Below are 57,671 nucleotides of genomic sequence, written 5' to 3'. Positions count from 1 at the left end.
TGTATTCGACCCGGAGCATCCCGCTGGTGACCAGCCGCGAACCGCTCTGGGACCAGCCGAACCTGGCCGGGGAGGTGAAGGAGGGCCGGCATTTCCTGCCCAACGCCCCGACCGGCGACCGCGAGACCATCGTCACCAGCGCGATCGAAGGCAGGCCGCAATACATCATCCGCATGCCCGGACCGGGCTTCGCGCATATGATTGCCGCGGTGTTCACGGCCGCATTCTTCCTGCTGCTGACGGTCAAGCTCGTCACCGTGGCGATCGTCTGCGCCGTCGTCGCCATCGGCGCCTGCCTCGTCTGGACCTGGGGGCTCGACAAGGGGCCCGGCCGAGGGCCGGTCGAGATCGGCGGCGGCATCCGCCTGCCGACCTACATGACCGGCCCGACGTCGCATTCCTGGTGGGCGACGACGGTGCTGATCCTCGTCGCCGGCTCGCTCTATCTCGCCTTCGTCTTCTCATATCTCTATCTCTGGATCGTCTCGCCCGAGGTCTGGGCGCCGCGCGGGTCGCCGGCGCTGCCGCATCCTGGCTGGCCCCTGGCCGCCGCCAGTCTCGCGCTGGCGGGCATGGCGGCGACCTTCGCCGCCGGCCGGCTGCTTCCGGCCCCTGGCCAGCGCGGCTTCCGCGCCCCCCTCCTGTTCGCCCTCGCCGCGGCCTGCCTCGCCGGCGCGGTCGCGCTCAGCATCTGGAGCCACTGGCAGACCGGACTGCGGCCGACCGACAACGCCTATGGCGCGATGGTCTACATGGCCGGCGTGCTCGACGCCCAGCCCGCCTTCGCCGTGGTCATGCTCTTCGCAGTCGCCATCGCCCGCCACGCGACCGGCCGTCTCGACCGCGAGCGGCGCGTCGGCTTCGAGGTGGCCGCGCTGCTCTGCACCTATGCCGTCGGGCAGATCCTGTTCGGCCTCCTGCTCGTGCACGGCTTTCCCAGGGTGGCGGGCTGATGGGGAGGCGCGAACCCTCGACCATCGGCACGCTGGTCTTCCTCATGTGGGGCCTGGTCGTCTGGGGCCTGCAGCTCACGGCGATCTATGTCGGCCATGCCTGGCTCTGCGCGCTCGGCGCGCCAGCGGACGCGACCGCCTTGCTCGCGGTGGTCCTCACGATCCTCGCCGTCGCCGCGATCCTGCCGGTGGCGTGGTCGCCGTCCCGGCCGGCCGCGCTGGCCGGGCTCAAGGAGCCGGCCGGCGATCTCCGGCATCTGATGGCGATCGCGCGCGTCGTCGCCCTGCTGTCGATCGTCGCCGCCATCTGGACCGGCGCCACTGCAATCTTCATCAAGGCCTGCGAGCTGGCCCGGTAATGTGCGGCTGGCCCTGTATCGGCAGATCCGATGCTCGCGTCCGCTCCGATGATGCCGGCTCCCACAGCTCTCAGAAGCTGCCCTCGACGTGGTTTGTGGGACAGGGGCCGGAACGCGTCTTGCCGCAGCGCATTCAGAAGCGGGCCGCGTTGTTGGCCTGGACTTCAATGGCGGGATGCTTGCGGCGGCTCGCACTCTGTCAAACAGCGGTGCACCGGTCGAGTGGGTCGAGGGCAGCGCTTCCGGTCTATGGCATCCTTCCTCACCAGAGCGATCAGGTTCGCTCGAGTGAGCCGCGCCAAGCATAGCCATCGAGAACGCCCCGAGAGCGAGATTTGCGCCGATCGGCTGGGTCGCGATCCGCAGTGATATCAAGCTATGCTACGGCCGGTCCTGAACCAGAACTCCCACTTTCCCCTGCCATCGCGGCGCTGGTCTGGCGGGTGTATGATATGCCGATGCTGCCGGAGGTACCGGGTCGGGGCGCAGTCGGCGCTACAAAGCGCGTTGGGAGCGGCATAGATACCGGGAGGCGTGGACGCTCTGGAGGACGTCGGCATGGCTATGCCTGTGGATCGACGGCTCGCCGCGCTCATGGCCATCGACATCGTCGGCTATTCCCGCCTGATGGAAGCCGACGAAGCGGCGACCCTCGCCGCGATCAAGGACCTGCGGCACGCGGGGATCGATCCGCTGGTGGCGCAGCACCACGGCCGCATCGTCAAGCTGATGGGCGACGGCGCGATCATCGAATTCGGTTCGGTCGTCGACGCAGTCGCTTGCGCAGTTGCCATACAGAAGGACTCTGCCGCCCGGCAGGCTGCCTGCCCGGCTGAGCGGCGCATCGTCTTTCGCATCGGAGTCAACCTCGGCGACGTGGTGGTGGAGGGCGACGACCTGCTGGGGGACGGCGTTAATGTGGCGGCCCGGCTGGAGCAGGTGTGCTCACCCGGCAGCGTACTGATTTCCGGGACAGTCTACGATCATCTCCAGGGCAAGCTGGACTGTCATTTCGAGTATGCCGGCGAGCAGCGCCTCAGGAACATCGCGCGCCCGATCCGGACGTATCGCTTGGCGCTCGCCGGCGCCTCGGCCGGCTCACTGACTGCCCCGGCACCGACCGAAAGACCTGCGGTCGCCGTTCTTCCGTTCGAGAACATGAGCGGCGATTCCGAGCAGGCCTACTTCAGCGACGGCATCACCGAGGACATCATCACCGAGCTTTCGCGCTTCCGCGAGCTTCTGGTGATCGCACGCAACTCCTCCTTCTCGTTCCGCGGGCGGAGCGTGGACGTGCGCGAGGTCGGCCGTGTACTGGGCGCCGGCTACGTGGTCGAGGGGAGCGTGCGGCGAGCCGGAAACCGCGTTCGCATCACGGCCCAGCTCGTGGACGCCGGTTCCGGTGCGCACCTCTGGGCGGAGAGGTATGACCGAGCGCTCGAAGACGTGTTTGCTATCCAGGACGAGATTGCCCGACAGATCGTCGCAAGGGTCGCCCAACGTGTCTACGAGGCAAGCGAGGCCGCCGCCCGGCGGCGTCCGCCGGAGGACATCCGCGCCTACGATCTCTTCCTTCAGGGCCTTCGTCTCTCCGATACCTTCACGCCGGAGGCCCAAGCGAAGGTGCAAGCGCTGTTCGAGCAGGCTCTTACGATCGATCCCACGTTTGCCCGCGCCTATACGGGTCTTGCCTTCGTCTACATCAACCGCGCGATCGACGGCGGGGTCGGGGTGCCCCGGGAGAAGGACGAGAACCGGGTCACGGCGCTGCGCCTGGCGGAACAGGCGCTCGCGCTCGATCCGAACGACCCGCGGGTCCACTCCACGCTCGGGTATATGTGCCTGACCTGGCGCCAGTTCGATCGTGCCGAACGTCACATGGATCTTGCGAGGACGATGAACCCGAACGACCCCATGATCCAGATCACCTGGGCGTGGGTTCAGGCTTGTCTGGGGAAGCCGGAGCGGGCCATGCCTGCGGCTGAGATCGCCTTCAGGCTCAATCCGTGCCACCCGAATTGGTACAATTACTATTTCTCACGCATCCTCTTCCTGCTCGGCCGCTACGGCGAAGTGGCGACCCTGTTGGAGCAGCGAACGATCGACGCACCCGCTCGTCACCCGAGGGACATGGCCTGGCGCGCGGCGGCGTACGGCCATCTGGGACGCATCGAGGAGGCACGGCGCTGCGCCGAGATGTTCGTCCACTCCGTCCAACGCTACTGGCGCGGCGACCCGGCCGCCGGTCCCGCCGAGTACGTCGACTGGCTCGTGGACATCTCCTACCTGCAACGGCCGGAGGACATGCAGCGCTTGCGCGAGGGCCTCCGACTTGCCGGATTGCCGGCTTGACGGGGTGCCAGCCTGACAGTCTGCGCTGGCGCATCTTGGCGGTTCGGTGGATCAAGCGAGCGAGCGCTTTCCATTCCGATCTGTCGGTGGACCTGGCCGAAGGGCGCCATATGCGGCGGTTTCCTCCTATTCCCCACCCGCCGGCAGCATCCGAGCTTCAGCTCCCGGTCGACATGTACTTCGATACTCCGATCCGCCAAGCCCGGAACGAGAGAGCCAGGAAGGCGAAGCCTGCCGCCGGTGTCATCGGCAGAAGCCAGTCGGGGGCCCCGAGCGGGTCGGATCGCCCGAGAATGGCGAGCACCGGATAGTACGCCACACAGGCGAGCGGCACGACGAAGGTCAGGAAGGTGCGAAACCAGCGAGCATAGATGCCGAGCGGAAACTGGCCCGCATAGACGCCGCCATAGGTGAGTGCGTTGACAGCCTCGAGGCTTTCGATGGTCCAGAAGGCCATCGCCGCCTGGAGAACGAAGAGGGCGACGAAGAAGGCGGTGCCGCCGGCGATCGTCCAGAGAGCCACGGCGACGGTTTCCGGGGTCCAGGTGTACTGCAGGGATTCGGTGGCCACCACCAGGATCGCGGCTGCCTGCAGGAACCGCCCGAACCGGCTGACGCGGAACTCGTAACCCACCAACTGCAGCGCCGTCGAGCGGGGCCTGAGTAGCAGGCGGTCGAAATCGCCCGTGCGCACGAAGTCGGTGCCGAAGACGTCGAAGCCGCGGGTCACGAAATCGGCGACGGAGAAGCTGATGTTGACCAGGCCATAGAAGAACATCACCTCCCCGAAGCTCCAGCCCTTCACGGCCCCGAACCGGTCGAACAAGGCCCAGATCGAGACGATCTCGATGGCCGTCGAGGCCAGTTGCCCGAAGGTCAGCATGATCGCCGAAGCCGGGTACTGCATCTGGCTGCGGATCGAGGCGGTGAAATACCGGCCGAGCAGCATGAGGCCGTTCATCGCCCTACCCTCCCTGGACCTCGAGGTGGCGCATCACACGGCCCAGCCACTGCCGGCCCGCGACCACGAGGGCGAACGTCCAGAATGCCTGCAAGCCGATTCCCGCCCACGCCGTGAGGCCGGCCAGCGCGCCGGAATAGATCCGGTTGGGAATGTCGAGGACGCCGGCGAGGGGCTGCACGAAGAGGACACCGCGGATCGTGTCGGGATAGAGCGGCAAGGGCAGCAGGGCGCCGCTGAACACGACGACCACCGGCACGGCCAGGGTGTTGACCCCTCGGGCATTGAGCGTCGCCACCACGACGATGTTGATCAGCATGACGACGGCACAGGACAGCGCCGCCGCCAAGGCCAACGAGAAGATGAAGAGCAAGGCGGCGGAGGCGCTCGACGGCGGCTTCCAGGCCCATTCGGCCTGGCCGATCAGAGGCAGGACGACCCCGGCGGCGAGAACCATCAGGGCCACCCTCGGAACGACGCGAGCCGTCATCCCGCCGGCCGTACGGGCGTACCACAAGGCGTAGGCGTCCACCGGCCGCAGCCGATCGTAGCTGATGGCGCCGGTGCGCACCGCCGCGGTGATATCGGGATCCGCGACCCAGGGCAGAAGGGCCAGCAGGCCTTGCGCCAGCCAAGTATAGGTCACCGCCTGGGAAAGGCTGAGGGAGGTCGGGGCGGCGGCCTCCGCGCTCAAATAGAAGGCGGCCAGCACCATGACGCGCACCGCGCCGAACCAGCACTGGGTGACGAAGCCGGCCAGGGCTGCCGCCCTGTACTGCATCATCAACAGGAACCGCGAGGAGAAGGCCGCGACGTAAGGGCGGAGCGCCTCCATGGCTCAGGCCTCGCCGGCGCCGTGCAGGTCGTAGAATCGGGCGATCACCTCCTCGATCGCAGGCTGCTCGACATGAATGTCCTCGACCGAATGCCCGGCCGTGATGGCCGCTATGAGCGCCGGGGCGCTGGTGATGCGGGGATCGAAGGCGAGCTCCACGGACCGGCCGTTGCGCCCCCGGATCTCGACGCCGGGCAAGGCCAGATCGGGGGCGTCCTGGGCGAAATCCACGAGCAGCCGGCGCTCGGCGAACACGTTGGCACGAAGGACCTCGAAGGGGCTATCGGCCAGAACACGGCCATGGCCGATGACGATGACCCGCTCCGCCAGGGCCTCGATGTCGTGCATGTCGTGGGTGGTGAGCAGGACGGTGACGCCGCGCTCGCGGTTCAGCGTCTTGACGAACTCTCGAACCGCCAGCTTCGAAGGCGCGTCGAGGCCGATGGTCGGTTCGTCGAGAAAGAGGATCGACGGCTCGTGCAGCAGGGCCGCGGCAAGCTCCGCCCGCATGCGCTGGCCGAGCGAGAGCTGCCGCACCGGCTGGTCGAGCAGGCGCTCGAGCCGCAGCATCGCGACCAGCTCGTCGCGGGCCGCCCGGTAGCGCCGCGGGTCCACCCGATAGATGTCGCGCAGCAGGTCGAAGCCGTCGACGACCGGCAGGTCCCACCAGAGCTGCGTCCTCTGGCCGAACACAACCCCGATACGGGCGACATGCCGGATGCGGTCGAGACAGGGGACCAGGCCGTCGATCTCGATCCGGCCGGAATCGGGCCGCAGAATCCCCGAGAGAATCTTGATGGTGGTCGACTTGCCCGCGCCGTTCGGACCGATGAAGCCCAGGAGTTCCCCCTTCTCCAGGGTGAAGCTGACGTCCTTCAGCGCCTCCACCTTGCGCCAGCGCCGGCGCACGAGCCCGCGCATTGCGCCCAGCACGCCAGGATCTCGCTCGGCCACGCGATAGGTCTTCGCCAGGCCCTGAACCAGGATCTGGGCCATGGCGGCCCCCGGAATGTCAAAGAAGAGGGCGACAGTATTGGGCCGCCTCGGCGAGGTCAATCACTGCTGATCGCAACCGGGGTGCCCTTGACCATGTCGGCCTTGTCGTAGTCGGGTCCGATCGATCGCTTTCCATCATCCGAGGCTGCTAATTGGATTTGGTCAGAGCGCGCCACAACCGGTCATAGAGGCAGTGCCTCCGAAGCGGACATCACGCAGAGCCTCAGCCGTCAACCATAGAGCTGGCCGATCATCATAGAAGAACGGTATCGAAACGAGAGTCAGGAAGTTCGATACCCGGAGCGGTAGGGCGTGTACTCTCAAATCACCGCGATGAACCGGCAATGAAATCAATTCAAGATGATGAAGACTGCGGCCAGTCGCGAGAATTCTGGAAATCACACCGATCTCTCAAAGTGGAGGAACACATGCTCATGCGTAACGTCGCTGTGACGATGTTCGGCCTTGTCCTGGCCGGCGCGGCCCTGCCGGCAGGCGCACAGGCACCGAGCCCCGGGAAAGGCGCAGCCTCATCCGAATGCAGCACCCAGCAGGGCTGCGCCTCCGTCCCGATCGTCCGGAAGAGCGGCGGAGCGAACGGCCTTGGTCTCCGCGGAAATGGCACGGGCGTGTCCGCATTGCAAAGCACCGGTAGGTCGGTATGGACCGGCGGCGGCGCGAATGGCTTCGGTCTCCGCGGAAATGGCACGGGCGTGTCCGCGTTGCAAAGCTCGGGTAAGCCGGTATGGACCGGCGGCGGCGCGAATGGCTTCGGTCTCCGCGGAAATGGCACGGGCCATACCGCAACTGACAGCGCCGAATGACACCCAGATCGGGCTCCGTGGCAGTCGTGGACCTCCTGAAAGTCCTGCAATGACGGCCGGCGGAGCCTGGGGCGGCGCGAACAGGAGGGCGACAATGGCCGTTTCGATCGGCTTCGATCCACATAGGTCGAAAGCGGACCACCGTAAATCGGGCCTCGCGTCCTTGCCTGGAGACGGTTCTGCCGGGGCGCCACGATCAACAGGCGCCCCGTCGATCCCGCGCCCGGACGCCTTCAAAGCGCCGGGAGACGATCGAGAGCTGGAGAAGGCGGTGTCTGCGCTGGAAGATCGAATTCGGACAACACGCGCCGTGCGACCGATCGATTTCCTGAGACTCGGTTTGAAGATCGTGGTGCATCGGGAGGACAGCTTCATTCTCTCGGGGCACGTCGAGAACCGCGTCGAGATCCGGGTTCAACCGGCGGCGTTCGATCCAAGCGACGCCAACGCCTCTCTGTGCTGGGACGTGCATGCCACCTGGCGAGCCGGACGGTCCCGAGCGCGGCACAGGGCAAGTATCGACGAGTGGCTGGGATTGCCCTTCATCGATGCCTTTGCCCTCCTGCGTGGGTTGATCAACGAAGCGGTGGCGGAGAGCCGCGGCGAGGGCGCGGTCACAGATGCCTTTCGACATCGCGGACGATTGGTCCTGAACCCTTTCCGAGATGCCTTCGGGAACGAGACGAGCCCGTCCAGCGAGTATGGCGACAGTTATCTCGTGTGGAGAAGTCGTTCGCCGTTTCCAGCCGACTGACCCACACGCTGATCGGCTTCGGAAAGCGCCAATCGCAGCTCTCCATCCGAGCCGGCAGATTACCTCACCGCCGGAAGCCGAGCCTCCGGCCGGCCGACCGCTGCCGCCGAATTCCCTGGCGCCACCCATGCCTTGGTTTGGGTGGCGATCGGGGGAAACACGGATCCGCTGCTGGCGGCCGACGGATCCGGCGGCCTGAGCGATCGCCGCGCCGCCCCTTGCGTCATAACGGAGACACATCGTGATGACTGTGATGATCGATCGATCTGCCCCGGTCGAAGGGACCGCCCTGCTCCGCCCGTTGGCCGGGCAGAAGGCGCTGGTGACCGGCGCCAACTCCGGCATCGGCAAGGCCGTGGCGCTCGCGCTCGGTGCGGCCGGCGCCGATGTGGTCGTCAACTATGTCGCCGGCGAGGCCGAGGCGGAGGAGGTGGCCCGGACGATCCGCGAGAGCGGCAGCCGCGCCGTCGCCCTGCGCGCCGATGTCTCGCAGGAGGACGATGTCCTGGAGATGTTCGATGCGATGGTCCGCGTCCTCGGCACCGTCGACATCCTGGTGAACAACGCCGGCCTGCAGCGCGACGCGGCGTTCGAGATGATGACGCTGGCGCAGTGGAACACGGTGATCGGCGTCAACCTGACCGGCCAGTTCCTCTGCGCCCGGGAAGCGGTCCGTGAGTTCAAGCGCCGCGGCGTGGTCGAGAGCGTCTCGCTCGCGGCTGGAAAGATCATCTGCATGAGCTCGGTGCACGAGATCATCCCATGGGCCGGGCACGTCAACTACGCGGCGTCGAAAGGCGGCGTCGCGATGCTGATGAAGAGCCTCGCCCAGGAGGTCGCACCGCACCGTATCCGCGTGAACAGCATCGCGCCCGGCGCGATCCGCACCCCGATCAACCGGCCGGCGTGGGAGACGCCGGAGACGTTGGCCTCCCTGCTCGAGCTGATCCCCTACAAGCGGATCGGCGAGCCGGAGGACATCGCCCGCGCCGCGGTCTGGCTGGCCTCCGACGCCTCGGACTATGTGAACGGCACCACCCTGTTCGTCGACGGCGGAATGACCCTCTATCCGGAATTCGCCTCGGGAGGATGAGATGGTCCCGGCAATCCGGATGCTGCGGGCGCATTGGCCGGAATATCTGATGGAGGCCGCCGGGCTCGGCACCTTCATGGTCTCGGCGGGCCTGGTCGCCACCCTGATCGAGCACCCGGCCTCGCCGATCCGCCAGACCTTGCCCGACCCGCTGGCGCGGCGCGCGCTGATGGGGATCGCCATGGGCCTGACCGCCATCGCCCTGGTCTATTCCCCCTGGGGCCGCCGCTCCGGCGCCCATCTGAACCCGGCGATGACGCTGACCTGGCTGCGCCTCGGCAAGGTGGCGCCCTGGGACGCCGCCTTCTACATCGCCGCCCAGTTCGTCGGTGGGGCGGCGGGAGCGTTCCTGGTTTCGGCCATGCTCGGCTCCGCCTTCACCGATCCGCCGATCTCGGCGATCGCGACCACGCCCGGCCCCGCCGGTCCGCTCGCGGCCTTCCTGGCCGAGGCGGCGATGGCCTTCGGCCTGATGTTCCTGGTGCTCACCGCGACCGGAACCCAGCGCGTGATGCGCCTGACCGGGCTGTTCGTCGGCGCCCTGATCGCCCTCTACATCACAGTCGAGGCCCCCCTGTCCGGGATGAGCCTCAACCCTGCGCGGACCACCTCCTCCGCTCTCGCCGGCGGCCTGTGGGCCCATCTCTGGATCTACTATCTGGCCCCGCCGCTCGGCATGCTGCTCGCGGTCGAGGTTTATCGCCCGCTGCGGCGCGATCGGCCGGTGGCCTGCGCCAAGCTCGACCATTCCCCCCATCACCGCTGCATCCATTGCGGCTACCAGCCGCCCGTTCGGGAGGTCGCCCATGCCTGAGCGTTACGATATCATCATCGCCGGCTCTGGCGCCGGCGGCTCCGCCGCGGCCTACAAGCTGGTCCTGGCCGGCAAGCGCGTCCTCCTCCTGGAGAAGGGCCATCGCCTGCCGCGCGATGGCAGCACGCTGGACGTCGCCCAGGTCTTCGCCCAGGGCCGGTTCAAGAACCGCGAGCCCTGGCGCGACGGGCGCGGCGGCACCTTCGTTCCCGGCGAGTACTACAATGTCGGCGGCAAGACGAAATGGTACGGCGCCGCCCTGCTGCGCTTCGACCGCCACGAATTCGAAGCTGACCACGACCATCAGTGCCTGTCCTGGCCGTTCGGCTACGAAGAGCTCGCCCCCTATTACGACCAGGCCGAGGCCCTGCTGCACGTCAACCGCTTCCCGAACGAGCCGGGCGTCCAGGCGCTGTTGGACAAGGTCGTGAACGGCGACATGCGGTGGCGGCCGGCGCCGCTGCCGCTGGGGCTCAAGCCCGAGATCCTGCGGGACGAGGCGGAAGCCAAGCATTTCGACGGCTTCGCCTCGGTCGCCGGCTACAAATCCGACGCCGAGATCAACCTGCTCGGCCGAATCGCCAACGCGCCGAACTTCACGCTTCTGACCAAGAAGAAGGCGGTCGGCCTCCTGCATTCCGACCCGCACCGGGTGGAGGGCGTGGTCTGCGCCGACGGCAGCAGCTATGCCGCCGACACCGTCGTCCTCGCCGCCGGGGCCCTGACCTCGCCGCGCATCCTGCAGGATCATATCGCCGCGACCGGCCTCAGCCACCTGCCCTCCGCTCCCCTGGTCGGCGCCAATATCAAGATCCACGTCAACACCGCGCTGCTCGCGGTGTCGCCCTTCGCCCATCGCGACGTGCTGCGCAAGACCGCGATCCTGTTCAATGACGACTTCCCGCACAGCACCGTCCAGTGCCTTGGCTGGATGGACGGCGAGATCCTGGCGACGCAGCTGCCCGGCGCGGTGCCGCAATTCGTCAACAATGCGATCGGCGCCCGCACCATCGGCTTCTTCGTCACCACCGAGGACGGGTCGAGCCCGGAGAACCGCGTGGTCTCGGGTGGTGGCGAGCAGATGCCGACGCTCGACTACGAGCTCCGGAGGCTGGCCCCGGCCCATGACGAGCACCATGCCGTGGTGCGCGCCTTCTCGCGCCGGCTGCATGCGGCGGGGATGGCGACCGCCGACCGCTATCTCGGCATCGCCGGCACGGCGCATGCCCTGGGCAGCATGGTCACGGGTGTCGACCCTCGCCGGAGTGTCGTCGACCCGCACGGCCGGGTGCACGGCATGACCGGGCTTTACGTCGCCGACGGCAGCGTCCTGCCGCGCTCCAGCAGGGTCAATCCGGCCCTCACCATCTATGCCTGGGGCCTGCGCCTCGGCGACCACCTCGCCGGCCAGACGGCCGGCGCGCCCGAGCCGACGCCATGATCCGCGCCCGCCGCCTTCTCGCTGCAGTCATTGTCGCAGGCTTCCTCGCCGTCGGCCCCGTGGCCCGGGCGCAGCTCGTCACCGCGGTGGATGCGGTCGGCATCACCGTCGGCGACATGGACCGCGCCCTCGCCTTCTACACCGGGGTCCTTTCCTTCTCGGTCGTCTCCGACCGGGAGGTCACGGGACCGGAATGGGAACGCCTGACCGGCGTGTTCGGCGCCCGGCTGCGCATCGCCCGGCTGGAACTCGGCGATGAGGCGGTGGAGCTGATCCAATATCTCACCCCTGCCGGTCGGCCGATTCCGGCCGATTCCCGCAGCAATGACCGCTGGTTCCAGCACATCGCGATCATCGTCTCGGACATGGACCGGGCCTACGCCCTGCTGCGCCAGAACAAGGTCCGATACGCCTCGACGGAACCCCAGACGCTGCCGTCCTGGAACCCGAAGGCGGCCGGCATCCGCGCCTTCTACTTCAAGGACCCCGACGGCAATCCGCTCGAGATCCTGCAGTTCCCGCCCGGCAAGGGGCAGCCGTGGTGGCAGGCGAAGGACCGACTTTTCCTCGGCATCGACCACACCGCGATCGTAGTCACCGACACCGCGGCCAGCCTGGCGCTGTACCGCGACCGGCTCGGGCTCGAGGTCGTCGGCGAGAGCGAGAATTACGGTCCCGAGCAGGAGCATCTCAACAACGTCTTCGGCGCCCGCCTTCGGATCACCACGCTGCGCGCCGCATCCGGGCCGGGCATCGAGTTCCTCGAATATCTCACGCCCACCGACGGGCGCCCGGCGCCGGCCGACACGCGCGCCAACGACCTCTGGCACGAGCAGGTTGAGCTGGTCACGGCCGACGTCGCCGCCGCCGCCGATACGCTGCGAGAGGCGCGAAGCCCCTTCGTGTCCTCGGGCATCGCCACCGTCGCGGACGAAGCGGCGGACGAGCGCCGGGAATTCATGATCCGCGATCCCGACGGCCACGCCCTGCTGCTGACGGGACAGGGAGGACTCCCATGACCACCATCTCGATCACGGCACCGCGGCGAAGCCGGACCGAAGCGCGCCTCATCCGTGCGCTCGCCCTGTGGCGCGACGCCATCCGCATCGGCGAGGCCGGGGCAGCCCCGGTGCTGGATCTGCTGATCCGGCTGTGGCTGGCCCAGAGCTTCTGGGTCTCCGGCATCGTCAAAGTGTCGGACTGGGACGCGGCCCTGTATCTCGCCGCCCAAGAATATCCGGTGTCCTGGATGGACCCGGTGCTGGCGGCATGGCTCGGCGTCACGATCGAGCTGGTTGGGCCGGTGCTGCTCGCGCTCGGCCTCGCCACGCGCTTCGCCGCCATCCCGATGCTGATCCTGGCGCTGGTGGTCCAGTATGCCTACCTCCCGCTGGAGTCGAATCTGCACCAGGCCGTGCTGTTCGGCTGGTACGCGGTGATGGGGGCGGGGCCGATCTCGCTCGACCGCCGCATCGCCCGCGGCATCGAGGACACGGCTGTTCCGTTGGCCCGGCCGGTCGCCCGCCTCTTCGCGGCGGTTACTCGCTTTGCCGGGCCGGCCTATCAGCTGTTCCTGCGCTATTGGATCGCCGCGGTCTTCTTCGCCTCCGGCCTGGTCAAGATCAGCGATTTCGACAGCACCGTCTTCCTGTTCCAGACGGAATATTCCGTTCCGATCCTGCCGCCAGTGCTCGCTGCCTATATGAGCACGGCGGCGGAGCTCGGCTGCTCCGCCCTCATCGTGCTCGGCCTGACTGCGCGGCCGGCGGCGCTGGCACTGATCGGCCTGACGCTGGTGATCGAGCTGACCTATCAGCACCATGTCGACCATCTCACCTGGATGGCGCTGCTCGGCCTGATCGTGCTGCGCGGCCCGGGCCTGCTGTCGCTCGATGCGCTGGCCCGGCACTGGCTGCAGCACCGTTTCCCGTCGCCCGCGGATCTTCCCTTCTCCGCCTTTGGCGACCTGCCGCATGTGGTGATCGTCGGCGCCGGCTTCGGCGGCGTGGCGGCGGCCCGGGCGCTGCGCCATGCGCCGTGCCGGGTCACGCTGATCGACCGGCACAACTACCATCTGTTCCAGCCGCTGCTGTACCAGGTGGCGACCGCGGGTCTCTCGCCGGCCGACATCGCCACGCCGATCCGCGGCATGTTCCGCGACCAGGCGAATGCCCGCATCCTGCTGGGCCGAGTCACCGGCGTGGACGCGGCGAAGCAGGCCGTGCTCGTCGGCGAGCAGGCGGTCCCCTATGACTATCTCGTCCTCGCCACCGGCGCCCGCCACGCCTATTTCGGCCATGACGAGTGGGAGCCGACCGCGCCCGGCCTGAAGAAGATCGAGGACGCGACCGACATCCGACGCCGCCTCCTCCTGGCCTTCGAGCGGGCCGAGGGCGCCGCCGACGCCACCGAGCGGCTGGAGCAGATGACCTTCGTCGTGGTCGGCGGCGGCCCGACCGGTGTCGAGCTGGCCGGCGCGATCGCGGAGCTGGCCCGTCACGGCATGAAGCGCGACTTCCGGACGATCGAGCCGGCCTTCGCCCGCGTGCTGCTGATCCAATCCGGCTCGCGCGTCCTGCCGACCTTCCCGGAGGCCTTGTCCGCGGCGGCCGCCCGGGCGCTCCAGGCGCTCGGCGTTGAGCTGCTGCTGGACAGCACTGTGGAGGCGATCGACGAGACGGGCGTTGTGGTCGGCGGGACGCGGATCGCCGCCCGCACCGTGTTCTGGGCCGCGGGCGTCATGGCCTCACCGGCCGCGAAATGGCTGCAGGCGGAATGCGACCGTGCCGGGCGGATCAAGGTGCGGCCGGACCTGTCCGTGCCCGGCCTGCCGAACGTCTTCGCGATCGGCGATACCGCTTGGTCGGAGGGTGGGGACGGCAAACCGGTCCCCGGCCTAGCCCCCGCGGCCAAGCAGGCCGGGGCCTATGTCGCGCGGCTGATCCGGTCGCGGCTGGAGGGACGGCCGGCGCCGGCTCCCTTCCGCTACCGCCATCTTGGCAGCCTCGCCACCATCGGCCGGCGGGCCGCCGTCGCGGATTTCGGCTGGCTGCGGCTGAGCGGGCCGATGGCTTGGTGGCTCTGGGGCGCGGTCCACATCGCCTTCCTGGCCGGGATGCGCAACCGCATCGCCGTCGCGCTCGACTGGTTCTGGGCCTATCTGACCTTCCGGCGCAGCACCCGCCTGATCACCGGCGACGAGCGGGGCTGACCCGCCGTCCCAATGCCTGCGGGACATCGGGCCGATAGATCATCGGCATTCGCATCGACCTCAGACTTCTAGGACACTGAACCACAATCAATCGACCCAGGGAGGATTGATCCATGGACATGGCGAAGCCCTCCGCCCCTCGATCCGATCGCCGCCCGCGCGAGGCGGGCTCTCCGCCGCTGCCGGGCTTCATCCGCTTCGGCCGGGACGTGTGCGGCGACCTGCGGGAGGCGGAGCGGCGGGAATGGTGGTTGAGCAACGGCCGCGGCGCCTATGCCGCAGGGACCGTCGCTGGCAGCCTGACCCGTCGCTATCACGGGCTGCTGATCGCGCCGGTGGACCCGCCGCTGGGTCGGGTCCTGGTCTTCGCGAGGGCGGACGCCACGCTGATCCAGGACGGCCGGGAGACGGCGCTGTTCACGAATCGCTGGGTCGGCGGCGCCGTCGTGCCGGGCGGCCATATCGAGATCGAATCCTTCCACCTCGACGGCACTGTCCCGACCTGGATCTACGCCGTCGGGCGCAGCCGGATCGAGCACCGCATCTGGATGGAGCACGGCGCCGACACGACCTACGCCGCCTGGCGCCTGCTGCCGGACCCGATCCCGGCCCCTGAGCTCCAGCTGCGGATCCGGCTGCTGGCCAATGGCCGCGACCATCACGGCCAGACCGCCGTCGGGGAGTTCGATCCACGGCTGGAAATGCGCGACGGCGCCCTCGTCGTCGATGCCGGCCGCTTTGCGCTGACCCTGGCTGCGTCGGGCGGCGAGATCGCCCTCGACCGCGCCTGGATCGAGAATTTCGACATGCCGGCGGAGCGCGAGCGCGGCCTGTTCGATCGCGACAACCATCTCACCGTCGGCATGGCCTCGCTGGCTCTCGTGCCGGACCGGTGGGTCGGCGTCGTCGGCAGCCTGCACCCGGACCCGCCGACCGATCTCGACGCCGCGCTGGAACGGCGCCGGCGGCACGACGGCGAGGTCCTGGCGGCGGCCGCCGGCCAGCTCGGTCCCGACGGACTGCCGGACTGGATCGCGCAGCTTACCCTCGCCGCCGACGGCTTCCTGTTTTCCCGGCCGCTGCCCGGGGTGCCGGACGGCGTATCGGTGATCGCCGGCTATCCCTGGTTCGGCGACTGGGGCCGCGACACGATGATCGCCTTGCCTGGGCTGACGCTGGCCACCGGCCGGCCGGAGCTGGCGCGGCGGATCCTTAATACTTTCGCCCGCTTCGTCGACCGGGGCATGCTGCCGAACGTCTTTCCAGGCGCCGGCCAGGTGCCGGACTACAACACCGCCGATGCCGCGCTGTGGTTCTTCGAGGCCTGGCGCGCCTATGTCGAGGCGACCGGCGACACGGCCGCGCTCAAGGCCGTCTTCCCGGTGCTGGCGGAGATGATCGAATGGCACCGCAGCGGCACCCGCTACGGCATCGGCGTCGACCCGGCGGACGGGCTGCTGCGCGCCGGCGAGCCCGGGGTGCAGCTGACCTGGATGGACTCCAAGGTCGGCGACTGGGTGGTCACGCCGCGCATCGGCAAGCCGGTGGAGATCAGTGCCCTCTGGTACAATGCGCTGCGCATCATGGCGGATTTCGCGGCCATGCTGGGACAGTCGCCCGACATCTATGCCGAACTTGCGGCCCAGGCCCGGCAGGGCTTCCAGCGCTTCGTCAACCCGGCGAATGGCGGCCTCTACGATGTGCTCGACGGTCCCGCGGGCGACGACGCCAGCATCCGGCCGAACCAGATCCTGGCCGTCAGCCTGCCGCACAGCGCGCTCGATCCGGACCGGCAGGCCGCCATCGTGGCGCTGTGCGGCGAGAGCCTTCTGACCTCCTACGGGCTGCGGTCGCTGTCGCCCGAGGATCCGGCCTTCCATCCGACCTATGGCGGCGACGTCCGGGCGCGCGACGGCGGCTATCACCAGGGGCCGGTCTGGGCCTGGCTGCTGGGCCACTACGCCCTCGCCGAACACCGGGTGCATGGCGACGCCGCCGCGGCGCTCGCCCGCCTGGCGCCGATCCGCGACCATCTCGCCGACGCCGCCCTCGGCCATGTCAGCGAGATCTTCGACGCCGCCGCGCCGCATCGGCCCGCCGGGTGCCCGGCCCAGGCCTGGTCGGCCGCCTGCATCCTCGAAGCCTGGTGGCGCCTGCGCCGGATGGCGGCCGCGCCCGGCCGGCCTTGATCCCTTCCGTCAGAGGAGAATGCCGTCATGCCCACCTTGAACGCCGAGCAGAAGAGGCTGGAAGCACAGCGCAGCGGCGCCGAGGACTGGCGCCGCTGGGGTCCCTATCTGTCGGAACGCGCCTGGGGCACGGTGCGCGAGGACTACAGCCCCTATGGCGAGGCCTGGGAGCATTTCGACCACGACCAGGCGCGGTCCCGGGCCTATCGCTGGAGCGAGGACGGCCTGGCCGGGCTGAGCGACGACCGGCAGCTCCTGTGCTTCGGGCTCGCCCTGTGGAACGGGCGTGACCCGATCCTGAAGGAACGCGCCTTCGGCCTGACCGGCAATCAGGGCAATCACGGCGAGGATGTGAAGGAGTATTACTTCTATCTTGACGCAACACCCTCCCACAGCTGGCTGCGTTATCTCTACAAATATCCCCAGGCCGAGTACTCCTATGCCCGGCTGGTCGAGGAGAACCGCCGTCGCGGCCGGCACGAGCCGCCGTTTGGACTTATGGACACTGGCGTCTTCTCCGACGGGCGTTACTGGGATGTGGAGGTGGTCTACGCCAAGGCCGGGCCGGACGAGGTCCATATCCGGATCACGGCGCACAATCGCGGGCCCCAGGCGGCGGTGCTGCATCTGCTGCCGACCCTCTGGTTCCGCAACACCTGGTCCTGGGACGAGGACGGCGACCGGCCGATCCTTCGTTTCGATCCGCCGCCGGAAGGGGCCGCCTGGGCCGTCAAAGCCGACCACCCGGCCCTCGGTCGGCGTTATCTCTATGGCCGCCATCCGGCAGAGCCGCTGTTCACCGGGAACGACACCAACCTGGAGCGGCTGTGGGGCCAGCCGAACCCCTCGCCCTATGTGAAGGACGCCTTCCATCGCCGGGTCATCCGGGGCGAGGAGGCGGCGGTCAATCCCGACCGGCAGGGCACTAAATTCGCGGCATGGTCGAGGCTGGAGGTGCCGGCGCGGGACAGCGTCACGATCGAGCTGGTGCTCTCAGGCGCGGCGCTGGATGCGCCCTTCGCCCGCAGCGAGCCCGTCTTCGCCGAACGCCGCGCCGAAGCGGATGCGTTCTTCGCCGACCTCCTCCCCGATGCCGGCGGCGAGGAGCATCGGATCCTGCGCCAGACCCTCGCCGGCATGATCTGGTCCAAGCAGTTCTTCCATTTCGATGTCGAGCGCTGGCTGAAGGGGGACCGGCTGACCCCGCCGTCCAGCCGGCTCGGCGGCCGGAACAGCAAGTGGAAGCACTTCAAGGCCGGCGATGTGATCTCTATGCCGGACAAGTGGGAGTATCCCTGGTTCGCGGCCTGGGACCTGGCCTATCACTGCGGCGCGCTGGCCCTGGTGGATGTCGACTTCGCCAAGGATCAGGTCGAGATCCTGCTGAAGGAAAACTACCTCCATCCCAACGGCCAGATTCCGGCCTATGAATGGGCGTTCGAGGACGTCAACCCGCCGCTCCACGCCGCCGCGGCACTGAAGGTGTTCCGGGCGGAGCGGGTGCAGCGCGGCGCCGGCGACCTGCATTTCCTGCACCGCGTCTTCCACAAGCTGCTGCTCTATTACGCGTGGTGGATCAACCGGAAGGACGGCGACGGCCACAACGTGTTCGAGGGCGGCTTCCTTGGGCTCGACAACATCTCGGTGTTCGACCGCTCCCGTCCGCTGCCGCAGGGTTTCCGGCTGAAGCAGGCGGATGCGACCGGCTGGATGGCGATGTTCGCCCTGAACATGACTGTCATGGCGCTGGAGCTGGCCACGGAGGACCCGGATTACGAGAACATCGCGATCCAGACCTATCAGCAGTTCCTCGCCATCGCCAACGCGATCGGCGGCCAAGCCGGCACGGGCGTGCCGCTGTGGGACGAGGAGGCGGGGTTCTTCAAGGACCTGATCATCGATCCGGACGGTCGCGCGCACCGCATCGATGTCTATTCGATGGTCGGCCTGATCCCGCTCTTCGCCACTGAGGTCGTCGACCGGCGGCTGCTCACCAAGGTCCCGCGCTTCCGCGCGATGCTGCATCACCACAAGGGCGGCGTCTTCCGCGGTCATTCCATCTGCGCCTGCCCGGATTGGGAGAACGAGCGGGGCGAGCACCTGCTCGCCATCGTCGACCATGCGATGCTGCCGCGGATCCTCGAGCATCTGCTGAAGGAGGACGAGTTCCTGTCGCCCTACGGCGTCCGCAGCGTCAGCCGCATCCATGCGGAACGGCGGGACCTGGGCACCCTGCCCGGGATCGGCCAGGCGATCATCGAATATGTCCCGGGCGAGTCGAATTCCGGCCTGTTCGGGGGCAATTCGAACTGGCGCGGCCCGATCTGGCTGCCGGTGAACTATTCACTGGTCCTGGCGCTGGAGAAGTTCCATCGCTTTCTCGGCAACGGGTTCACGGTTCCTGTTCCCTGCCTCGCCGATCGCCGCCTCACGCTGAAGGAGATCGCGACGCTGATCGCGGAGCGTCTGGTCGATCTCTATCGTCCCCGGAGCAACGGCGAGCCGCGGCCCGCCATGGCAACCCAGCCGCCGTTCCACGACGATCCGCACTGGCAGGACCTGCTGCTGTTCTACGAGTATTTCCATGCCGACACCGGCCAGGGGCTCGGCGCTGCGCACCAGACCGGGTGGACCGGTCTTCTCGCCAATCTGGTGATGCGCCGGTTCCGCCGCGACATCCCGGAATTCTGGCGCGGACGGGAAGCGGGCCGCAAGCGAAGCAGGATGGAGATCACACCAGCCGTTCCTGCAGAGGCTCCGGCCATCGCGGCAGCCGGGGTCGGGACAGGTTCCTGATCCCCGAGACAATCCATGGAAGACGGCGGCCGGACGGCCGCCGTTTCGCGTTCCGGCGGCGCGACGTGTCATAGCCGGCGACTATCGAACCCATAAGGACATGGCATTTTATCGAGGAGGATCAAGGAATTAGCGTGATCCTGTTCCCGCGCCGAACGCGGCGCCATCGACAGGAGAGGACAGATGACCACCAAGACCACCGCCCTGAACATCGCCACCGCCCTGTTCGGCGCAGTCGCCCTGGCGGCGATCGCGGCGCCGAACCAGGCGCGCGCGGCCGAGCTGGAGAAGTGCTACGGCATCTCGCTCGCCGGCCAGAACAGCTGTGCCAACGAGGCCGGAACCCACTCCTGCGCCGGTCAGTCGAAGGTCGATTACGACGGCGGTGAGTGGCGAGCCGTTGCGGCAGGTGTTTGCACCGAGCTCGGCGGCCAGCCGAAGCCGTTCCAGGGCGTGAACCCGAACAAGAAGAGCTGACCCGTAGACAGGCCTTGAGCCAGAGGTCGAACCGCATGCGCCCCCCCTCCCCCGGTGCGAATGCGGCGGCGGCGCCGATACCCGCCCGCGCGGGTATCGGCCTTCGCCACCGCCACGTGGTGGATTTTCTGCGCCAGCCGCCTGCCGCGGGCTGGATCGAGGTCCACAGCGAGAACTATCTCTCGCCCGGCGGTCCGCGGCTCGCCGCGCTGGAGCGGATCCGCCGGGACTTCCCGTTGAGCTGCCACGGCGTCGGCCTGTCGCTCGGCTCCGCCGAAGGCCTGGACCGCCGGCATCTCCGGGCCCTGCGCGGATTCTACGACCGCTTCGCCCCGGCCTTCGTCTCCGAGCATGTCGCCTGGAGCGTCACCGGCGGCGTGTTCCTGAACGACCTGCTGCCGCTGCCTTTCACCGACGAGGCGCTGGCCGTGATCTGCCGCAACATCGATCAGGCGCAGGAGGTCTTCAGGCGCCGCATCCTGGTCGAGAACCCGTCCAGCTACGTCGCCTTCACGGAGTCGACGATGGCGGAGTGGGAGTTCCTGCGGGCGATCGTGCAGCGCACCGGCTGCGGGCTGCTGCTCGATGTCAACAACATCCACGTCTCGGCCTTCAACACCGGCTTCGACGCCGGCCGCTATCTCGATAGCGTGCCCTGGGAGGCAGTCGAGGAGATCCATGTGGCCGGCCACACGGTCGCGCGTTTCGATACGGAGCGGCTGCTGATCGATGACCACGGGTCGCCGGTCGATGCGCTGGTGTGGCAGCTGCTTCAGGTGGCCCTGAAGCGCACCGGGCCGCTGCCGGTCCTGGTCGAATGGGATACGGCGGTGCCCGAACTGCCGGTGCTGCTGGCGGAGGCCGAGAAGGCCGACCGGCTGCTCGATGCGGTTCGCGAGAACCGGGCGGTGCGCGATGCTGCATGACCTCCAGACCGCCTTCCGCGGCGCGATGCTGCAGGGGATTCCCGACGCCGCCTGTGCCACGATCATCAGCGACCGCGTGCCGGCCGCCCGCCGGCTCGCGATTCATCGCCACAACCTGCTCGCCTCACTGACCGAGGCCCTGCGCGCCGCCTTCCCGGTCACCGCCCGCCGGCTGGGGGAGCAGCGGTTTGCCGTCCTGGCCCGGGCCTATATCGAGGGGTCGCCGCCGCGGCGGCCGCAGCTCCTGGCCTATGGCGAGAGCTTTCCGGTCTTCCTCTCGGCCGCGGCCGGGGCGGACATCGATCCCGCGCTTCCCGATCTCGCCCGGCTGGAATGGGCCCGCGTCGAGACGTGCTTTGCCGCTGAGGCGACGCCGCTTCGGCCGGACCGACTGGCCGCCGTCGCGCCCGAGCGCAGCCGGGACATCGTCTTCCGGCTCCATCCCTCCGTCCGCCTTATCGCCTCGGCCCGCCCGCTTCTGGCGCTCTGGAGCGAGAAACCGATGACGGGCCAGTCGCCTGCCGGCGCCCTCCTGGTTCTGCGCAGCGGCGGCGCCGTGGAGATGGCGGCGCTCACCGCCGGCGACCTTGCATTCCTGAGAACGGCTCGTACGGGCATGCCGCTGGACGTGGCCGCGGCCGCCGGCGAAGCCGTCGATCCCGAGTTCGATTTGCAGGCAGCGCTCGCGGCCCATCTGTCGCGCGGCACCTTCTGCGGCTTCTCGCTTCACCCCACTCGAGGGAGAGACTCATGATCGTGACCATTCCGGCCCCCGGCATCGCCCTAGCCGCCCGCGCGGCGACGACCGTCAGACGCGCGATCGATCTGATCGAGACCTGGGCCGCGCCCGTGCTGCAGTTCGCCATCCGTCTCTGGATCGCGCGGGTCTTCTTCAATTCGGGGCTCACCAAGATCCAGGACTGGGACGCCACCCTCTTCCTGTTTCAGGAGGAGTATCGGGTTCCGCTGCTGCCCACCTCGGTGGCGGCGGTCATGGGGACGACCTGCGAGCTCGCCATGCCCGTGCTGCTCGTCATCGGCCTGATGACGCGGCTCGCGGCGCTGCCGCTGATCGGCATCAGCCTCGTCATCCAGTTCGTGCTCGGGGCCAGCAACCCGGCCTACGACAATGCCGAGCACATCTATTGGATCTTCCTGCTGCTCGTGATCGCGATCCGTGGCCCCGGGCGGATCTCGCTCGATCATCTCCTGTTCCGTTGGATCGAATCCCGTCGGTCCTGACCAGGGAATCCCAGAGCACGCCGTCGCCCCATGCGTCTTCGAGAGCCGATCCACCATGGAGATGCATCAGATCCGCTACTTCCTGGCGATGTGCGAGACGCTGAACTTCACGCGCGCGGCGGAGAGGTGCAACGTCGCCCAGCCGTCGCTGACGAGGGCGATCCAGAAGCTGGAGGAGGAGCTCGGAGGCCCCCTCTTCCACCGCGAGCGGCGGCGGACGCATATGACCGATCTCGGCCGACTGATGCGGCCGCATTTCGAGACGGTCATGGGCCAGGCCGCCGCAGCCAAGGCCCACGCCCAGGGCTATGTCCAACTCGACCGCGCCGTCCTCAACCTCGGGGTGATGTGCACGATCGGGCCGACCCGGCTGATCGGCCTGCTCCAGCGCCTGCAGCGGGAACAGCCGGCAATCGACCTACGCCTGACCGATTCCACGCCGCGCGAGCTGTCGGAGATGCTGCTGGGCGGCGAGCTCGATCTGGCGATCCTCTCCGAGCAGGCGGCGCTTCCGGACCGGCTGAGGACCCTGCCGCTTTATCAGGAGCGGTTTCTCGTCGCGTTCCCGCCGGGGCATCGCTTCGAGACGCTCAACATGGTTGCCTTCGCCGACGTTCACCAGGAGCCCTATCTGACCCGGCTCAACTGCGAGTTCATCGATTTCTTCGACGCGACCCTGACCGATCTCGGCATCGAGCTGCAGGAGCGATACGAGAGCACGCGGGAGGACTGGATCCAGAGCATGATCATGGCCGGCTTCGGGATCTCCTTCGTTCCCGAATACATGCCGATGCTGCCGAACCTGCCCTCCCGGACCCTGGTCAACCCGGAGGTGACCCGGCGGATCGCCATCGCCACAGTTTCCGGGCGGCCTCACTCGCCAGCGGTGTCGACGTTCGTGCGCATGGCGCGGAGCTTCGATTGGAATGCGTTCTGAGCCCCTCCCGGCGCGAAATACCTCTTTTGCGGCTAGGCAGGCCGGCTGGGCGACGCGGTACACTCAACTCTGCCACCAACTCATGTCATAGGCCGGACCGGACGACCGGGGCGTTTCCAGATCCGCCCCTCCACCGAAAAGAATCACGGATCGGCCCGCAGGGGGATTTGCCATGGAGATGCATCAGATCCGCTACTTCCTGGCCGTATGCGAGCAGCTCAACTTCACGCGGGCGGCCGAAACCTGCCACGTCGCGCAGCCGTCGTTGACGCGCGCGATCAAGCTCCTGGAGGAGGAACTCGGCGGGCTGCTGTTCCACCGGGAACGCGCGAACACCCATTTGTCCGAGCTCGGCCGCATGATGCAGCCCTACCTGCAGCAGGTCTATGACCAGACCCAGGCCGCGAAGAAGACCGCACTCGAGCTGGTCACCGGCAAGAAGCTCCAGCTTCGCCTCGGCATCATGTGCACGATCGCACCGACGCTCGTGCTCGACCTGATCGAGGCGGTGCGAAAGCGACACCCCTCCGTCGAACTCCTGCTGGTCGACGCCAGCGCCCGGGTGCTCGAGGAAAAGCTGCTGGCGGGCGATTTGGAGGCGGCAATCTACTGCCTGCCAAGTGAAGAGCCGAACGACCGCCTTCACTATATCGAGCTGTTCCGGGAATTCTTCATGATCGCCCTTGCCGCCAACCACCGCCTTGCCGACCGCAATGCCATTCGTGTCCAGGATCTCGACGGCGAGAACTACGTCAATCGTCGGAACTGCGAGATCTACGAATACGCCAGCTCCGTTTTCCTGTCCCAGAACGTCCGCACCCCCATGATCTACAGCAGCGAACGGGATGATTGGGTGCTGGCAATGATCGCCGCCGGGCTGGGCTTCGGGTTCATCCCGGAATACTCGATCAACTATCCGGGCGTCGTGGGCCGCAGATGCATCGAGCCGGAGTTCTGGCGCGATGTCTCCCTCGTGACGGTTCGCGGACGCCCGCATTCCCCCGCCATCGGCGTGCTGGTGCGAGAGGCCATGCGCGTTCGCTGGCTGGGCAAGGAGCCGTTGGTGCTGCAGGGCTTGGCCTCGGTGGAGCAGTCCTGAGCGGCAGCCATCGGCGAACTGGTTCGGGCGTCCGAAATACTTCGAGATCGGTTACGCCGCCTGCCGGGCAGCAGCAGATCGAGTTCCTGAAACGCGGTTCTTCTCGAGGGCCGGCGTTCGATGCTGATCGGAGTCTCGTCCTGCCGTTTCGGAGAGAGCGAGGAGGCTCTCCCGGAAGCTCGACACGCGCTGCAGCCTGGCGCGCCAGTCGGCGATCTTGTCGACGTTGTCGACGAACCAGCGGAGTGCGTTCTGCACCTGGTTGAAGGCTCCGATCACCATCATCAAACCGCCCAGCGAGAGGTTGCCGGCAGCATAGGCCGGCAGCGCCGCGATCACCGGCACGATGAGGCCGAGCCAGCCATAGCCCGATGTGATCCAGGTCAGCCGCGCGACGCCATTTGCGAGTTGGCGGCTCAGCTCCGTCACCGAACCGAAGGCACCACCCGCGGTACCGCGCTCGCCAGCCTCGATGCCATGAATGGCGATCGCCTCGGCAGATCCATGGATACGGGCCAGTGTGGAACGGAGTTCCGCTTCCCGGTTCTGGCGCTCGGCATTCAGCCGGATGAGCGGCCGCCCGACGAGCCAGGCCATCCAAGATCCGGCGACCGCGTAGATCAGCGCGCACCAGACCATATAGCCCGGAATGCTGAACGGCCTGCCGACATCGAGTTCGAAGACGACCTGATCCGACAACGCCCAGAGGAGCCCTGTGAAGTTCACCAGCAGCAATGCCGATTGCAGCAGACCGCAGCCGAGTGTCGCTGACAGTTCTGTGAGTTGCCTCGCATCGGCCTGCACATACTGGTCGGGATGGAGACCGAGTTCGCTGGCCTGGGCGAGGAGATAAGGTCGTTTCGGGACGAGCCAGCTGTCCAGGAGATCATGTGTCAGCCACTCACGCAGCCGGACCTTGATCATCTCCTGCAGCCAGGTCTGCGCGACGATCAGCAGGAGCAGTGCACCGGCGATCACGAAAAACATCGAGATCGAGCGCTGCAGGGCGGAGAAGTCCCGCCGGGCGATTGCGTCGTAGAACGACCCGTTCCAGGCGTTGAGCGCGATCTGACCATACGCTACCGCGGAGATGACGCCCACGAGGGCGCATACGAGGGCTCCGACCAGGAGCCGATAATGGCGCGCTCCGCTGAGCGCCTGCAGCAAGCAGCACAATTGTCGTACTGCACTGGGAGCTCCCCTGCGGGACTCCGGTTTCTCTCCCCATGCGGCCTCTTGTCGTACGACTGGCATGTCCGCCCGCCTGCGGGAGTCAGTTCTCCCACACATACTGAAGGTGATCTGTTCCATGCAGGGTCGCGGCAGGACTCGTCTCCAAGTCCTCGACACTCGCAACGCTGCGGCTCTCATTCGGACAATGAAGTTTTTGGATGAATTTTGGAACTATTGTCCGCCTATGGGTTTCATGCTCCGCATCTATTAGAGATTCCACTCGATGCGTTGGCCCAAACAATCTTGCCGGCCTATTTGTGCGCTCGGGAGCGATGCGCGGCACCAAGGCACCCTAGATCCATCGCAAGGCTGGGAATCTAAGAGCGGTCCAGCTTCTGCTCGGGCACAGGAAGCTGGAAAGCACCGTCCGATATTTCGGCATCGAGGTTGACGACGCCCTCAGCAATTCCGAACAGCTCGAACTCTAGGGGTATCTTTGGGCACCCGGTGCCCCGATGGTCGCGCCGGCCAGGGGCGGAACTTTTCCGCCCCGGCGGGCGTGCGCCATAACGAGACATCACGTCGGCGCCCCGATACCGGACATTGTCGGATCCGCCGCAGCCGCCCCTCATGGCCGGCGTGGCCAGGCCGAGGCGCGCCAGAAGCGGTCCTTCGACCAATACTCCAGAGCGGACATTCACGCGACCGGCAGCTGTCGACCCGTCGGAGGTGTGAGACGGTGTAGCCGAACGGGCATCTGCACCATGTCGTCCACCTTCAACTGGCTCAGCAGTTTGCCGGACCTATGAACATGACCTTGTGCTCGGCAGAGTTGATATCGACGATCTAGTGATCTGCGTCGCCGCCCCTTTTTTTTAGGGCCATCGCGATATCCGCTTCGAGCTCCTCCACGAGCGTCCGGTATTCATGGACCATCTTGTCGTCCACCGGGCGCCTGGCGGTGAGACGATCCAGGGCCTCCACAGCCAATTGGTGATCTTCGCAGAGCGAACGGAATGTCTCACTCTGCTCGGCGAGGGGGCCGATCAGATGCGCCAGGTCCGGGAATCGCTCGATGGCCTTTTTCATCGGACTGGCAGCCTCATACGCAGCCGCTGCCGGCGGTCGTTTTAAGGCAGTTTCAGCACCTGCTCTCCGATCATGATCAAGCCGGATGCGGGCAAGTGGGAGTATTGCATTGCACCGCGGGGAGGCGGCCGCATGATGGAGGCGTCAACCCATCGACGCTCCAGTGTGGTTGTTGAAGGCCAGCGAAGGGGGCGGAGCGTGGTAGCGGGACCTCGGGGAGAATTTCGATTCCCGCATAGCCGGCGCGCGGCCGATCCTTGGCCTGCCGCTGCGATCGCCGGCTCTCGGAGGGTGGCGTGATGGCGGACGCGACGTCACCTGCCCTGCCGGCCGAGGCGATCCACGAGGCGCTCGAACGCATTCTCGCCAGCGCGGATTTCAACGTGTCCGAGCGGAATCGCCGATTTCTCCGGCACGTCGTCGAAGAGACGCTCGCGGGGCGGGCCGACCGCATCAAGGGCTACAGCATCGCCGTGGCGGTGTTCGATCGCGATGAGAGCTTCGACCCGCAGGTCGATCCGATCGTCCGGATCGAGGCCAGCCGGCTGCGGCGTTCGCTGGACCACTACTATCTCACCGGCGGCCAGGACGACGCGATCCGTATCACCATCCCGAAAGGCACCTATGTCCCGACCTTCACCGCCAGGGAAGCGGTGGGGCCGACGATCGACCGACCTCCAGTCCCACCACCCCTATCGCCGTCGGACTCGACGGACCTGGCAAGCCCCGCATCGATTGCACCGCCCAAGGTCCACCTTCTTGCGGATAGGCTCAGCCGGCTAGGCCGGTTTCCGCTGAGCGGTATTCTGATCGCGGTCGCAGTCATCGTGCTCGGCGCCGTCTGGCGCCTGGATGCGTTCACACGGCCCAATGCGCAAACCGAGGCGACCATGCGACGCGGCCCGGCGGTGGTGGTGGCGCAGCTTGAGGAGCGCGATCCCGACGCCGCCCGCCTCCATCTCGGGGCCGGCCTGACCCACGAAATCATCGCCGCACTGAGCCGCTATAAGTACCTCTTCGTGTTCGGCGCCGACACCAGCCTCGGGCTCGGCCCGGGGAACAGCACCGACGCCCTCGCACGGCAGCTATCGGCCGATTATGCGCTGTCCGGAAGCGTCAGCGCGACGCCGGACCGAATCCGGCTGCTGGTCTCGCTGATCGACGGCAAGACGGGCCGTCATCTCTGGTCGCAATCCTATGAGAGCCCGGTCGTTCCCGCCCGGATCGTCGACATCCAAGCGGAGATCGCGCGCCGTGTCGTCGACAGCGTGGCACAGCCTTACGGCGCCATCTACGGGGACAAGATCACCGGATTGATCGCCAAGGCGCCGGAGCAGTTCAGTTCCTATGAATGCGTCCTGCTCTTCTATGCCTATTGGCGCCGGACGGAGAGCACCCTCTACCCTTCCGTGCGCAATTGCCTGGAGCGGACGATCGTCGACGACCCGGACTACGCCGACGCCTGGGCCGCGCTGGCCCTGGTCTATGCCGATGTGGTGCGTTTCGGCATACACGCTGATGCCGTGGCCTTCGAGCCGCTTGAGCGCGCGTTGGTGCTGGCGCAGCGTGCCGTCGTCTTGGCCCCCGACGCGCCGCTTGGTTACCAGGCGCAGCACCTCGTGTTCTGGCTGAGGCACGATGTCGAGCAGAGCTTTGCGGCCGCTCGCGCCGGCCTGGCGCGCAACCCGAACAATGCGGAGCTCCTGGCCGATCTCGGAGGCCGTTTGTGCCTGAGAGGACAATTCGCCGAGGGCTTGCCGCTGCTGACCGAAGCCTTCGCCCGCAACCCGGGCCAGCCGACCATCTATCGCCTCGGTTTCTTCCTGGCGCACTACATGGCCGGACAATACGAGGACGCGCTCACCGAGGCCTTGAAGATCGACCAGCGGGACAATCGGTTCACGCATGTGGCCCATGCGATCGCCTATGCCCAACTCGGGCGGAAAGAGCAGGCGGCTGCGGAGGTCGACCTGCTGCTGAAGCTCAACCCCAACTACGGCGACGAGGTCGTGACCGACCTGCAGGCCCGGAATGTGGCGCCGGAGATCATTCGCGCAGTCGTCGCCGGGCTGCGCAAGGCCGGGCTCACCATTCCACAGGCGGGAATTTAGCCGCTTCGCTGGCGCTGGATCGGCCACGGCAACGGTAAATTACCCGCGGTTACCTGCCCAAGCACTGCCGCCGCCGGCACCCTCCCCGCTGACATCGACGTGTGCGGCTCGGCCCGGCGATCATAGATCCCGGTCGGGCCCGTTGCGCCGCTGTCGACCCGACGCGTCGCTCGGAGGCCGTCAATGGACCACGGGGTTTGTTCGATCTCTACCCGCCCCCCTCTCGGGCGGCTCGCTGCGATGGCTGTTGCGGTTCTGACGCTGAGCGCGTCGGTCGTGCTGCCCGTCCGGGCCCAGGACGATGATGCCCCCGCCATCCTCAAAGCGATGGCCGACTACGTGACGAGCCAGAAGACGCTTTCGATCGCATTCGATGCCGATATCGAGGTGATCACGCCCCAGCTCGAGAAAATTCAGTTCACCAGCTCGGGCGAGGTGCTGCTGAGCCGTCCGGACAAGCTGCGCATGCGGCGGACGGGTGGCTACGCCGATGTCGAGCAGTCCTTCGACGGCAAGACGCTCACCGTCTATGGCAGGAGCATCAACGCCTTCGCGCAGCTGGACACGCCCGGGACGGTCGATCAGCTCATCGACAGATTGCGGACCGAGTATTCGGTCTCGGCGCCGGGGGCCGATCTCCTGCTCTCGCGCGTCTATGACGAACTGATGGCGGACGTCATCGAGGCGAAGCACATCGGCCAAGGCGTCATCGACGGCATCGAATGCGAGCATCTGGCGTTCCGCAACCAGGACACCGACTGGCAGCTCTGGGTCGAGATCGGCGAGCAGCCGATCCCGCGCAAGCTCGTCATCACCAGCAAGGCGATCGCCGCGGCGCCGCAATACACGCTGCGCATCAAGACGTGGGAGACGGACGTGCCGGCGGGGGCGGAGCAATTCGCGCTCAAGCTGCCGCAGGACGCCAAGAAGATCGGCATGGATGCGCTGGAACATCTCGACGAGGTCCCGCCCGGCGTCGCGACAGGAGGCCAGCAATGACACCTCTCGCCAGGATTCTGGTTCATATGCCGCTTGTGGTGATTGCAGGCGCGGTCGGCCTCCTGTGGAGCGGCGAGATCTCGCTGAGCCATGGTCCCACGCTGATAACCCAGGCCCACGCCCGCATCGGACGCCCGCTGACGCCGCTGAGCTACGCCGGGGTCGCCCGGCGCACGACACGCCGGGCCGTCGCCGTGGGCGCGGCCGCGGGTGCTGCCGCTGCCGCGCCGGTGGTGGTCGCCCCCGCACCCGCTTGCGTACAGGTCGTGAACGCCTATGGGCAGATCACCTACAGATGCCCATGAGCGACAGCCGACCTCAAGGGTCGGCGACGCGGCGCCACGTCAGTCCAGGTCAGCCCAGCCGGCCCCCGTCAGGTCTACCGGTCCGGCCTGACCCACCTTTTTGACCCATTTTGCATGGAGCGATTGCCGTGATGAATTCGACATCCCAACAGGCCCCTGCCCGCCCTCGGCGGATGATGCAGCTCGGCGCGTGGCTGGCAGCCGCCGCGATGTTGCTTGCGGCGTGCTCGAACCAGGATTCAGGAGGCGCTCCCGCGTCGGTTCAGGGTCGGGCGCCGGATGCCACGGTGGAGATGCATGAGGTCCAGGCCGCCTATATCGGCAGCGGCACAGGCGGCAGCGGCACCGTCTTCTTCCGCGGACGGAGCTACCCGTTCAGGGTCGGCGGGGTCGGCATCGGCGGCATCGGCCTGTCGACGGTCGAAGCCCGCGGCGAGGTCTACAATCTGCAGAGCATCGAGCAGTTCCCAGGGACCTATGCCCAAGGCCGTTATGGTTTTGCCATCGGCACCGCGAGCGGCGGCGATCTCTGGCTGCAGAACGAGAGTGGCGTCGTCATGCATCTGGTGGCCAAGCGGGAGGGGCTGATGCTGAGCCTCGGCGCCGATGCGGTCCAGATCACCATGGGCCGATGACGCCGCGACGCTGACCTGGCGCAAAGCGAGAGAGGAAGCCCGAAATGGCGACGGTCCTTGCCGGCACCGCCCGGCGAGCATGCGCGATCGGCATGTTCACCGGGGTTCTATGGTGCGCAGCCTTCGGCGGTCCGGCCGCGGCCCAGGACATGACTGTGCCACCCGCGAGCGCACCAGCAGGGCCGTGGTTTGTCCGGATCACGCCCTATGCCTGGCTGCCCTCGGTCAGCGGCAGCACGCGGGCGACCCGCAACGTCCCATCGCTGTCGATCGACAAGGACTTCTCCGACATCCTGAGCGATCTCGACTTCGCCGCCATGATCGTCGGCACGGTCCGCTACGACCGGATTGGCCTGCTCGTCGACCTCGACTACGTGTCCCTCAGCGGCGACGGCAACCTGTCCGGCCCCTTCAGGACCCGGTACCACACCAACTTGGAGGCCCTTGTGGCCACGGTCGGCGCCACCGCCCGGGTGGTGGACGAGCCGAAGCTCGGCGTCGATCTCCTGGTCGGCGCCCGGATCCTGAGCCTGTGGGTCGACGGCGACTTCAAGGGCCAGGGCCCCTTCGGCCGCTCGCGCGGCTTCAGCGACAGCGCCACGATCGTCGACGGCCTGGTCGGCGTCCGCGCCGGCGTCGAGCTCGGCGACGGCTTCTCGCTGATCGGCTACGCCGATATCGGCGCCGGCAACTCCGACCTCACCTGGCAGGTGCTCGGCGCGGTCGAATACTCCTTCAGCAACTCGGTCTCCGGCGCGATCGGCTACCGCTACCTCGGCTACGACCTCGGCGGCCATGCGCCGCTCGACGACCTGGCGCTCTACGGGCCGATCCTCGGCGTCACCATCCGGTTCTGACCACGGAGTCAACGGCACCTCCCGTCATCAGATGATGCCGGCCCCGTCAGGCCGGGGGGAAGGCCGGAAAAAGGGAGTGCAAAGCGATGAAACGCAACGGCAGGTGGACCAAGAGCTTTCCGACCGCTTGCGTGGTTGCAGGCGTGGTCGGGCTGCTCTGCGCGCCGCAGTTGACGCTGGCGCAGGATGCGATCACCGAGCCCACACAGAAGACGATCGGCGCACCAGCCAAGAAGGAGATGGTGCCTTCGCTGATCGTGATGAATGCACGCGGAGCCAGCCTCGCAGGGACAACGCTGACGCTGACCGGCGTGGCACCGAACTCGATCGTGTTCGCCGACCGCCCGGTGCGCGCGGCCGGGCACGCGCTCACCGCCCATCTCATGCGCGAGTGGGCGCCCGGGCGCGGGACTTTTGCCAAGGATCCGCCGAACGCCACCGTCTCGATGCTGGCCAGTGACGCTTCCAGAGTCAGCGACGTCGTCGTCGTCCTGAAGGACCCGAAGCTCGACGGCGACACATTGACATTCAACGTCGAGGTCCTGGAGGGCAGCCTGACGGGAGGAGATGGGCCGGCTTCGGTGTTCATCGACATCATCGGCATGCCGTTCACGCCCATGTCGTTCGCGGGCGTCGCGCGCCGCTCCGCGTACCGAGCCGCCTGGTATAGCGCGGCCGCGCCCTACTACCATCCCTACTACTACCGCCCTCCCTGCGGATACTACCCACACCCGCCTTGTTACTAGAATCGAAGCCAGCGGGACTTGGCCCTCTAGCGCCGCGGGGGCCGTAGAAAGCTAGTGAAAATCAAAGGAGAGAGAGACATGCAGCGAGTGAAATGGGCGCTGGCGGCGAGCATTCTCGTCAGTGCAATGAGCGTGCAATCGGTTCTCGCGCAGGACACTGCTCCAAAGCTCACCGAGGAACAGGCACACGCCATCGCCGTCGATGCCTACGTTTATCTTTACCCTCTCATAACGATGGAGGTTACGCGCAAGCAACTCACGAATACGGATAAGGGGCTTGGCGGTGGCCCGATGAACGAGTTTCACAGTGTGCCCGCCTATCCTCCGGCCAGCGACAGGTCCGTTGTCCGCACGAACTATGACACTCTGTACTCGATCGCCTATCTCGACCTGATGAAGGAGCCGGTTGTCGTATCGGTCCCCGATACCGATGGCCGCTACTATCTTCTGCCGATGCTCGACATGTGGACGGACGTCTTCGCTTCGCCGGGCTGGCGCACGACCGGAACGCAGGCGGGAACCTTCCTTGTCACGCCGCCCGGCTGGAGACCGGATCTCCGTGACCGCTTTATCGACGAATTCAAGTTGCCGAAATCCACCGAGCGTATCGACGCCCCGACCCCCTATGTCTGGATCATCGGGCGCACAAAGACCGATGGACCTCCGGATTACGAGGCGGTCAGGAAAATTCAGGCCGGATTCAAAGTCACTTTGCTCTCGGAGTGGGGTAAAGAGCCCAGCCCGCGCAAACTCACGATCGATCCCTCCGTCGACATGAAGACACCGCCGCGCGAGCAGGTCGACACGATGCCGGCCGCGCGCTATTTCGCCTACGGGGCCGAACTCATGGGGCAACATCCGCCTCACATCACGGACCAGCCGATACTCGCGCAAATGAAGAAGCTCGGAATCGAGCCAGGCAAGCCGTTCGACCTTGCGAAACTCGATCCGGTCATCGCAAAAGCGCTCGAGACGGCCCCGCCGGCTGGGCTGAAGCTCATGGAGTGGAAGTTGCCGACGGTCGCGCGCGTCGTCAATGGCTGGTCGATGAATACCGATACGATGGGCGTCTATGGCAATTACTATCTCAAGCGAGCGATCGTCGCCCGCATCGGCCTCGGAGCGAACTTGCCGCAAGACGCCGTCTATCCGCTGAATCTCGCCGACGAGACCGGCAGACCGCTCGATGGATCGAACAAGTATACGATCCATTTCGACAAGGCTTCCCTGCCGCCGGTGAATGCCTTCTGGTCGATCACCATGTATGATCCCCAAGGCTTTGCCTATCCCAACAGTCTCGACCGACAAGCGCTCAGTTCCTGGATGCCGTTCCAATACAACGCAGACGGCTCTTTGGACCTCTACTTCCAGAATGAGAGCCCCGGCAAGGACAAGGAGGCCAACTGGCTGCCATCACCGACGGGCGGGTTCAACGTGACCATGCGCCTGTATGGTCCCAAGAGCGAGGCACTTACTGGCAGGTGGAATCCGCCGCCGATCGTCAAAGTACAAGAGCCGATCGCCTTTACCGCACAGTGACAATAACGCGAAGTGCTGGCTCACCCGAGCCAGCACTCCTGCGACGGCTCTCTGGTGCTCGGTGCCGTCAAATACATGTTCAGCAACTCGATCTCGGGCGCGATCGGCTATCGCTATCTCGCCTACGACTTCGGTGGCCACGCACTGCTCGACGACCTTGCGCTCTATCGGCCGATCGCCGGCGTCACCATCCGGTTCTGACCAAAGGCGGGGACCTTACTGGCCGCGGAACCAAGCCAAGGAGCCAATCAAGATCGGGAGGCTGGAAAGATGAGACATTCCGTTGTTGCCGGACTCGCATTCCTCGTCGCGCAAACAACCATCGCCGCGGCTCAGGTTTCTGACGAGACCGTGCGGTCCCTCTCCGCGCCTGACCGGGTCGAAACGCGCATAGGCACGCTCGAGTTCAAGGATGGCGTGCCGAGCGTCGCGACCGCCCAGACGGTCTATGACACTCTGGCATTCGCGAACGGCCTGGCCGTCTACAACAACAGCTTCCGGGGCGCATCCGCCTACGCGATCCGCAAGGGTTCCACAGCATTGGCGCCGAGGACAACACCGTCCTCATCTTCCCCGAGCTGATGGATTCGAGCTCCCTGTTCCTGACAGGCAACGCAGACACGGTCTACTACATGGCCACCGTCGACCTTTCCAACGGTCCCATGGTGATCGAGCAGCCGCCGATGGGGCTCGGCACGATCAACGACATGTGGTTCTCGTGGGTCATCGATATCGGCTTCCCGGGCCCGGACCGGGGCATGGGCGGCAAGTACCTGCTGGTCCCGCCGGGCTATGACGGACCGCTGCCGGAGGGTGGCTATTTCATCGCGCGCTCGAGCACCAACCACGTGCTCTACGCCGCGCGTGCCTTCCTGACCGACAACGATCCGAAGCCGACGACCGAGCTGATCAAAAAGAACCTGAAGATCTATCCTTACACGCCGGGCGGCTACGGCACGAGCATCGCGACGGCACTGGGGGGCACGGTCAAGCTCGCCGCCAACCCGAAGATGCCCGAGACCAAGTTCATCGAGGCGAGCGGGATGTCCTTCAACACCATCCCGCCAAGCGACTTCTCGTTCTTCGAGATGATCAACGCCAATGTACAGGCGGAGCCGGCCGGCAGCTACGATGTGGAGCTCGCTGGCCAGCTGGCGGCGATCGGCATCGTCAAGGGCAAGGAGTTCAAGCCGGACGAGCGGATGAAGAAGATCTTCTCCGATGCGGCAGCGGTGGGGAACGCCGCCGGCCGCGCGCTGAACTTCCGGTACGCGATGGAGCATCCCGACTGGGCGTACTACCCCGACTCCGGCTGGGGCACCATGCTGTGGCAGGGCGGATACAACTTCGAGACGCCGCCACCGCTCTTCGAGGGCGGCATGTTCAAGCCCTATCCGACGACGGGCGCTCGGACGCTCGATTCGCGGACGGCGTTCTACTACGCCTACACGCTGGACTCGCCGGGCATGATCATGCGCATCCCGAATGTAGGCTCGCAGTACCTGATGAGCTTCCTCGACGCCGAGAAGAAGCCGTTCGACGGCGCCAAGACCTACAAGGTGACGCTGCCCAAGGATATTCCGGCGCGAGCGTTCTGGTCTTTCACGCTCTACGACAACCAGACGCGGTCGATGCTGAAGACGCCGCAGAAGTATCCGCGCGCCGGCAGCCAGAGCTATCCTTCGCCTGCGGCCGAAGCGGCAGCGGACGGAACGACCACGGTCTGGTTCAGCCCCGAGCAGCCTGACGGAGTTCCGCGCGGCAACTGGATCCAGACCGATCCCGAGAAGGGATGGTTCACCATCCTGCGCCTCTACAGCCCGCTCGAGCCCTTCTTCACCAAGGAGTGGCGGCCGAGCGAGATTGAACTGGTGAAATGACCATAAGGCCGGCTGACGTTCGGCCTGCCGGTGATGGTGGAAGGAAGCTGATATTGGGCACGGCCCACGATCGATTCTTCGGCCGCCCGTCAGTCGATCCAGAGCGATGATCCGGATGCCTATCGTCGGCTCCGCGAGGGGGCCGACCTGCCTCTGGCGGGCAGGTCCGGTTTCCGGGTCGCCTTGGTTGAAGCGGATGTCCGGTCCGGAGGAGCCCGGGAGACGTCACAACGTCAGGACAGAGCGGCCGGGCATCTGAGCAATGCCGATCGACGGTCAGAAAGCGGCTTGACCGTCGCCGCATTCAATGGGTCGGGGACACCGGTGCTCGCGGAATTCCCGCCGACAAGCACCGGATCCAGGCTGTCAGCTCGCCTTGCGCGTGCGGCGGGCCTTCGGAGCGGCAGGTTCAGGCTGGGGAGCCGGTGCCGTTGCAGGACGACGCGTCCCGAGCCCGATCGTCTTCGCCAGCGCGCTGCGCTGGCTGGCGTAGTTCGGCGCGACCATCGGATAGTCGGCCGGCAGACCCCAGCGCTCCCGGTACTCGTCCGGCGTGAGATTGTAGGCGGTCTTCAGATGCCGCTTCAGCATCTTCAGCTTCTTGCCATCCTCCAGACAGACGATGTGGTCGGGCGTCACCGACTTCTTGATCGGAACGGCCGGCTGTGGCCGCTCCTTCACCGGCTCGACAGGTTTCCCGAGGCCGCTGAGGGCGTTGTAGACCTGATCGATCAGCGCCGGCAGGTCATTCGCCGCAACATTATTATAAGCCACATGCGCGGCAACGATTTGCACGGTCAGCTTTCGTGTCTCATCTGCCGTCCCCTGTTGCAAGCCGACGGCTGCGTCTCCCGCCATTTCTGTTCTCCTTGGGAATCGATGAGCGACTGTTGTCGCAGCCGCTCAGCAAGTCCAGGATTTTCGGAAGCTCTTACGGGCTATTCACACCTGGATCGCTTCTCCCGCAACAACAGCTTCGATCACGTGGATCTTTTATCGAGAGGTCGACACCGCTCTGTCCGGCAGCTTTCCGAGGCCTTGGAGATCGGCGAGGATGGAGCGCAAGGGCGACCACGGGAATTCCTCGTCATCGCAGCCCGACATAGGGAATGGTGAGCCGGGTGGAAGCTAAAGATTCTCGATGATTCAAGAGATTACCATCTACAAACCTCAGTCTTAGGCCTACGACAAGTCAATGGGTTGGAGGCGCATTTCCAAACCGGACCACCTATCGAGACCGTCGCCTCCCGCCTCTATCCGCCGCCTCCCCAACCGTGGCTGCCGCTGCGTTGTAATCCGGTCTGCAGATGCATGCCGCACCTATTATAGCTGCGCCCCAAGTCACTCCAGGCGCACCCAGATCAGCGCAGGTTCAAATCGGGGACCCGCAACCAACGATTCTTGCGGTTGGTCGAGAGTACGGTCCCGCGGCTTGCGGCATAGGATAGAGGCTCACTACAAGGCCCGCGCGGCCGGCCAGACCGCGTCTCGAACCGAATTTGGACCGGGCAGCAGCCCGAGGGAATCCAGGGTGTCTGATCGCCTGCTGCTCCTGGATCACCGTTTCGTCGAGCGGTCTTGCGCCGTAGGTGAGCCGGCGCAGCGCGATCTCCAGCGCCGACGCGTCGAGGCCCAGTAGTCGGCACCCAACACGCGAAAACTCTCGTAGCCGTCAGCCAACATCTTCAAAAGACGACGGCCGCCCCAAGGGGCGGCCTCATGAAACACTTACCCAACGGCTGCGATCACGCAGCTTTCAGCACGGCCTCCGTAATTTGGCGGTCGTCCTCCAAGCTGCGGACCGGGCGCAGGTCCTGCTTCTGCAGCTCGCCATGGTAGGCACGCACCGCTTCATCCGGCGGAATCGTGCCATCGGCCACCTGGCGCATCAGAACGAGAAGCGCCAATGGCGCCTCGGCCAGGTTGATTTTGCGCCCGAACAGAGCGAGGCGCGCACCATATCGCTCGGCCTGGCTCACCAGCTCGAAAGTGTCGCGCGTGGTGCCGGCTCCGCCGCCGAGCACGCCGATGACCAGATCAGGATCGTAGCTCGCAAGTTCCTCCAACGCTTTGGGACCATTGTAGGCGATCTTCAAGAACTGCGGCCGATCGGCCTTGGTGACCCCGGCCAGTGATCGCAAGATGCTGTCGTTGATGAACTCACCGATCTGTTCGCGGCTGAGGCCGCTCTCGATGTTCGGGTTGAACACCTCATAGAAATACTTGAAGCCGTTGGCAGCAGCCTCCTTGCGGAACGCCGCGAACTCTTCCAGCGCCCGGGCGTCTGCCTCGAGGTCATTCAGGAAGGTCACGGAATAGAGACCGAGGTCGGTTCCGGTGACCGGAGCTCCGGGTGCGGGCTCCAGGGTGCCCGTCATGATGCGTGAGATGCTGACCGTGCGGAAAGGGCGCGACGGGTGTTTCGGATAGGCGCCGTGACGCACGCCGCCCCAGCAATCGGTCGTGTCGTTGGCGCGGATGGCCGGCTTGACCTGGCTGCCGGCAAAGGCTCCACGCTCATGCAGAAGCTCCAGGTTGGAAGCGGAGACCAGCATGATATCGACGATATCCTGGTCGATGATCGCCTGGATCTGGTCGAGGAATTCAGCGCGGGTCCGCTGCCGCGCCACGCCACCGCTCCGGTCGAAGCCGGTGCATGTGACACCCGACCCCATATCGCCGTCCTTCGCGTCCGCGATGATGAAGTCGGACCGGGTGTAGCGTCCGGCACGGATGTTCTGGAGCTTCCTGTCTAGGCGTAGCACGAGCTTCCTCCGATCGTCTGTGGTGTGGCTGGCGACCTTGCATTGGCCAAGGTCATCGCCGTTCACCACACAAGAGAGCATCGCTTTCCATATCATGTCAAATTTTATCATCCTTCATCAATGGTCCTCCGCCGGAGCACCTAGCGGCACGGTTGCGCCAAATTTCTATATATCTTTGATTTCGCAATATATTTGCAACAGATTCCTCGGCGAGCTAGATCGACTCTGATCAAATGCCGGCCCAAAACTTCTCCACTTGACGTCAATCCGAGTCTATGTGATAGATTTTGGAAGATATTGAAAGATGACGGCACATCGCTGCGCGATGTTGAGGGAGGGCCAAGCATGACGACAGGCGGCGCATGGCGGAGCGCATACCTGGGCTTGATCTCTGAGCTGCCATCGCTCGCGGCGCGCGCGCGGATCACGATCTGCGGTATGAGCGCATGCGTCGACGCTTGCATCGCGCTCAGCGACGTCGCTCCGCTCCTGCAGTCACGGCTTCCTGAGGCCGCCGCCAATTTCCTGGCCATGCTCAAGGAAAGGGCCGCAAGGGGAATCGGTGGTGAAGTGCGTGTCGACTGGCCCGGCGGACCGGCTTGGCTGTCCGAGCGGCTCAAGCTCCGATACGCCCTGGGCGGCACGGGACCTCAGGCGGCGTGGGTTCTGAGCGCGATTGAAGCCCCGGCCATATTGGCGCTGCAGGATCGCAGCGCCCACATGCTGTCCCAGCTGCCGCCCGGCGTCCTTCTGGCGGAACGAGGCGGGACGGTGCCGGCCCGGCAGGCTGCCCCGTGCGGCGAAAAGCGGCCGGACATCTTCATCTTCGAATACACGGCGGGCATGCCCGTCGGCGATGCCATCCCGCCGAGATCCTCGCGGATCATCGTCCGTTTCAACGATCCGGGGCTGGAGCAGGACGGCGACTTCGACGCCCTCACACCGGCGATGGCCCGCTCCGCCGGGGCCGGCCTCGTCTCCGGCTTCAATTGCGAGCCGGCCGAGAGATTGGATGCCGCGATCGACCGGGTTTTCGCGCTGTGTCGAGCCTGGCGCAGCGCCGGGTTGGAAAACGTCCATCTCGAACTTGCCGGCTACGACTCGCCGGCCGCCCGCGATCGCGTTCTCGATGCCGCAGCCGGGGTCGTCACCTCGATCGGAATGAGCCAGTCCGAACTGCTGGCCCTCGATCCGGAGGGCGATCCCCCTCATGGGGCGATGATGGCCCTCGGCGATCGGCTCGGCCTGGATCGGGTGTGCGTGCACGCCGACCATTGGGCAGCCGCCGTGTCCCGCGGCGATCCGGAGCGCGAACGCCTGGCCCTGATGACGGGTTGTCTGCTGGCGGCCTCGCGCGCGGCGGCGGGCGTGCCCGTTCTGCCGAAGGCGCTCGACCCGGAGGCCCGGTTCCACGAATTGCCCTTCGCGGCTGAGGCGCGGAGCAAGGCTTGGAGCTTCGTTGCCTGCCCCTCCCCCCATCTCGGCTCGCCGGCCACCACTCTCGGGCTCGGCGACAGCTTCACCGCCGGCTGCCTGTTGGTCCTGGGACAGGCGCAACCGGGGAGCCAAGACCCGGCCGATCGCTCGGCGATTCCGAGCGCAGCCGCAATGGGCGCCAACGCCCGATAGCCGCCGATCGGCGGCCGTTCAAACGAGGAGGAAACGATGAGTCTGGCGAGATCGATGCTTCTTGGGGTGGCGGCGCTGCTTGCCTCCGCCCATGCCATGGCCGAGACGACGCTGACGATCGCGACTGTCAACAACAACGACATGATCGTGATGCAGAAGCTGTCCCAGGAGTTCCTGGCGCAGAATCCGGACATCAAGCTGAATTGGGTGGTGCTGGAGGAAAATGTCCTGCGCCAGCGGCTGACGACCGACATCGCCACGCATGGCGGGCAGTATGACATCCTGACAATCGGCCTGTTCGAGGCGCCGATGTGGGGCGAGCGCGGCTGGCTGGTGCCGTTCGACAACGTGCCCGCCGACTACAAGCTCGACGATGTCCTGAAGTCGGTGCGGGACGGCCTGTCCTTCGACGGCAAGCTCTACGCCCTGCCGTTCTACGCCGAAAGCCAGATGACCTTCTACCGCAAGGACCTGTTGGAGAAGGCCGGCGTCACCATGCCGGACCAGCCGACCTGGCAGCAGATCGGCGAGATCGCGGCGAAGGTGAACGACCCCGGGCACGGCGTCTACGGCATGTGCCTGCGCGGCAAGCCCGGCTGGGGCGAGAACATGGGCCAGATCACGCCCGTCGCCAACAGCTACGGCGCCCGCTGGTTCGACATGGACTGGAAGACGCAGCTCGATACGCCCGAGTGGAAGGAGGCCCTGACCACTTATGTCGACCTGCTCAAGAAGTATGGCCCGCCCGGCGCCGCGTCCAACGGCTACAACGAAACCCTGGCGCTGTTCGCCAGCGGCAAATGTGCCATGTGGGTAGATGCGACCGTCTCCGCCGGCTTCCTGTCGGATCCAGCCCAGAGCAGCGTCGTCGGCAAGGTCGGATATGCCCATCCGCCCTACGGCAAGTTCAACAAGGGCAACCACTATCTGTGGTCATGGGCGCTCGCCATTCCGGCTTCGTCCAAGGCGCCTGACGCCGCCAAGAAGTTCGTCTACTGGGCGACATCCCAAGAGTACATCCAGCTCGTCGCCAAGATCTCCGGCTGGGCCACGGTGCCTCCGGGCACCCGCGAATCTACCTATCAGAGCAAGGAGTACCTGGACGCGGCTCCCTTCGCCAAGCTCACGCTGGAAACCATCCAGACCGCCAACATGACCGATGCCACTCAGGAGAAGGTGCCCTATCGCGGCATCTCCTTCGTCGGCATTCCCGAATTCCAGGGGATCGGCAACACGGTCGGACAGACCTTCGCCGCGGTGATCGCCGGGCAGAAGACCGTCGACGAGGCGCTCAAGGAAGCGCAGGCGACGACGGAGCGGACCATCCGCCAAGCCGGCTACTCGAAAGACTGAGACGGCAAGCGGCCCGGAGACGTAAGCCGGGCCGCCTTCTCCCGGTATGGGGCGGAGCACGCCGCCTGACGATTGGAAAGGCTCATGTCATTCAAAGGTTCTGCAGGCCGGAGCGGAGTGGCGCTGGACACGCACCCGCTGCTCGCTCCCTCCGTTCTCGTTCTCCTGCTCTGGATGATCGTTCCGCTGGCGCTGACGCTGTGGTTCTCGCTGCAACGCTACAACCTGCTCAATCCGATGCGCACCGGCTTCGCCGGCTTGAACAACTACCTCTATCTCCTGGAGGACCCTGGCCTCTTCAATGCCGTCTGGCACACCGTCACGCTGGTGGGCGGCGTGCTGGCGGCGACCATCGTCATCGGCATCGCCTGCGCGGTTATCCTAAACCAGCCTTTCGCCGGCCGGGGGATCGCACGGCTCCTGTGCATCGCGCCCTTCTTCGTCATGCCGACGGTCAGCGCGCTGGTCTGGAAGAACCTGCTGATGCATCCCGTCAACGGGCTCTTCGCCTGGATCTCGCGCACTCTCGGCCTGCCGGTGGTCGACTGGTTCACCGATTGGCCACTGACCTCGATCGGCATCATCGTCGCATGGCAATGGATCCCATTCGCCACCTTGATCCTTCTCACCTCGCTGCAGTCGCTCGATCATGAGCAGGTCGAGGCGGCGCGCATCGATGGGGCCAAGCCGACTCACATCTTCGCCCACATCACGCTGCCGCACCTCTATCGGCCCATCACCATCGTGGTGATGATCGAGACGATCTTCCTGCTGTCGGTTTTCGCAGAGATCCTGGTCACGACAGCGGGCGGGCCGGGCGACGCGTCCACCACCCTGCCCTTCCTGATCTACAAGACTGCGATGCTCGACTGGGACATCGGCGGGGCCTCTGCCGGCGGCGTCTTCGCCATCATCCTGGCCAATGTCGTGGCGTTCTTCCTGGTGCGCACCATCGCCCACAACCTGGAGCGCTGAACGATGGCGCCTCGTCTCGGCACCCGCGTCGCCTGGGCCGTGTCCGGCTGGGGCGTCAGCCTGCTCATGGCCTTCCCGATCCTGTGGATGGCTCTCGCCGCCTTCAAGACGGAGACGGAGGCCATAGCCACACCGCCGCTTCTGCTGTTCACTCCGACGCTGGACAACTTCTCCGCTGTCCTGGAACGCGCCGACTACCTGCACTTCTTCATGAACAGCATCGCCATTTCCGGCGGGTCGACGCTGCTCGGCATCGGGTTGCCCGCAGCCTACGCGCTGGCGTTCTTCCCGGGCCCGCGGTCGAAGGACATCCTGGTCTGGATGCTGTCGACCAAGATGATGCCGTCGGTCGGCGTGCTCGTGCCGATGTACCTGATGTTCAAGAGCGCCGGGCTGCTCGACACGCGGATCGGCCTGATCGGGCTCTACATGCTGATCAACCTGCCGATCATCGTCTGGATGCTGTTCACCTTCTTCCGGGAGGTGCCGAAGGAGATCCTGGAGGCGGCGCGCATCGACGGCGCCCGGCCGCTGCAGCAGTTCTGGCGGCTGTTGTTGCCCCTGACCGCGCCCGGCATCGCCTCTACCGCCCTGCTCTCCATCATCCTGGCCTGGAACGAGGCGTTCTGGAGCATCAATCTGTCCGCCTCCCAGGCGACACCCCTCACCGCCTTCATCGCCTCCTTCTCCAGCCCCGAAGGGCTGTTCTGGGCAAAGCTGTCCGCTGCCTCGCTGCTCGCCATTGGTCCGATCCTGGTCTTCGGCTGGTTCAGCCAGCGGCAGCTCGTGCGCGGCCTGACCTTCGGCGCGGTCAAATAGGGCCGCCTCGGATTTCCCGTCTCACCATGCAAGGAATGCCTCGATGTATCTCGGCAAATATGACCTGGCCGGCCGGATCGCCTTCATCACCGGCGGCGGGCGCGGCATCGGACTGGCGGCCGCGGACGCCCTGCTGGAAGCGGGCGCCGGGGTCGTGATCTCCGACCACGACCCCGGGGTGCTCGACTCCGGCCGTGCCGAGCTGGCGGCCAAAGGCCGCGAGGTCGACACGGTCCTGCTGGACGTCACCGACGCCGATGCCGTCGGCCGCGTCGCCAGGGACGTCAACGACCGGCACGGGGCCGTCGACATCCTCGTCGCCAATGCCGGCATCGCCTGGCCGGACACGCCGGGCGAGTCCATGGCCGACGATGTCTGGCGCAAGGTCGTCGATGTCGACCTCAACGGCGTCTACTGGTCTTGCCGCGAGTTCGGCCGGCCGATGCTGGAGCGGGGCCGCGGGTCGATCGTCACCATCGGCTCGATGTCGGGGCTGATCTCCAACAAGCCGCAGCGGCAGGTGCACTACAACGCGGCCAAGGCGGGCGTGCACCACCTGACACGATCGCTCGCGGGTGAGTGGGCGGAGCGCGGCGTCAGGGTCAACTGCGTCGCGCCGACCTATGTCGACACGGCGATGTCCCGCGGCGGCTTCACCGATCCGGTCCTGTTCCCGGTCTGGATGGAAAACACGCCGATGAAGCGCGTCGCACGGGCCGACGAGATCGCCTCGGCCATCCTGTTCCTTGCGACCGACGCCTCCAGCGCCATGACGGGATCCTTGCTGGTCGTGGATTGCGGCTACACGATCTGGTAGGTGCCGGCGGCGGGGTTGCCGAGTTGCGGCAGGCCTCGCCTTTCGGCAGTGTGTCGGGCCGAACCATCCGTGGGACCGTGTCGATGCAGACCCCGACCAAGCGCGTCGAGATCATTCCGGCCAAGCGCCGTGCCATGATCCTGGACCATCTGCGCGTCAACGGGGCGGCGTCGATCCAGGAGCTGGCGGATGCGATCGGTGGCTCGCAGTCCACGATCCGGCGCGACCTGGAGCATCTGGTGGAGGGCGGCTATCTCGAGCGGACGCATGGCGGCGCCCTGCTGCTGCAGCCGCTCCGCGCGTCGTTCGAGCGCGAGACGTCCCTCAACGCCCAGCTCCGCCACGCCCAGAAGGCCGCGATCGGCGCCGAAGCGGCCCGGCGGCTGAACCCGCATGAGAGCGTCATCTTCGAAAGCAGCTCCACCGTCATGGAGGCGGTGCGCGCGGCTTCCGGCCGGAATCTGCCGCTGACCGTCGTCACCAACAGCCTCGAAATCGCGCTGTTCAGCGCCCAGGTCCAAACCTGGCGGGTGATCATGCCGGGCGGGACCATCCGTCCGGGGTTCAGCGCGCTGGTGGGCGAGCCGGGCGAGAGCTTTTTCGCCACGGTGCATCCGGATGTCCTGTTCACCGGGGCCTGGGCGGTGACCGGCAATCTCCTGACCGACGCGACCCTGGAGGTGGCGTCGCTGAAGAAGGCGATGGTGCAGTCGGCCCGGCGCACCATCGTCCTGGTCGACAGCTCCAAATTTGCCGCGCCGGCCTTCAGCACCTTTTGCGAGCTCTCCGCGATCGACGAGGTGATCACCGACGACGGGATTTCGCCCGAGCATCTGGCCTCGCTCCGCTCCTTCGATGTGAAGGTGACCGTCGTCAGCACTCGGGAGGCCGAAGCGCCTTCGGCCACGATGTCCAGCCGTACCGGCTGACCTGCAGCGAGTGCCTATCTGATCCGTATCTGAGCATGAGGGGGTGCCCAAGCGGCACAGGCCAGTGTCACTTCCCCTTCCGTTACATCGGCCAAGTGTCCGCCACCCGATATCCCTGAGGCCATGGGTCGCTCGGGTCGAGCATGTGCTGATGCGTGCCCGTGACCCACGCGCGACCGCCGATCTGGGGGCGGATGGCCTGTATGTCGCCGACGCTGGTCGTTCCGAGAATCTTGCCGTTGAACTCCGACTGGATGATGGAAACGCCGGTGAAGCTATCCCCTACGGCCATTTCACCCTTTGCATGTAGAAGCGCCATGCGGGCCGAAACCGCGGTCCCGGTCGGGGACCGATCGAGTTTTCCGGGCTGGATCGACACGACGGATTTCGCCCGCAGCCCGTTTCCATCGCGGGTGAGCGCGCCGGCGAACGGTGTTCAAGTGGCGTCTTGCCGAACTCGGGGTGATCGGGATCCACGGCGCCTCGGAGCTGCCGTCCTTCGTCGCCGTCGATGTCGCCGCCAGCCCGGAACCCATGCCGGAGCGGAAGACCGAGGAGGCAGCGGCGCTGGTCGAGCCGCCGCCGCGGCCCTCGTCGCGCCAGCTGCGGCCCCAACTCGGAGAGGAAAGCGGCCGATCTGGCGAAGGCACCTGCGATATCGATCCCGTGCGACGTGACCATTGGTTCCGAACCAAATGCGCCGCTGAATCCGCACACCCGTATCATTGAGCCCTGTTCGACGCGAGGCTCTCCCCATCTCTGCAGCCGGTCAGAGGAGTGAACGATTCCCAGAGGCATGGCCAGAGTTGCGCATCACAGATGCTCCTGGTACCCACGTCGACGGTGCGGCAGCGTGGAAGGACATGCGGGGACCGCGAACCGTGCAAAGGGCGGGTTCTGTTGCCGTCGCAAGGAACCACGAGACGGCACCTTTGGGCCAGAACAAAGCCGGTATCAAGCCCGGTCCGCGGCAGTCTCCCCTCGCTAACTAATCGGCGGCTCCGGACGACGCTTACGCCGCTGTGCTTTTAAGCGCGACGAGAAGCACTGTGGTCCGAGCATCAATGCTCACGTTCATATGTACCGAATGGACCGGCGTATGCCGGTGACCTGCACCGAGTTGATGCAATCGGTGATGCAGCCGGTGATGGGCTAGCTCGAGGGCTGCCCTCATCCGAGTTTGCCGAGCCTCGTCGCCTTTCGGGGCAAGAGTATCAAGATAGGCTATCGATCCCTCGATTTGCGCAAGAACAGCCACTGCATCCGACGTTGCGAATATCGGCTTATCTCCAACTTCGATATAGACGGCACTGGTATGTGCTGCAATGTCCCCGTCACGTCCACAGACGCTGCCGCGAACGCGGACTGCCAGCCAACAGGACTCCGTAACTTGCAGTGTGTGGTGCCCTCGGCAGGATAAGGTGTCGCGGCGAACTTCATCAACGACCATTCCATTACGGATGAGTTCCACCCGCTTCGCAGGAACACTGACGGATTCTATCCGCCATTCGATCGTGATCGCACCACCTCCGGTGGGCAACTCTACCTTGGTTCCAGGGGGCCTACCTTCGACCGTCATCCTGACGAGCGGTCCGACTGTCACGAATGTGTCGCCTCCGCGCACTGCATCCATCCAGTCCTTGTAGGTGAAATCTCGTGTGCCCAGGTGCGCGTATGTGCGGATGCCTCCAAGGAGCGAAGCGGCATCCATCTTGTCGGAACCCGCAACCAGCGGGAGGTGATAGCCGATGTTAAGATAGCGATACCAATCGGCAAGACTGAAGCTGCTGATCTGCCATCTTCTTGGATTAAAGGTCATCATCTCGATTGCATCCACCAGACCGAGAACGATGTCTGCCGCGCGCTCTGCCTGGGGGTTCGGCGCGTGCGGCGATACGACCAGCCCCCCCTGTTGACGGCAGCGCTCTGCCCAGCCTGCCATTGTGGTTTCCAGCATGTCACCGATGGCGGCCTCATCGGGGCCGCCGGCAGACAGTGGAGCGATCATCTCGCCTTCATATCCAAGAAGGGAGATGTGTCCGAGCACCTGCATGCGGTTCTCGGTGCCGACACGAACGAGGAATTCGCCATCCCCGCCGAAGTCTTTGGCGCCCAAGGTTGTTCGGCCGTCAAAGTCTCCGACGTTGCTGTACATTTCACCCCACTGAGCCGCAAGCAAGTTGACGACGTTGACCCCCTCCGCTTGTCCTTCGAGAAGAGCGGTTTGAGGACTCAAGAAATGTACATGCGTGTCGGAGGTCACCCATCCTTGCTCGCGCCAGCGGAGCACCTTTTCCAGTTCGAAGGTGACGATCTGTGTGCTCACATCGACTTCGATGATGCGCCGCAGAGGGCGCACCTCGTGACCTCGCGTTATTTCGACAAACACGGGCCCAAGCGGAAGGTCTATGGAGCAACTTCCATCCACATAGGCGTACTGGTTCAAGTCGTTGGCGAATTCCGCAGAGTAGTCTTCGAACCAGCCGGTATTCACCTTGCGATGATGTCCTTTGGGAGGAAGATATTCCCCATGAGCGCCATGTACATGCAAGCGTGCTGCGACAGGTTGGCCGGTGCTCTTCTCGACTATGCGGAATGTGACGGGCCGCGTGGCTGGCGCGATAGCCACAGCATCCACCGGAGTGTCATCAGGTATACGACACTCCTGGAGCAGACGAAGATCGTGCATGGATAGGCTGCCGTCCTCGGTCTTTAAATAAAGCCTTGCGTCGGGATGTGCAGCATACTCGATAATCACGTCCTGATTGGATCGTATCGGCTGCACATCGTGGAGATCGCTTAGCCATTCTGATCGCGAGTACTCAAGTGCGGCGCGGGCAGAAATCACGGCTCCCAAATCGATGCCGATCTGATCGGCGCGATCGTCGGTGTCGAGTTCTCCGAGTGCATTCAGCCGAACTCCGCGAGGCAAGCGCAATCTAAGCTTGCGACGGCTATGAAGACGCAGCGGATGCTCGACAAGCTTGGTCGTGCTTACGGCATAGATCGTCGAAGTCTCGGCTTCGGCTCGCAGCTGCAAGCTTGTAATTATCTTGCTTGGATCTGGATTGGGTAGCGCATACAGCCAGAGGTTCTCAGCCAGATTGCCATAGAGGCGTCCCGAATTCGTGCGGCATTCAGCATAGCCGTAGCTACGGTCAGGTGCGCGCCCGAGCACCAGATCCTCCCCGTGGGCCGCAATGACGCTCTCGCCCCACGCCGGCACCGCCGCGAACGGGCTGGCCCCCCAAGTGATATGTCGTTGCTGCAGTCCAAATCGCCGCAACACAGGGACGTCAACCTTACTCCCGTCACGACATCTATACGCAGACGAAGAACTTACCGGACGGAACGCCCGTCGAACTGCACATCGGCTCAAAGATAGCAGGGGATTAGAATTGCCCTAGCTGACGCGGCGCTCGCTTTTCATGGGACTCCGCACAGGGCGCGTTGATGTCGACCGTTCGACTACCGCCGTCCGCTTTCCGCCCGTTACTGCCACCCTGGCCCGGCTCGGGTGCGCCGTTTCCGGCCATCGCCGCAGCTTCTCGAAATCAGACGCGGCCCTGGTTAGCTTTCCGAACAGTGCGAACGCAAACTCTGGGTCGCCGAAACGCGATCAAGTCGGACTGACCGGCGCCACAGGCTCTCGTCCAAGGGGCGGCCTCGCCAGGACCGGCACGGTGGAATCGTCCAACGGCCATTGTACGATTTCCACCGCCAGCTCGTCTCAACGGCGCCATGACCGGCCATCACGTCGCGTCCCCGATACGGACATTGTCCAAACGGGCCGCTTCGACCCCTGGCGGACCTACCTCGCCAATTCCCGTAGCCACGGAAATCTGAAGAACGCTTCTCGTGCTGCGGCTTTCGGATCATTGAAGTATGAGGCTGATGAAGGTATTTCGGCCCACCCTTCGGCGATCAGCCTGCCTTCATAGAATTCGGAATATCGCCTTTCCGCTCTCAGGACATAGAGTCCGTTACGCCGGACCACGAGAACGCGGCGGTCGCCGGCCGTGCTCAGCAGCTCCATCGTAACGTCCGGCTCGTCCATGTCTGCTGATCTCCCAACCCAAGCGCCGCTATTTCACGAGGAATGGGAAAGCCCTGCAAGCCTGAGGCCTCTCCCGTCCCTGTCGGGATAGCCTGGCTGAAGGGCGCCGTATGCGGTCATTGTGCCAGCGGCCCAGGACCAGACATCGTCCGAGTCGGCCGGATCCGGACCTGGCCGACTCGGCGCGACGACAGGTGTCCCGAAACCCGGCCTCGTCACATCAGCTCCTTCCAGCGCTTAAAGGCGCCGATTCCGCACCCGCGCTGCCATCCTTGAGCCCCCAGGCGAAGCCACTGGTTCTTAAGGCTCCTGGTAGACGCCCCTTCGTTTCGGGAGAGGAACTTGGAGAATTGCCGTTTCAGCACAGATCGCCTCTCGTCGCCGAGCTGGGAAATGTGCAGGCGTGCGCCGGCGTCGAAATCCGGGAAGACCAGGATCCAGTCCTGGTGGAACCACGACGCGAAGCGCTCCAACTCCGATGCCTGGGCCAGGGGACCTGCTCCGATGCCGCCGCGCCCCTGTGCGGGCCCCTGTGGCGCGGGACGATCCGGCCGCCGGCGGACCGCTCACCATTGGACTCGGCCCTTGCGGACTATGCTGCGCCGGATGTCGCCCCTATCCATCGAAGCTGCTCCAGAAAGCGGTTGAAGCGCGGCATCACCTCCTCGGGGCTGACCTCGCGACACCATTGCCGAGCGACAATCGCGGTATCGAGGTACCGAAACTCGACTTTCGCTGATTGAAGAGGCGAGACCCGGAGGTACGGCCCAGAGTATGGAAGCGTGTCGGTTTGCTGGATGCAGAGATCGAACATCGATGTCCAGCCGAACAGCCGGTTTCCATGCGGCATCGTTTCGATGTGAGCCGCGAGGTCACCGACAGCTTGGATCGCTTGTCGAGCCGCGCTGTCGCCGGCATTTACCATCAGGTGTTGCCGATAATGGTTGACGATGGAGGACCAGCGCTGGCTCATCAGTTCATGGTGTCGTGGTCGGCCGAGCGCGTCAAACTGATCCGCTTGGACATTCGCTCCATCCGTTCCTGACTTGGAAGACATCCGCTTTCTGCGCTGCCTCCGGGCGAGACTAGGCCGATGCGCCACAAGCAGACGTTGCCTCGGCGTCCCAATAGCGGACGGGCGTCAGATCAGCCGGCTTTCGCTTTTGCCGGACGGCTGGCCTGCAGGAGGTGCGCCAAAGCCGACTAGCATCGGTTCCTCAATAGCGGACGTTCCCGGTTAGCCGGAGCCGGCGCTTTCCGGACGGGTCTCGAGAAGGACCAGCGTGACTGCCGACGCAAGCCACGGCATGCTCGCCCGCGCCTTCACGCTCTTACAAAGTGATCGGCTGGCCGTCCCGTCCAGTGCGATACCCTCCGTTGGCTGAGGCCGGAAATCTTGGTCTGGGAGACAAATGGTGACCGACGATCTGGCAGCGCCTTCCGGCCTGCTCCGCACCTTCATCGCCGACGAGGACGCCGCCTTTGCGATAAGGCGAAAGTTCGGATCCTTTTGGACGACACATCATCACCGGATCGGCCCCCTCCTGACCAAGGCCGCGCATCACCTCTCTCCCGACGAGCGGACGAGGCTCTATTTCCACGCGCTGCGCCGGGGGAACCTGCCTGCCGTTCCCGATGAGGAATTCGCGCGCTTCCTCTCGGCCTATCGGGACCTTCTGCCCATCCTCGACGATCTGTCCGCCAACTCCCTCGATCGGCTCTGCGGACTCTTCTGCTTCGGCTTCGACCCGGACGGCGAGCTTCCCGCCGGCACGACGAAGACCGCCAAGACCTTCAAGCTCCACCTGAAGACGCTCGACCAGACGCAAAAATACACGACCCTGCCGGCGCAGCGCGACAAGCTGGAGAAATTCGTGCCGTTCGTCGGCGAGGCCCCGCGTATTCTGGAGACGCTCCGGCATCTCGGCTATCGCCATGATCGGCGATTCGGAGAGGCGAGCTACAGATACACGGATCTGCGCTTTTGGGGCTTCGTCCTGATCGCCCTTATCGCGGAGGAGACGCGGACAAGGGTCCTGCGCGACATGCTCGACGAGTCCTACGACATTCCCAAGCGGGACGAGCACCTTTCCATTCTCGACGAAACGGTTCAGGCGGTCCTGCCACATGCCGCGGACGACGCAGAATTCTCCGAGCTTGCCGCACGGCTTTCCGCGCGCGAGATGGCGCGCCGAGAGGTGACGGAGTCGGTCGCCTGGGCCCGTACGCTGTCGCTGCCTTTCGCACCCGACGAGGACTGGGTCGTGAGGATCGTCCTGCATGCGGAGCACAATCCGCGAAAGCTCTCCTATCGGCCCGATCTCGCTCTCGAGATAAGGCCCGATCCTACTTGGCCATGGCAACTCCGCGTTGACACGGAACATGGGCTTTTCTCGGAGAGGGCGGGCCGTGTGACGCAGAACGACATGGGGTTCGACCCGCTCGGCGAGGGCAAGCTCCTGTCCTTCCCTCGATGGCTGCGGTCAACACGCGAGAAGCACGGCCTTTCCTTCGTGCTCGCCGACCTGAAGAACATCAGCTGCGGACGCAAACGCAAGGCCGTTAAGATCATCGCGGACTGGCTGGCGGGCTGAGGCGAAGAGGCTCGACGATTGGGCAGGATTACCAATTGCACCGAACGAAGAAGCACTTGGCCTCCAATGCAAGGGCAAGAACCGACCAAAAGTGCACTGTCTCCATGATTTGTCAGACCTGCCGGGCGCCAGGCCGGAGGGCGCCAACAGCAGTCACTGCGTACGAATCTCGAAAGCGGTCGGCTGCCGGGACAGCCGCCCCTTTGGCGCAATCCGGCTGTCTGGTAACAATCATCGATGCTTGTGACGGTACCGAAGGCGTTTGTGTACCTCACGCGCTACGCGCGTGATCTGCTTGTCTTGGCGCACCCTGACCACCCTGATGCGGGGCTACAGGTGCCAGCCGGCACAGTCCAGAGGGGAGAGAGCCCGGCAGAGGCGGCCGCCAGGGAACTGCTTGAGGAAACTGGGATAGGACGGGCCAGGATCGTCAACTTCCTCGGCGAGGCCCTTGACGACATGCGGCTGTTTGGTCGGCAGGAGCTACACCGCCGCTTCTTCTATCACGCGACTTTCGATGACGTCGGCCCGGACCGGTGGTTTCATTGGGAGGAGCATGGAGGGAACTCGCCGATCCGGTTCGAACTGTTCTGGTGGAATTCCCTCCATGGCCTTCCGGGCTTGACGGCGGGGCACGGCGATCTCCTTGCTCGCCTCCCGATGTTCTCTCGTGGTCCTTGACGGTCGCAAGGCCTCTCTCCCACCTGTGCACCAGGCTGGAGCGCGCCACATCCGGACATAGCAGCGGAGTCTCCGAATCGGACATTGCTTGAATCCGCAGATCCGGCCCATTCCGGCCAACCGGATCCCCGAACCTGCCCAAAACCGGCCATTGCAGCCGGCTCCCAGAGCGGACGTGATGGCAGGTCCTTCCAACGGGATTTCCTGTGGCGCCGCGTGAGAAGCAGCCGTCGACGATATTGATATTGCGTCTCCTTGCCGGTCCTCTGGCGACTCTCGTACTTCAGTCACCGGCCGCGTGAAATGGCTCAGGCGCTGCGAAGCACCTGAGCCATCTGCCGCTACAGCACGAAGTCGCCGGCGACTAGGCCGGTGGCGCTGACGACATTGATCTGCATGTCGGCCACCTTGTCGCCGTTCAGGTCGGCCAGAACCATCTGCACGCCGCCGCTGGCCACCACCCGCAGCTCGTGCCCGGCTCCAGTGAAGGCACTCCCACCGAGGAAGGTGAAAGCGGTGTTGCCGTTGCCGGCATTGCCGTCGGCATCGATGGCCGAGAGGTCGATCCGGTCGCCCTCGGCATGCGAGAAGTCGTTGATGCTGTCGCGGACGGCAACGGTGCTGTCGCTGGCTACCGTATAGACGAAGCGGTCGGCGCCGGCGCCGCCCTTCAGGGCATCCGCCCCGCCGCCTCCGACCAGCACGTCGTTCCCGGCCATGCCCCACAGCGCATTCGCCCCGGCATTACCGGTGATGGTGTCGGCATAGGCCGAGCCCATCACATTCTCGATGCTGCTGTAGGTGTCGCCGGTGGCGTCGCCGGCGCTGCCCGTGCCGGTGGCCAGGTTGACCGTCACCGCCGCCGTCGCTGCATCGTAAAGGGCGATGTCGGTGCCGTTGCCGCCGGACAGCGCATCCGCCCCGACGCCCCCGGTCAGGTAGTCGTCGCCGTCGCCGCCGTTGAGCTGATCGGCTCCGGCTTCGCCGTAGAGGGAATCGTTGCCGGCGTCGCCGGTCAGCGTGTCGCCGCCGTCACCGCCATACAGGCGGTCCGTCCCGGCCAGGCCGCGCAGCACGTTGGCGCCGGCGTCGCCCTTGATCCCGTCATTGAAGGCCGAGCCCAGCACGTTCTCAACGCTGACGAACACATCCCCGGCCGCGACGCCGCCGGCCCCACCGCCGGCCAGGCTCAGCGTCACCGCCGCGCCGGCCTCGGCATAGTTGGCGGTGTCGGTTCCGGCCCCACCATTCAGCACGTCGGCCCCGTCGCCGCCGATCAGCAGGTCATCGCCGTCGCCGCCGTTGAGCTGATCGGCGCCGGCCTCGCCATAGAGGGAATCGTTGCCGGCACCCCCTGCCAGCCCATCATCGCCGCCGCGCCCCCACAGCGTGTTGGTGCCGGCATCTCCGGTCAGGCTGTCGGCGAAGGCCGAGCCGCCGACCGTCTCGATCCCGGTCAGCACGTCGCCGACCGCGTCCCCGCCGCTGTTGGCGTTGGTGGCGAGGTTGACCGTGATCCCCCCGGCGGACGCCGCGTAGTCCGCCCGGTCGGTGCCGTCGCCGCCGTTCAGCGCATCGGCGCCGGCGCCTCCCGCCAGCACGTCGTTGCCCGAAGCGCCCGACAGTGTGTTGGCGCCGGCGTCGCCCGTCAGCGTGTCGGCATAGCTGGAGCCGGCCACCGCTTCGATCCCGCTCAGCTGATCGCCCTGCGCGTCGCCCCCGGCCGCACTGTGCGCGCCCAGATCGACCGTCACCGCCGTGGCAGAGGTCGAGTAGTCCGCCGTGTCGAAACCGACGCCGCCATCGAGGGTGTCGGCCCCGTCGCCGCCCCGCAGCGTGTCGTCGCCCAGCCACCCATTCAGCACATTCGTTCCGGCCGTGCCGATGAGGAGATCGCCCCCCCGGCTGCCGGACGCGTTCTCGATGCTGCTCAGAGTGGTGCCGTCGGAGATAATCCTCCCGGCCGTGAGATCGATGGTGACCGATAAGATGTGGCTGTCGGCTTCGGCGTAGCTGATCGTGTCCGTGCCCGCGCCGCCTCGCACATCGTCGCCTGAATAGACGAAGATGAGATCGTTGCCGTTGCCGCCGATCAAGGTCACGGCGCCGCTGCGCGCATGGAGCGTGTCGTTGCCGTCACCACCGTCGATCCAAGTTCCGCCGGTCAGATTGTCGTCACCGCCCAGCCCGTACAGAGACGACCCTTCGCCGTAATAGTAATTGTTAACGGTATCGTTACCGTTCGTCAGTGTAATATTAGAATAATAGTCATAATTGTCATGCCACCAATCCGCCGATCCGATGGTGGTGTCCACTCCTTGAAAGTTGAGGTGCTGCCAATTGGTGATGCCGTAGGGATAATCGCCGGTCTGGACCCAGTAGATCCTCACACCCTCGCCATCGAGGCCGATGACATAGCCGCTGAGGTCTAGATCCTTCCCGTCCCGGGGAAACCACAAGGCGGAAACGGCGGCGCCGTCGATCAATTCAGTGTCACCGGACATCGGACCCTCAGATAAAATGCTCGGCCAATATGTCTAAAAATCAGGCGATCGCCGCGACCTGCTGGCTCGCAGTCGGTGCACAATCTATGCCCGATCGCTGTCGTCCTGCCAACCCTTCCGTTCTGACAGGGCTCAAGGCTGCGACCCGATCCAGCGGCCGGTCGCAATACCGGCGCCGCGGCTCAGACCGTTTCCAGTCGAGCCTTGACAGCCCGGTCCGGCCGAGAGGCGCCATAAGCGGAAGTTGCGCCGGCATCTCCGAAGCGGACGTCCGGCCGGCCTTCGGTTTATGGATGAGGCGACACAGCTGAACATAGCCATCAACTAGATCGTTCAGGTGATGCAGCAGAGGTCCGGGAATCTCAGTCCTGAGATCTCTGCCGGTCCTATGTGGTGCTGCTGCATCGTGCGGCGCGACGGAACCACGCCCGCCATACGGCAGCATCGGTCCAGTCATCGATCAGCAGCGAGCTCGGGTTATTTCCGGCTTGGTCGGCGATCCCTTTGGCGGCACGAAATCCCTCCACCAGAGCCAGGCTCTCCGAGTGCAGCTCCGACAGCACGTCCCAGGCCGTCACGAAGGAAGCGTCCTTGTCGGCTATCGTCCGGCGTCGCGCCAGGTCTCCGATGGAGCGCAGTGTTGTCGCGCCGATCTTGCGGACCCGTTCGGCTATATCATCGATCATGGCGAAGATCTTGTTCGCCTGCTCATCGAGCAAGAGGGATAGTCGCAAAGATGCGGACCCTTTCAATCCGGCTCGGGACCCAAAGCTTACATAGGCGCAGATCGACGCCTTTTCCTTATAGCTAAGGATTACAAAGCGCAGTCCGGTTCTCTTGTGGCACCTGACTGCCTTCGACCCGCTCCAGCCGGTCCAGAGCGCTGCCGCCTTCAGCGCTCGACAAAATCGAATCGCGAATTGAAAATTTCGCTTCCAGATGCATTACATTTCCAGGGGTTTTCATCGAATTATCTCCATGTTTTGTTTACAATATTTTAATATAATCCAAAGCTTTATTGATTTGACTCTCAATTCGATTTCCGCATCAAGTACATCACAGTTGTTTTTCTGAATCGGTGGACGACATTGCCTGCCTTCTTGATTTGGCATGCTGGCGAGCATGTCCGCTGCGTCGAAGCCGCAACATCGTGGGCCCGCTGCTCCGCGCGAGGCGGCCCGTGAGGCGATCCATACCAGGGGCGATCCTGGGGACCTCGGCGACACATCGCCCGAGCCTCCCGCCTCGCCAGCGCCTCCCTCTTCAGCCGCATCGCCGCCTACTGTCTCCGCGCCGCAACCGACCGGAGCGCGTCGAGCCGAGGATCGTCAAGCCATGAACGACATGCAGCAGATAGCGCATCCGCTGACCGCGGCACAGTCGGAGATCTGGCTGGCGGAGGCGCTGACTCCGGGCACGGCGCAATACATCATCGCCGAATGTCTGGAGATCCTCGGCCCGATCGATCCGATCTTGTTCGAGACGGCGCTGCGGCGGGTGGTGGCCGAGGCGGAGAGCCTGCACGTCTCGTTCGTCGACAATGGTGCCGGTCCGCGGCAGATCCTGGACGCGGCAGCCGACTGGCCGTTCCCGGTGATCGACCTCAGTCGCGAGGCCGATCCTCAGGCCGCGGCCGAAGCCTGGATGCAGGCGGATCTGGCCCGACCGGTCGACCTCGCCCACGGCCCTCTCTTCGCCTACGCCCTCCTCCGCGCGGCACCTGATCGCTTCTACTGGTATCAGCGCAGTCACCACATCGCTCTGGACGCTTTCGGTGGGGCGCTGTTCGCGGGCCGTCTGGCCGATGTCTACACGGCGCTGGTCGAAGGCCGGCAGCCGGAAGCCAGCCCCTTCGGCGCGTTCCGGGATCTGCTCGCCGCGGACGTGGAGTATCGCAGTTCGGGTGCGTTCCTGCGGGATCGGCGCTACTGGACCGAGCGATTCGCCGACCGGCCCGATGCGGTGAGCCTCGCTGGCCAGCGCGGGCCAGCTGGCGGCATCGTGCGGCATCGGGCCCGTCTGCCGGTCGGGACCGGCGCGGCGCTGCGGGATCTGGCGCGGGCGGCTAGCACCACCCTGCCGCAGCTCCTGGTCGCCCTGACCACGGCCTATCTCCACCGGGTGACCGGCGAGACGGATCTGGTGATCGGGTTCCCGGTCACGGCGCGATCCGGCCGGGCGCTACCGGGCATTCCGGGCATGGTCGCGAACGTGGTGCCGCTGCGCTTGGCGATGGCGCCCGAGATGAGGCTCGAGGATCTCCTCGGCCAGGTCGGCCGCGAAGTCCGGCTGGCCCTGCGCCACCAGCGATATCGGTATGAGGATCTGCGCCGGGACCTCGGGCTGGCAGCCGGGCGGCAGCATCTGTTCGCGACCTCGCTCAATATCATGCCGTTTGATTACGACCTTCGCTTCGGCGGCCATGCGGCGAGGGCGCGCAACCTGGCGAACGGCCCGGCCCGGGATCTCGACATCTACCTCCTCGACCGCGGCGCCGGCCAGGCGATCGAACTCGGCTTCGATGCCAATGCGGCGCTCTATGATGCCGATCAGCTGGCCGCACATGAAGTTCGGCTGGTCCGGCTGATCGAGGCAATGGCTGAGGATCCGTCGCAGCGGATCGGGGCGGTCGAGATCCTCGCGCCCGCCGAGCGGCGGCGGATCCTGGAGGAGTGGAACGCCACGGTGCACCCCTCCCCCGAGGCGACGCTGCCCGAGCTGCTGGAGGCGCAGGCCGCGCGAACCCCCACAGCGACGGCGCTGATCTATGAGGAGCAGAGCCTCACTTATGCCGAGCTCGATGCCTGGGCCAACCGGCTGGCCCATCACCTGATCGCGCGCGGCGCCGGGCCGGAGACGATCGTCGGGCTGTGCCTGGAGCGCTCGCCGGCGATGGTGGTGGCGCTGCTCGCCATCCTCAAGTCCGGGGCCGCCTACCTGCCGCTCGACCCGGAC

General features: G+C 65.8%; 51 protein-coding genes and 1 pseudogene (1 of these 52 running past the window's edge). 38 read left to right on the top strand and 14 right to left on the bottom strand.

Annotated elements, in window-relative coordinates; translation table 11 throughout:
- From KXR53_RS15300 to KXR53_RS15285, 4 genes and pseudogenes are all read left to right on the top strand, one after another.
- On the top strand, positions 1–953 hold the 3' portion of the coding sequence (locus tag KXR53_RS15300; RefSeq protein ID WP_437376088.1) for a cbb3-type cytochrome c oxidase subunit I. Its footprint begins 1,597 nt before the window's first position; 953 of the gene's 2,550 nt are visible here — the last part of the coding sequence; its start codon lies off the left edge, out of view; it ends in the stop codon at positions 951–953.
- Positions 953–1,312: a hypothetical protein gene (locus KXR53_RS15295; protein WP_437376087.1), complete on the top strand. Its 360-nt coding sequence runs from the start codon at positions 953–955 to the stop codon at positions 1,310–1,312. The genes KXR53_RS15300 and KXR53_RS15295 overlap by 1 nt, the downstream gene beginning before the upstream one ends.
- Before the next feature lie 82 nt (positions 1,313–1,394).
- Positions 1,395–1,604: pseudogene (locus KXR53_RS15290) on the top strand (methyltransferase domain-containing protein); the annotation flags it as partial.
- Positions 1,605–1,870: 266 nt separating this feature from the next.
- Complete coding sequence (locus tag KXR53_RS15285) at positions 1,871–3,664, top strand: adenylate/guanylate cyclase domain-containing protein (protein WP_437376086.1); 1,794 nt, start codon at positions 1,871–1,873, stop codon at positions 3,662–3,664.
- A 157-nt stretch (positions 3,665–3,821) separates the two neighbouring features.
- Here the strand turns inward: KXR53_RS15285 and KXR53_RS15280 are convergent, their stop codons facing one another.
- From KXR53_RS15280 to KXR53_RS15270, 3 genes are read right to left on the bottom strand one after another with little or no spacing between them, the layout of a single operon-like run.
- Positions 3,822–4,625: an ABC transporter permease gene (locus KXR53_RS15280; RefSeq protein ID WP_437376085.1), complete on the bottom strand. Its 804-nt coding sequence runs from the start codon at positions 4,623–4,625 to the stop codon at positions 3,822–3,824.
- Between the two features lie 4 nt (positions 4,626–4,629).
- Complete coding sequence (locus KXR53_RS15275) at positions 4,630–5,460, bottom strand: ABC transporter permease (RefSeq protein WP_437376084.1); 831 nt, start codon at positions 5,458–5,460, stop codon at positions 4,630–4,632.
- A gap of 3 nt (positions 5,461–5,463) precedes the next feature.
- On the bottom strand, positions 5,464–6,456 hold the full coding sequence (locus tag KXR53_RS15270) for an ABC transporter ATP-binding protein (protein WP_437376083.1): 993 nt from the start codon (positions 6,454–6,456) through the stop codon (positions 5,464–5,466).
- Positions 6,457–6,884: 428 nt separating this feature from the next.
- Between KXR53_RS15270 and KXR53_RS15265 the strand changes: the two genes are divergently transcribed.
- The 15 genes from KXR53_RS15265 (at position 6,885) to KXR53_RS15195 (ending at position 24,259) form a co-directional block, all read left to right on the top strand.
- Positions 6,885–7,280 (top strand): hypothetical protein, encoded by a 396-nt coding sequence (locus KXR53_RS15265; protein WP_437376082.1) that lies wholly within the window; start codon positions 6,885–6,887, stop codon positions 7,278–7,280.
- A gap of 94 nt (positions 7,281–7,374) precedes the next feature.
- Positions 7,375–8,034: a hypothetical protein gene (locus KXR53_RS15260; RefSeq protein ID WP_437376081.1), complete on the top strand. Its 660-nt coding sequence runs from the start codon at positions 7,375–7,377 to the stop codon at positions 8,032–8,034.
- A gap of 253 nt (positions 8,035–8,287) precedes the next feature.
- A complete protein-coding gene (locus KXR53_RS15255) occupies positions 8,288–9,127 on the top strand; it encodes an SDR family oxidoreductase (RefSeq protein ID WP_437376080.1) in 840 nt (279 codons plus the stop codon).
- Between the two features lies 1 nt (position 9,128).
- Positions 9,129–9,941 (top strand): MIP/aquaporin family protein, encoded by an 813-nt coding sequence (locus tag KXR53_RS15250; RefSeq protein ID WP_437376079.1) that lies wholly within the window; start codon positions 9,129–9,131, stop codon positions 9,939–9,941.
- Positions 9,934–11,382 (top strand): FAD-dependent oxidoreductase, encoded by a 1,449-nt coding sequence (locus tag KXR53_RS15245; protein ID WP_437376078.1) that lies wholly within the window; start codon positions 9,934–9,936, stop codon positions 11,380–11,382. Before KXR53_RS15250 ends, KXR53_RS15245 begins: the two co-directional genes overlap by 8 nt.
- A complete protein-coding gene (locus KXR53_RS15240) occupies positions 11,379–12,401 on the top strand; it encodes a VOC family protein (protein WP_437376077.1) in 1,023 nt (340 codons plus the stop codon). The genes KXR53_RS15245 and KXR53_RS15240 overlap by 4 nt, the downstream gene beginning before the upstream one ends.
- A complete protein-coding gene (locus KXR53_RS15235) occupies positions 12,398–14,593 on the top strand; it encodes an FAD-dependent oxidoreductase (RefSeq protein ID WP_437376076.1) in 2,196 nt (731 codons plus the stop codon). The genes KXR53_RS15240 and KXR53_RS15235 overlap by 4 nt, the downstream gene beginning before the upstream one ends.
- A gap of 113 nt (positions 14,594–14,706) precedes the next feature.
- A complete protein-coding gene (locus KXR53_RS15230; RefSeq protein ID WP_437376074.1) occupies positions 14,707–16,782 on the top strand; it encodes an amylo-alpha-1,6-glucosidase in 2,076 nt (691 codons plus the stop codon).
- 27 nt (positions 16,783–16,809) lie between these two features.
- Positions 16,810–19,578 carry an MGH1-like glycoside hydrolase domain-containing protein gene (locus KXR53_RS15225; protein WP_437376072.1) on the top strand — a complete coding sequence of 923 codons (2,769 nt, stop codon included), beginning with the start codon at positions 16,810–16,812 and terminating at the stop codon, positions 19,576–19,578.
- A 183-nt stretch (positions 19,579–19,761) separates the two neighbouring features.
- Entirely contained in the window at positions 19,762–20,055 is a 294-nt protein-coding gene (locus KXR53_RS15220) for a BufA1 family periplasmic bufferin-type metallophore (protein WP_437376070.1), read from the top strand.
- A gap of 35 nt (positions 20,056–20,090) precedes the next feature.
- Positions 20,091–20,981, top strand: a complete 891-nt coding sequence (bufB, locus tag KXR53_RS15215) for an MNIO family bufferin maturase (RefSeq protein ID WP_437376068.1) — start codon at positions 20,091–20,093, stop codon at positions 20,979–20,981.
- The gene (locus tag KXR53_RS15210; protein WP_437376066.1) at positions 20,971–21,735 is read left to right on the top strand and encodes an HvfC/BufC family peptide modification chaperone; all 765 of its coding nucleotides are present in this window, start codon (positions 20,971–20,973) and stop codon (positions 21,733–21,735) included. Before bufB ends, KXR53_RS15210 begins: the two co-directional genes overlap by 11 nt.
- Positions 21,732–22,223: a DoxX family protein gene (locus KXR53_RS15205; RefSeq protein ID WP_437376065.1), complete on the top strand. Its 492-nt coding sequence runs from the start codon at positions 21,732–21,734 to the stop codon at positions 22,221–22,223. Before KXR53_RS15210 ends, KXR53_RS15205 begins: the two co-directional genes overlap by 4 nt.
- A 55-nt stretch (positions 22,224–22,278) precedes the next feature.
- Positions 22,279–23,160 (top strand): LysR family transcriptional regulator, encoded by an 882-nt coding sequence (locus KXR53_RS15200; RefSeq protein ID WP_437376063.1) that lies wholly within the window; start codon positions 22,279–22,281, stop codon positions 23,158–23,160.
- A gap of 172 nt (positions 23,161–23,332) precedes the next feature.
- Entirely contained in the window at positions 23,333–24,259 is a 927-nt protein-coding gene (locus KXR53_RS15195) for a LysR family transcriptional regulator (RefSeq protein WP_437376062.1), read from the top strand.
- Between the two features lie 51 nt (positions 24,260–24,310).
- On the opposite strand, the gene KXR53_RS15190 is transcribed toward KXR53_RS15195, so the two are convergent.
- Positions 24,311–25,426, bottom strand: a complete 1,116-nt coding sequence (locus KXR53_RS15190) for an SbmA/BacA-like family transporter (protein ID WP_437376060.1) — start codon at positions 25,424–25,426, stop codon at positions 24,311–24,313.
- Positions 25,427–26,278: 852 nt separating this feature from the next.
- Entirely contained in the window at positions 26,279–26,521 is a 243-nt protein-coding gene (locus KXR53_RS15185) for a hypothetical protein (RefSeq protein WP_437376058.1), read from the bottom strand.
- A gap of 299 nt (positions 26,522–26,820) precedes the next feature.
- Here KXR53_RS15185 and KXR53_RS15180 point away from each other — a divergent pair, with 299 nt between their 5' ends.
- The 10 genes from KXR53_RS15180 to KXR53_RS15135 all read left to right on the top strand — a co-directional run bounded on the left by KXR53_RS15180 (position 26,821) and on the right by KXR53_RS15135 (position 35,593).
- A complete protein-coding gene (locus tag KXR53_RS15180; RefSeq protein ID WP_437376057.1) occupies positions 26,821–28,632 on the top strand; it encodes a tetratricopeptide repeat protein in 1,812 nt (603 codons plus the stop codon).
- Between the two features lie 183 nt (positions 28,633–28,815).
- Complete coding sequence (locus KXR53_RS15175) at positions 28,816–29,631, top strand: DUF2092 domain-containing protein (RefSeq protein ID WP_437376056.1); 816 nt, start codon at positions 28,816–28,818, stop codon at positions 29,629–29,631.
- On the top strand, positions 29,628–29,936 hold the full coding sequence (locus KXR53_RS15170; protein WP_437376055.1) for a hypothetical protein: 309 nt from the start codon (positions 29,628–29,630) through the stop codon (positions 29,934–29,936). The genes KXR53_RS15175 and KXR53_RS15170 overlap by 4 nt, the downstream gene beginning before the upstream one ends.
- A gap of 287 nt (positions 29,937–30,223) precedes the next feature.
- Positions 30,224–30,571: a hypothetical protein gene (locus KXR53_RS15165; RefSeq protein ID WP_437376054.1), complete on the top strand. Its 348-nt coding sequence runs from the start codon at positions 30,224–30,226 to the stop codon at positions 30,569–30,571.
- Positions 30,572–30,615: 44 nt separating this feature from the next.
- Positions 30,616–31,428, top strand: a complete 813-nt coding sequence (locus tag KXR53_RS15160; protein WP_437376052.1) for a hypothetical protein — start codon at positions 30,616–30,618, stop codon at positions 31,426–31,428.
- Between the two features lie 86 nt (positions 31,429–31,514).
- Entirely contained in the window at positions 31,515–32,174 is a 660-nt protein-coding gene (locus KXR53_RS15155; protein WP_437376051.1) for a hypothetical protein, read from the top strand.
- Positions 32,175–32,252: 78 nt separating this feature from the next.
- On the top strand, positions 32,253–33,713 hold the full coding sequence (locus tag KXR53_RS15150; RefSeq protein ID WP_437376049.1) for a DUF1254 domain-containing protein: 1,461 nt from the start codon (positions 32,253–32,255) through the stop codon (positions 33,711–33,713).
- 12 nt (positions 33,714–33,725) lie between these two features.
- Complete coding sequence (locus tag KXR53_RS15145) at positions 33,726–33,914, top strand: hypothetical protein (protein ID WP_437376048.1); 189 nt, start codon at positions 33,726–33,728, stop codon at positions 33,912–33,914.
- A gap of 69 nt (positions 33,915–33,983) precedes the next feature.
- Positions 33,984–34,295: a hypothetical protein gene (locus KXR53_RS15140; protein ID WP_437376046.1), complete on the top strand. Its 312-nt coding sequence runs from the start codon at positions 33,984–33,986 to the stop codon at positions 34,293–34,295.
- Entirely contained in the window at positions 34,295–35,593 is a 1,299-nt protein-coding gene (locus KXR53_RS15135) for a DUF1254 domain-containing protein (RefSeq protein ID WP_437376044.1), read from the top strand. The genes KXR53_RS15140 and KXR53_RS15135 overlap by 1 nt, the downstream gene beginning before the upstream one ends.
- 366 nt (positions 35,594–35,959) lie before the next feature.
- On the opposite strand, the gene KXR53_RS15130 is transcribed toward KXR53_RS15135, so the two are convergent.
- Positions 35,960–36,451, bottom strand: a complete 492-nt coding sequence (locus KXR53_RS15130; protein ID WP_437376043.1) for a MucR family transcriptional regulator — start codon at positions 36,449–36,451, stop codon at positions 35,960–35,962.
- Positions 36,452–37,338: 887 nt separating this feature from the next.
- The gene (locus KXR53_RS15125) at positions 37,339–38,454 is read right to left on the bottom strand and encodes a hypothetical protein (RefSeq protein ID WP_437376041.1); all 1,116 of its coding nucleotides are present in this window, start codon (positions 38,452–38,454) and stop codon (positions 37,339–37,341) included.
- A 249-nt stretch (positions 38,455–38,703) separates the two neighbouring features.
- Here KXR53_RS15125 and KXR53_RS15120 point away from each other — a divergent pair, with 249 nt between their 5' ends.
- The 6 genes from KXR53_RS15120 to KXR53_RS15095 all read left to right on the top strand — a co-directional run bounded on the left by KXR53_RS15120 (position 38,704) and on the right by KXR53_RS15095 (position 44,880).
- The gene (locus KXR53_RS15120) at positions 38,704–39,987 is read left to right on the top strand and encodes an ADP-dependent glucokinase/phosphofructokinase (protein WP_437376040.1); all 1,284 of its coding nucleotides are present in this window, start codon (positions 38,704–38,706) and stop codon (positions 39,985–39,987) included.
- A gap of 36 nt (positions 39,988–40,023) precedes the next feature.
- Positions 40,024–41,340, top strand: coding sequence for an ABC transporter substrate-binding protein (locus tag KXR53_RS15115; RefSeq protein ID WP_437376038.1), 1,317 nt, complete (start codon positions 40,024–40,026; stop codon positions 41,338–41,340).
- A gap of 117 nt (positions 41,341–41,457) precedes the next feature.
- On the top strand, positions 41,458–42,315 hold the full coding sequence (locus KXR53_RS15110; protein ID WP_437376037.1) for a carbohydrate ABC transporter permease: 858 nt from the start codon (positions 41,458–41,460) through the stop codon (positions 42,313–42,315).
- A gap of 3 nt (positions 42,316–42,318) precedes the next feature.
- On the top strand, positions 42,319–43,134 hold the full coding sequence (locus KXR53_RS15105; protein ID WP_437376035.1) for a carbohydrate ABC transporter permease: 816 nt from the start codon (positions 42,319–42,321) through the stop codon (positions 43,132–43,134).
- Positions 43,135–43,177: 43 nt separating this feature from the next.
- Positions 43,178–43,951, top strand: a complete 774-nt coding sequence (locus KXR53_RS15100; RefSeq protein WP_437376033.1) for an SDR family NAD(P)-dependent oxidoreductase — start codon at positions 43,178–43,180, stop codon at positions 43,949–43,951.
- Between the two features lie 83 nt (positions 43,952–44,034).
- Positions 44,035–44,880 carry a DeoR/GlpR family DNA-binding transcription regulator gene (locus tag KXR53_RS15095; protein WP_437376031.1) on the top strand — a complete coding sequence of 282 codons (846 nt, stop codon included), beginning with the start codon at positions 44,035–44,037 and terminating at the stop codon, positions 44,878–44,880.
- An 82-nt stretch (positions 44,881–44,962) separates the two neighbouring features.
- On the opposite strand, the gene KXR53_RS15090 is transcribed toward KXR53_RS15095, so the two are convergent.
- The 5 genes from KXR53_RS15090 to KXR53_RS15070 all read right to left on the bottom strand — a co-directional run bounded on the left by KXR53_RS15090 (position 44,963) and on the right by KXR53_RS15070 (position 49,910).
- Positions 44,963–45,277, bottom strand: a complete 315-nt coding sequence (locus KXR53_RS15090) for a proline racemase family protein (protein ID WP_437376237.1) — start codon at positions 45,275–45,277, stop codon at positions 44,963–44,965.
- Between the two features lie 615 nt (positions 45,278–45,892).
- The gene (locus KXR53_RS15085) at positions 45,893–48,058 is read right to left on the bottom strand and encodes a CehA/McbA family metallohydrolase (RefSeq protein WP_437376030.1); all 2,166 of its coding nucleotides are present in this window, start codon (positions 48,056–48,058) and stop codon (positions 45,893–45,895) included.
- A gap of 633 nt (positions 48,059–48,691) precedes the next feature.
- Positions 48,692–48,937 (bottom strand): hypothetical protein, encoded by a 246-nt coding sequence (locus tag KXR53_RS15080; RefSeq protein ID WP_437376029.1) that lies wholly within the window; start codon positions 48,935–48,937, stop codon positions 48,692–48,694.
- Between the two features lie 215 nt (positions 48,938–49,152).
- Positions 49,153–49,410, bottom strand: a complete 258-nt coding sequence (locus tag KXR53_RS15075; RefSeq protein WP_437376027.1) for a hypothetical protein — start codon at positions 49,408–49,410, stop codon at positions 49,153–49,155.
- A gap of 119 nt (positions 49,411–49,529) precedes the next feature.
- Positions 49,530–49,910, bottom strand: a complete 381-nt coding sequence (locus tag KXR53_RS15070) for a hypothetical protein (RefSeq protein WP_437376025.1) — start codon at positions 49,908–49,910, stop codon at positions 49,530–49,532.
- A gap of 442 nt (positions 49,911–50,352) precedes the next feature.
- Here KXR53_RS15070 and KXR53_RS15065 point away from each other — a divergent pair, with 442 nt between their 5' ends.
- Both KXR53_RS15065 and KXR53_RS15060 read left to right on the top strand, forming a co-directional pair.
- Entirely contained in the window at positions 50,353–51,531 is a 1,179-nt protein-coding gene (locus tag KXR53_RS15065; RefSeq protein WP_437376023.1) for a hypothetical protein, read from the top strand.
- A gap of 237 nt (positions 51,532–51,768) precedes the next feature.
- Positions 51,769–52,212 (top strand): NUDIX hydrolase, encoded by a 444-nt coding sequence (locus KXR53_RS15060; protein ID WP_437376022.1) that lies wholly within the window; start codon positions 51,769–51,771, stop codon positions 52,210–52,212.
- A gap of 341 nt (positions 52,213–52,553) precedes the next feature.
- Here KXR53_RS15060 and KXR53_RS15055 read toward each other — a convergent pair whose 3' ends face one another.
- Together KXR53_RS15055 and KXR53_RS15050 are read right to left on the bottom strand one after the other, a co-directional pair.
- Positions 52,554–54,716, bottom strand: coding sequence for a hypothetical protein (locus KXR53_RS15055; protein ID WP_437376020.1), 2,163 nt, complete (start codon positions 54,714–54,716; stop codon positions 52,554–52,556).
- 386 nt (positions 54,717–55,102) lie between these two features.
- Entirely contained in the window at positions 55,103–55,435 is a 333-nt protein-coding gene (locus KXR53_RS15050; protein WP_437376018.1) for a hypothetical protein, read from the bottom strand.
- 616 nt (positions 55,436–56,051) lie between these two features.
- Here KXR53_RS15050 and KXR53_RS15045 point away from each other — a divergent pair.
- The coding region (locus KXR53_RS15045) for a condensation domain-containing protein (RefSeq protein ID WP_437376016.1) at positions 56,052–57,671 on the top strand (1,620 nt) is incomplete at its 3' end.

Origin of the sequence: Inquilinus limosus, from assembly GCF_051487185.1 — a bacterium.
In the GTDB taxonomy this organism is placed as follows: Bacteria; Pseudomonadota; Alphaproteobacteria; order DSM-16000; family Inquilinaceae; genus Inquilinus; species Inquilinus limosus_F.
This window is presented reverse-complemented; position numbering and strand designations above follow the sequence as displayed.

Excerpts from the sequence above, each read along its gene's own strand:
- KXR53_RS15295 (WP_437376087.1), top strand. The coding sequence starts at position 953 with ATGGGGAGGCGCGAACCCTCGACCATCGGCACGCTGGTCTTCCTCATG.
- KXR53_RS15285 (WP_437376086.1), top strand. The coding sequence starts at position 1,871 with ATGGCTATGCCTGTGGATCGACGGCTCGCCGCGCTCATGGCCATCGAC.
- KXR53_RS15280 (WP_437376085.1), bottom strand. The coding sequence starts at position 4,625 with ATGAACGGCCTCATGCTGCTCGGCCGGTATTTCACCGCCTCGATCCGC.
- KXR53_RS15275 (WP_437376084.1), bottom strand. The coding sequence starts at position 5,460 with ATGGAGGCGCTCCGCCCTTACGTCGCGGCCTTCTCCTCGCGGTTCCTG.
- KXR53_RS15270 (WP_437376083.1), bottom strand. The coding sequence starts at position 6,456 with ATGGCCCAGATCCTGGTTCAGGGCCTGGCGAAGACCTATCGCGTGGCC.
- KXR53_RS15265 (WP_437376082.1), top strand. The coding sequence starts at position 6,885 with ATGCTCATGCGTAACGTCGCTGTGACGATGTTCGGCCTTGTCCTGGCC.
- KXR53_RS15260 (WP_437376081.1), top strand. The coding sequence starts at position 7,375 with ATGGCCGTTTCGATCGGCTTCGATCCACATAGGTCGAAAGCGGACCAC.
- KXR53_RS15255 (WP_437376080.1), top strand. The coding sequence starts at position 8,288 with ATGATCGATCGATCTGCCCCGGTCGAAGGGACCGCCCTGCTCCGCCCG.
- KXR53_RS15250 (WP_437376079.1), top strand. The coding sequence starts at position 9,129 with ATGGTCCCGGCAATCCGGATGCTGCGGGCGCATTGGCCGGAATATCTG.
- KXR53_RS15245 (WP_437376078.1), top strand. The coding sequence starts at position 9,934 with ATGCCTGAGCGTTACGATATCATCATCGCCGGCTCTGGCGCCGGCGGC.
- KXR53_RS15240 (WP_437376077.1), top strand. The coding sequence starts at position 11,379 with ATGATCCGCGCCCGCCGCCTTCTCGCTGCAGTCATTGTCGCAGGCTTC.
- KXR53_RS15235 (WP_437376076.1), top strand. The coding sequence starts at position 12,398 with ATGACCACCATCTCGATCACGGCACCGCGGCGAAGCCGGACCGAAGCG.
- KXR53_RS15230 (WP_437376074.1), top strand. The coding sequence starts at position 14,707 with ATGGACATGGCGAAGCCCTCCGCCCCTCGATCCGATCGCCGCCCGCGC.
- KXR53_RS15225 (WP_437376072.1), top strand. The coding sequence starts at position 16,810 with ATGCCCACCTTGAACGCCGAGCAGAAGAGGCTGGAAGCACAGCGCAGC.
- KXR53_RS15220 (WP_437376070.1), top strand. The coding sequence starts at position 19,762 with ATGACCACCAAGACCACCGCCCTGAACATCGCCACCGCCCTGTTCGGC.
- bufB (WP_437376068.1), top strand. The coding sequence starts at position 20,091 with ATGCGCCCCCCCTCCCCCGGTGCGAATGCGGCGGCGGCGCCGATACCC.
- KXR53_RS15210 (WP_437376066.1), top strand. The coding sequence starts at position 20,971 with ATGCTGCATGACCTCCAGACCGCCTTCCGCGGCGCGATGCTGCAGGGG.
- KXR53_RS15205 (WP_437376065.1), top strand. The coding sequence starts at position 21,732 with ATGATCGTGACCATTCCGGCCCCCGGCATCGCCCTAGCCGCCCGCGCG.
- KXR53_RS15200 (WP_437376063.1), top strand. The coding sequence starts at position 22,279 with ATGGAGATGCATCAGATCCGCTACTTCCTGGCGATGTGCGAGACGCTG.
- KXR53_RS15195 (WP_437376062.1), top strand. The coding sequence starts at position 23,333 with ATGGAGATGCATCAGATCCGCTACTTCCTGGCCGTATGCGAGCAGCTC.
- KXR53_RS15185 (WP_437376058.1), bottom strand. The coding sequence starts at position 26,521 with ATGAAAAAGGCCATCGAGCGATTCCCGGACCTGGCGCATCTGATCGGC.
- KXR53_RS15180 (WP_437376057.1), top strand. The coding sequence starts at position 26,821 with ATGGCGGACGCGACGTCACCTGCCCTGCCGGCCGAGGCGATCCACGAG.
- KXR53_RS15175 (WP_437376056.1), top strand. The coding sequence starts at position 28,816 with ATGGACCACGGGGTTTGTTCGATCTCTACCCGCCCCCCTCTCGGGCGG.
- KXR53_RS15170 (WP_437376055.1), top strand. The coding sequence starts at position 29,628 with ATGACACCTCTCGCCAGGATTCTGGTTCATATGCCGCTTGTGGTGATT.
- KXR53_RS15160 (WP_437376052.1), top strand. The coding sequence starts at position 30,616 with ATGGCGACGGTCCTTGCCGGCACCGCCCGGCGAGCATGCGCGATCGGC.
- KXR53_RS15155 (WP_437376051.1), top strand. The coding sequence starts at position 31,515 with ATGAAACGCAACGGCAGGTGGACCAAGAGCTTTCCGACCGCTTGCGTG.
- KXR53_RS15150 (WP_437376049.1), top strand. The coding sequence starts at position 32,253 with ATGCAGCGAGTGAAATGGGCGCTGGCGGCGAGCATTCTCGTCAGTGCA.
- KXR53_RS15140 (WP_437376046.1), top strand. The coding sequence starts at position 33,984 with ATGAGACATTCCGTTGTTGCCGGACTCGCATTCCTCGTCGCGCAAACA.
- KXR53_RS15135 (WP_437376044.1), top strand. The coding sequence starts at position 34,295 with ATGGATTCGAGCTCCCTGTTCCTGACAGGCAACGCAGACACGGTCTAC.
- KXR53_RS15130 (WP_437376043.1), bottom strand. The coding sequence starts at position 36,451 with ATGGCGGGAGACGCAGCCGTCGGCTTGCAACAGGGGACGGCAGATGAG.
- KXR53_RS15125 (WP_437376041.1), bottom strand. The coding sequence starts at position 38,454 with ATGATATGGAAAGCGATGCTCTCTTGTGTGGTGAACGGCGATGACCTT.
- KXR53_RS15120 (WP_437376040.1), top strand. The coding sequence starts at position 38,704 with ATGACGACAGGCGGCGCATGGCGGAGCGCATACCTGGGCTTGATCTCT.
- KXR53_RS15115 (WP_437376038.1), top strand. The coding sequence starts at position 40,024 with ATGAGTCTGGCGAGATCGATGCTTCTTGGGGTGGCGGCGCTGCTTGCC.
- KXR53_RS15105 (WP_437376035.1), top strand. The coding sequence starts at position 42,319 with ATGGCGCCTCGTCTCGGCACCCGCGTCGCCTGGGCCGTGTCCGGCTGG.
- KXR53_RS15100 (WP_437376033.1), top strand. The coding sequence starts at position 43,178 with ATGTATCTCGGCAAATATGACCTGGCCGGCCGGATCGCCTTCATCACC.
- KXR53_RS15095 (WP_437376031.1), top strand. The coding sequence starts at position 44,035 with ATGCAGACCCCGACCAAGCGCGTCGAGATCATTCCGGCCAAGCGCCGT.
- KXR53_RS15080 (WP_437376029.1), bottom strand. The coding sequence starts at position 48,937 with ATGGACGAGCCGGACGTTACGATGGAGCTGCTGAGCACGGCCGGCGAC.
- KXR53_RS15070 (WP_437376025.1), bottom strand. The coding sequence starts at position 49,910 with ATGAGCCAGCGCTGGTCCTCCATCGTCAACCATTATCGGCAACACCTG.
- KXR53_RS15060 (WP_437376022.1), top strand. The coding sequence starts at position 51,769 with ATGCTTGTGACGGTACCGAAGGCGTTTGTGTACCTCACGCGCTACGCG.
- KXR53_RS15055 (WP_437376020.1), bottom strand. The coding sequence starts at position 54,716 with ATGTCCGGTGACACTGAATTGATCGACGGCGCCGCCGTTTCCGCCTTG.